Below are 57,671 nucleotides of genomic sequence, written 5' to 3' on the forward strand. Positions count from 1 at the left end.
AGGCCAGTTCGAGGGTGACCACCACCAGACCGGTGGACGCGGCGACGAAGGCCAGCACGGTCTGGCCGGCGCCGGCCGGAACGGCGAACCCCAGGGTGAACACCGACGAGCCGGCGAGCCGCATGGCCCACGCCAGGTTGTGCAGCAGCGGCCAGCCGATCAGGCCGTAACCCACCACGTAGCAGGCCAGCCAGGCGAAGAGCACCACCAGGAAGGCCGTCGGACCGACCAGGACCAGCAGCCGGTCGCGGGCGCGCCGGCTGCGCAGCCGGCGCGCTCCGAACCGGCCCGCCCGCTCCACCGAGCGGCCCAGGTGTGCCGCCAGCCGCGACGTACGCCCCCGGGGGCCGGCCACCGTGTGCAGCACCGACAGGCTGGTGCCGGCGAGCAGCACCAGACCGGCGAGGCAGCCCAGCCAGCGCACTGCCTGCATCACGAACCGGCGGCCCGGTCGGCTTTGGGGAGGAACTGCACCAGGACCGCCACCAGCACCACGAGGACGAGGGTGTAGACCATGCCGCGCTGGAAGGCGTGGGCGTACACGGTGGCACCTTGCGGGTGGGTGCCCAGCGCGCCGTAGAAGATGATCCCGATGACCGCCACGCCCAGCGCGCCGGCGATCTGCTGCACGGTGGTGAGCACGCCGGAGGCCGAACCCGCGTACTCGGGTTTCACCCCGGCCAGCACGAGCGCGATGATCGGGCCCATCACGGCGCCCTCGCCCAGCCCGTTGAGCAGCAGGCCGGGGGCCAGCGACCAGCCGCTGACGTGCGCGCCGGCCGAACCGACCACCGGGATGAGCACGGCGTAGCTGAGCGCCATCAGGACGGCGCCGATGGCCAGCGCCTGGCGTCCGAAGAGCTTCGCCAGCCGGGTGGCGTTCACCGAGGTGAGGAAGAAGCCGACGGCCAGCGGCACGAAGGTCACTCCGGCGCGCAGCGCGTCGAACCGCTCGCCCTCCTGCAGGTACACCGCCAGCACCAGGAAGAGCGAGGCCAGGCCGGCGTAGAAGGCGAGCACGATGGTGATGCCGGCGACGAAGGAGCTCTCCCCGAACAGCTTCGGCTCCACCAGCGGGGCGCCGCCGCGGGCGGCCAGCCGCCACTCGTAGCGGACGAACAGGGCGAGGACCACCACCGACAGGGCCAGGCTGACGAACGCCCACGCGGGCCAGCCCGCCTGCCGGCCCTGCACCAGCGGGAACAGCAGCAGCACCAGGCCGACGGTGCTCAGCGCGACGCCACCGAGGTCCAGCTTGCGCGCGGTGTCCGACCGCGACTCCGGCACCAGCGGACGGGTCAGCGCGAGGGCGGCCAGGCCGACCGGCACGTTGATCAGGAAGCAGCTGCGCCAGGAGAGTCCCAGCACGTCCGCGTAGATCAGCAGGCCGCCGATCAGCTGGCCGCAGACCGCGGCCAGCCCCAGTGTCACGCCGAACGCGGTGAACGCGGGCGCCCGGTCCCGGCCGGTGTAGGTGACGTTGAGGATCGAGAGCACTTGCGGGAACAGCATCGCCGCGCTCAGTCCCTGCAGGACCCGGGCCGCCACGAGCATCGTGGCGGTGGGGGCCAGGCCGCAGGCCGCCGAGCTGAGCACGAAGGCGAGCAGCCCGATGGCGAACATCCGTCGCCGGCCGACGATGTCGCCCAGCCGGCCACCGGTGATCAGTCCGATCGCGTACGCCAGGCCGTAGCCGGCGACCACCAGCTGGATCTCCGCGGCGTTCGCCCGCAGGTCCTCCTGAATGGAGGGAATAGCCACGTTCACGATGAAGAAATCGAGAATGGTCATGAAGGTTCCGACGAGAACCACCGGCAGCGCCCACCATCGGCGCGATGATGGCGCCGAGGCCTGATCACGAGTGGAATCGGACGTCTTGCTCTGCGACATCAAACCTCCCTCAAGTAAGTTCGAATATGAGGCGCGAGCCGGCGCAACTCGCTTTTCGATTGCCGGAAAATGAACGGATTGTAAACTCCGCCATTTCTGTTGCGCCGGCCCGGAACGCCTCGAACGCGCACCGATCGAGCCTACCAACGTCCGACTGATATCGCCTGTTTTGCGGTCGCTACCGGAGCCACTCGGCGAAGCGCTCACCAATGGCAATGCACGTCAGATTCGTGTTCGCACGGATCATCGTCGGCATGATCGAGGCATCGGCGACGCGCAGGTTCTGCACGCCGAACACCTGGCCACGGTCGTCCACCACCGCGTCCGGGTCGCCCTCGACGCCCATCCGCGCCGTGCCGGCCGGGTGGTAGTGGGTGGTCGCCGAGGCCAGCGCGTACGCGTCGACGCTCTCGTCGGACCGGAAGGTGTCCTCGTCCGGGGCGACGATCCGCTTGGTGTACTTCTGCAGCTCCGGGCGCTGCGCGAGGCTCCACGCCAGCCGCAGCCCCTCGCGCATGCGCCGCAGGTCCTCGGGGTCGGACAGGTAGTTCAGCTCGATCCTCGGCGCCGCCGCCGGATCCACCGAATCGATGGTCACCTGCCCGCGGGACCGGGGCCGCTCGATGCCGACCGACAGCATGAAGGCGAACCGGTTGCCGGCGTCCTCCAGCAGGTCCGTCGCGTAGCCGCTGAGGTCGATCCGGCTGTACAGGTACATCTGCATGTCGTCGCGCTCGGCCGAGCCGGGTGCGGTGTACCGCAGCAACGTCTGGCAGACCGGGTCCTTCGGGTCGATCACCCCGGGTTGCGGTTCGACGGTGACCAGGCAGGCCGGGTGGTCCAGCAGGTTCTGGCCGACCCCACGCAGCTCGGCCACCGTCGGGACACCGAGCCGCCCCAGGGTGTCCGCCGGTCCGATGCCGGACCGCAGCAGGATGGCCGGCGTGCCGATGGCGCCCGCGCTGAGGATGATGCGGTCGCCCGAGATCGTCCGGGTCCGCCCGCCGGTGACGACCTGGACACCCGTCGCCCGCCGGCCGTCGAAGAGCACCCGGTCGACAGTGCTGTCCGGCAGGATCTCCAGGTTGTCGCGGCCGCGAGCGGGGTCCAGGTAGGCCAGCGCGACAGACACCCGCTGGCCGTTGCGCAGGTTCTGCGGCAGCACGGCGATGCCGTCACCGGGCGCGCCGTTCAGGTCCGGGATCCGCGCGAAGCCCAGCTCCGTGCAGGCGTCCAGCATGGCGCGCTGCAGCGGCAGGAACTCCTCGTCACGCCAGCGGCGTACCGGGATCGGGCCGCCGGAGCCGTGCGGGTGGTCCGGGAAGTCCTGGTCGTCCTCCAGCCGCTTGAAGTACGGCAGCATGTCGTTCCAGCCCCAGCCCCGCAGGCCGGACGCCGCCCACTCGTCCAGGTCCTGCGGATCCGGCCGGACCGCCAGCGAGGTGTTGATCGCCGAGCAGCCACCGACCAGCTTGCCCCGGGCCATCGGGATCGAACGCCCGGGCACCGCCTCGGCGCTGTAGCCCCAGTCGTGCTCCGAGAACGACGGGTAGAGACCGTCGAAGACGTCGGCCGGCAGCCGGTCGGACGGGAAGTCCGGGCCGGCCTCGATCAGCAACACGCGGCGCTGCGGGTCGGCGCTCAGGCGGCTCGCGATCACTCCACCGGTCGAGCCCGCGCCGACGATGACATCCGTGTATTCAGCCATGATCATCGCTCCGTTCTGCGAGGCGGTTCAGTCGACGTTGACGAAGACGGTCTTGTACTGCAGGTACTCCTCGATGCCCTCCGGGCCGAGCTCGCGCCCGTAACCGGACTGCTTGTAGCCGCCGAACGGCGTGCTGCTCTCGAACTGGCCCCAGGTGTTGATCCAGACGATCCCGGCCTGCAGCCGGCTCGCGGTGCGGTGGGCGCGCTTGAGGTCCCGGGTGTGCAGGCCGGCGGCCAGGCCGTACGGTGTGCCGTTGGCGATCGCCACCGCCTCGTCGTCGGTGTCGAAGCGCAGCACGCTCAGCACCGGCCCGAAGATCTCCTCCTGCTCGATGCGCATGCCCGGACGGACGTCGGTGAAGATCGTCGGGCTCAGGAACAGGCCCCGGTCATCGGTCCCGTCCGGGCGCCGCCCACCGGTGCGCAGCGTGGCGCCCTCCTCCTGCCCGATCCGCAGGTACTGCGAGACCTTGTCCAGCTGCTCCTGGTGGGCAATCGGGCCCAGCTGGGTCTCCGGCTCCCGCGGGTCGCCGATCTTCGTCGCTTCGGCCAGCCGCACCAGCCGGTCCACCAGCTCGTCGTGCACCGACCGGTGCACCAGCAGCCGGGAGCCGCTCATGCAGAACTGGCCGGCGTTGAAGAACGCGGCCTGGAAGGCGGCCTGCGCCGCCGCGTCCAGATCGGCGTCGCCGAAGACGATGTTGGCACCCTTGCCGCCCAGCTCCACGGTGACCTTCTTGAGGGTTCCGGCGGCTTTGCCGATCAGCAGCTTGCCGGTGGCCGTGGAGCCGGTGAACGCGAGCTTGTCGACGCCCGGGTGCTCGGCGAGCCGGCCGCCGAGCAGCGGTCCGTCGCCCAGCACCACGTTGTAGACGCCGGCCGGAGTGCCCGCGTCGGCGATGATCTCGGCGAGCAGCAGGGTCGACAGCGGCGTCTGCTCGGCCGGCTTGTGCACCACCGTGTTCCCGGCCGCGAGCGCCGGCGCGATCTTGTTGATCGCCAGGTTGAGCGGGAAGTTGAACGGCGTGATCGCGCCGACCACGCCGACCGGTTCCCGGCGGGTGTACGCGAAGGAGGACTGCCCGGCCGCCCGCGCCGCACCCTCCAGCTGCTGCACCATGCCGCCGTAGTAGGCGAAGAGGTCGGCGGCGGCGGGCACGTCGAAACCGCGGCTGAAGGTGATCGGCTTGCCGACGTCCAGCGTCTCGCGCAAGGCCAGCTCGTCGGCACGCTCCCGCATCCCCTCAGCGATACGGATCAGCAGCTCACCCCGCTCCTTGAGCGTCATCGCCGGCCACGGGCCCTCGTCGAAGGCGGTCCGGGCGGCCTGGACCGCGTCGTCCAGGTCGGTCTCGTCGGCCCAGGCCACCCGGCACAGCGGTGCGCCGGTGGCGGGGTTGATGTCCTCGACGACCGCACCGGCCCGGGCCGGGCGGAATCGGCCGCCGATGAACAGTTCACCGTCGGAGACGGTCTGAATGGCTTCGGTTGTCATGAGCAGACTCCTGTTGAGAGATCAACGTTCGCCTTGTGCAGGTATTTCGATCGGCGAATCGATTACGGGTTCGCCGATCGAGCACCGGCTCGGCGGAATGTTTCCGATAACCGTGACCCTGTCTCGCGCGGTGGTGTGCGGTGCGGCGCCATCAGTGAATGCCCGGCGCACCACGGCAACAACCGGGGACGATCGACGCGCGGAGACTTGTGGAACTTGACTGAATGGACACGGGATTGTTTAAAAAACCGCCGGCGCGATGGCCTGGGAATCCACCGGCGAATCCGGGATGAGCCGGTCCAGATCCGCCGGGTGGACGAAGTGGCAGGGCCCGGCGTGCCGGTGCGGCCGGACGCATCGGCGCCCGCTCGGCAGATGGATCTGTCCGCACAGGCCGTGCCGGGCCAGGCCCTCGTCGATGGAGACGTTGTGCAGGTCGGCGCGCATCTAGGGCGCCGGCGACTCGGATGCCCCGGCCAGCGAGGCCGGGTCCTGATCGGTGTAACCCTGGCTGACCTCGACGATCACGCCGTCCGGATCGCGCACCCAGACGGTACGCCAGCCGGGGATCACCTCGTCGAAGCGCAGCGGTCCCAGCGTGATCACCAGCTGGTCACCCGCTCCGGCGAGCCAGCCGTCCAGGTCGGTCACCTGGAAGGCCAGGTGACGGATGAGACCGGGCTGACCGGGGCCGTCCGCCACGGCGTCGTGCGCCGCCACGCCGGGCGCCTCGAACAGCTCCAGGTACACGTCACCGGCACGCAGGAAGATGACGCGACCGTCCCCGGTCTCGATCACCCGTGCCCTGCGGAAACCGAACCGGCGGCGGTAGAACTCCTCGGTGGCGGCGATGTCACGGCAGTTGAGGCCCACGTGCGACCATCGAACCGGTGCTACCTCACTCATGTCGTCGCCTCCCCGTTCAGGCCGGCACGGCCAGGTCGTCCAGGGCCAGCACCCGGTAGGACACGATGACCGGGCCGCCGGTGCGCGGCGAGCGCGACAGCCGCCACGACTGCCGGGCGCGCGCCGCGATCCGCTGGTCGTCGGCCGTCTGCCGGGCACGCCACACGACGACCACATCACAGGTGACGTCCGCAGAGGCGGGTACCGGGCGGACCTGGATGGACTCCAGGTCGTGGCTCTGGTCGGCGAACTGCTCCCCCACCGTCCGGTACCAGCCGCGGAACTCGTCCTCGTTGGTCATCGTCGCGTCCGGGAAGACCATCTCCAGGTCGTGGTCGCTGAGCAGCGGCAGCAGCCGCTCCACCGGTTCGTGCCGGCTCAGCCGGTCGAACCAGTCCCGGGCGAAGTCGCGGACCTCGTCGTCGCGCGGCGGCTGGGTGAGCTGGGCGACCGGGTGATAGCGCCCGGCGACGGCCGGACCGGCGAGCGCCGGCTCGAACTGCTGCCAGAGCGACGGGTCCTTGGCCAGATGCGCGTCCAGGTCCGCCTGGGTCGCCCACTGTTCGAAGAGCAGGAAGCGACGCGGATCCGCCTCGTCCCGCAGCCAGATGAACTGGATCAGACCGGCATCACCACGGGTGCCGCGCTCGATCCGGCTGAGCGTGTCGATCGCACGCTCCTCCGAGCCCGGCCGCACTTCGATCGACAGCGTACAGGTGATCATGAGAATGTGGTCCTTTCGTGCGGGGAGCCCGATCAGGGAAGCGGGACGCCGAGCTGGCGCATGAGGCCGGTGGTGTCCGCCTGGACCCAGCGCTCGACGATCTTGTTGTGCTCGATCCGATAGACCTCGACGCTGGTCCACTGGACCTGCTTCCCGGTCGGCTCGCGGTCGAAGAAGGGCTTCACATGCCGGCCGGTGAAGGTGATGTGGATGACCACCTTGCCGCCCTCGGCCGGATAGATCAGGTCGTGGTGCGAGGTGAAGTCGAGTGCCTCGTGGGCGTCCCGGATGATCGTCTTGAGCTCGTCGAGATCGCGCACGCTCCACGCCGGGTTGTTGTCGATGAACGACGTAGCGAACAGCTCGTCCATGTCGTCGTAGCGCCGTTCGTTGACGACGTCGTTCAGCTTGCGGATCAGGGCGACGTTCTCCTCGTCCGCCGACAGCTGGTTCTTCAGGCCGAGCAGATCGTCCTGCGCCCACCGCTCCACGAAACGGTCGCCGGAGATCCGCCAGATCTCGGTCGTCGTCCAGCTGACCGAGCGGCCGGTGGGCGCCTCGCCCAGCACGGCGCCGACATGCCGGCCGGTGAGCCGGCAGCGGGTGATCACCCGGTCGTCCACCGCGACCGCCTCGATCAATTCACCGGTCAGCTCGAGCGTCGCCTTGGCCTCCCGCATGGCGGCCAGGTACGAGTCGATGTCGTCGACCTGGAAGCCGGGGTGGTGGTCGACGAACCCCGGGTCGACCAGTTTCGTGATCGCGTCGTAGTCAGTGCTGTTGAAGGCGGTCAGGAAACGCTGGTAGAGCGCCACGTTCGGGTGTTCTGCGCTGGTCATCGTGCAACCTCCTGCAAGTAGCCGACGGATTCCTGTCGGATGAACTCGGCGGCGCGCTCGCCGATCATGATGGTGGCGGCGTTGGTGTTGCCGGCCACGATGGACGGCATCACCGACGCATCCGCTACGCGCAGACCCCGCACGCCGTGCACGCGCAGGCGCGGATCGACCACCGACTCGTCCGGGCCGCCCATCCGGCACGTGCCGACCGGGTGCCACAGCGTCGTGGCCGCGCGGGCCAGGAAGTCCCGCAGGTCCGCGGCCGCGGTCACCTCCGGTCCCGGGCCGAGCTCCGGACCGCGGAAGTCGGCGAAGGCGGCGGTGTTCGCCAGTTCCCGGGCCAGTCGCACCCCCTCGACCAGGACCTGCCGGTCGTGGTCGGTGGACAGATAATTGGCCCGCACCGTGGCCGGAACAGCCGGGTCGGTGCCGGCCAGCTCGACCGTGCCGCGGCTGGTGGGCTTGAGACCCACCGGGGCGAAGGTGAAGCCCGGCCCCTCCCACAGGCCGGCCGGTGCCCCGTCAGCCAGGAACTTCGCCGACCCGAAGGCGAACTGCAGGTCGGGCGCACCCGACCGGTCAGCGGCCGGCGTACGGACGAAGAGCCCGGCCTCGGACACCAGCTCGGCCGGCGGGTGCTCCCGGCGCGACTGGAAACACACCGGCACGAAGAGGTGGTCCTGCAGGTTGCGACCCACCTCCGGCAGATCGACGAGGCAGCGGATGCCGTGCCCGGCCAGGTGCCCGGCCGGTCCGATGCCGGAGAGCATGAGCAGCTTCGGGGTCTCGAACGCACCGGCGCTGAGCACCACCTCGCCGCCCACCTCGACCCGCGCCGGACGGCCGTGCCGCACGTACTCCACGGCGCTGACCCGGCCACCGGTGACGACCATCCGGGTCACCTGCGCACCGACCTGGACGGTGAGGTTCGGCCGGTTCAGCACCGGGTGCAGGTAGCCGGTCGCCGCGCTGCTGCGCCGGCCGGCCGCGTCCCGGGTCACCTGGTAGTGGAACCCGAAGCCGGTCTGGTCGCCGGCGTTGTAGTCACGCTCCGGCTGATAGCCCAGCTCCTGGGTGGCCGCCACGAACGCCTCGGACACGCCGGTGAGCCGGTCGTGCCGGCGCACCTGGATGGGACCACCGGTGCCGCGATACCGGGGATCGCCGCCGGCGTAGTCCTCGGCCCGCCGCAACACCGGCAGCACCTCCTCGTACGACCAGCCCGGGCAGCCGTCCGCCGCCCAGCCGTCGTAGTCGGAGGGGTGACCGACCACCCACATCAGCGCGTTGATCGAGCTGCACCCGCCGACGACCCGCCCGCGGGCCACCGGGATCCGCCGGCCGGCCAGAGCGGCCTCCGGCTCGGTCCGATAGCCCCAGTCGATCGTCGGCGCCCAGTCCGCGGTCCACAGCGCCGTCGTCGACGGCAGATCGACCCGGTGGATCTCCTCCCTGGTGTCCCAGCCGCCGGCTTCCAGCAGCAGCACCGAACGGTCCCCGCGCTCGCTCAGGCGACTCGCGACGGCGCAGCCGGCCGAGCCGGCGCCGACGACCACGTAATCGGCGTACGAATCGCTCATCGCCGCCTCCGTGGCGACGAGGTAACGGTGGTACAAAGCATCATCGGGACCTCCTGACAGGATCGAGACGTCGGAGCCGACACGAGAGGCGGCCGGATTGCCGGGGGCCTGTGGCGCGCAACCGGCGGCGGTGTCTGTCCCCCAGTCAACTGGCGGCACCGGCGCGCCGCTAACCAGAGGCGGCGGCGCGGGACGACTTCGCGGAGTTAACGTAGCCGCCCCGCGGCACGTTCCGGCTCGCCGATCCCGGGCAGTGGTGCGCCCGCTACCCGCCCGCGCGAGCGGCGATCGTTCTCAGGGGAAGGAACAGCGGATGAGCCAGGACTCCGCCGACGTCGGCGTCAGCCCGCGCCGGCTCGAGGCCTTCAGTGACGGCGTCATCGCCATCGTCGCCACGCTGCTGGTACTGAACATCGAAGCGCCCGGGCCGGACGTCCCGGTGTGGACGGCGCTCGGCCGGGAGTGGCCCTCGCTGGCGGTCTACGCGATGAGCTTCATCCTCATCGGCATCGCGTGGATCCACCACCACAACCTGTTCCACCACGTACGCCACGTGGACCGGCCGATGCTGATGCTGAACCTGCTGCTGTTGCTCTCCCTCAGCGTGCTGCCGGTACCCACCGCCACGCTCGGCGCGCATCTCGGCGGCCCGGACGCCACGGCCGCCGCCGAGCTGTATTTCGGCTGCCTGACCATCACCTCGCTGTGCTTCACGCTGCTCTGGCACCACCTGCACCGCCGTCCGCACCTGGTGCACGACGAAGCCCGGCCGCAGGCCGCCACCGCCCTGCGCCGGGCCGTGATCGGGCCGGCCGGTTACCTCTGTTCCGGCCTGCTGGCCCTGATCACCCCCATCGGCGGCCTGATGCTCAACGGCGTGCTGGTCCTCTACTACACGTTCGGCCGCAAGTCTCCGGCGTCGCGCACCCGGTGGCCGGGCGCGGGCTCGTGACCGGTCGGGCCGTCCTGGGCGACCCGCCCGCGAAACCGTTGCGACCAGCGGTTCGGGTTGCGCTACGGTGCCGTGGTGACACGATTCCGCCGCGCCTACCGCGACGTCGACGGCCACCGCGTCGAAGGCACCTGGCGGCACATCTTCGTCCGCAACGGGGACAACTACTACCTGGCCGACCTGGTCATCTACGCCGACGGCGCGGTCGACACCGGCACCGGCGGACTCACCGATCCCGACGGTCTGGCGGGCCTCCTGCGATCCGGCCAGGTAGCCACCACCCTGCACGACGGCGCCTGGGCATCGGCCCATCACCTTGCCACGTGGCGCTTCACCGAAGCCACCTGCGCGATCGACGCCGACATGCTCCTCGGCGAGGTCGCTGACGAGATCGACCGGCTCAACGACCGGCCCGACTCCACCGATCGCTGCCTGCGGGCCGTGCGGACCTATCTGGCCGACGCGACCGAGGACAACCGATTGCGCGTACGCCAGCGGTACCTGGCCATACCCGAGCACCTGCGGATCTACGCCCTCGGCGACATGGACAACCGCGACTGGCCGCTGAAGGTCCTGGCCACCGCGATCGGCGATACCGTCGAGGGCCACTACGACGACGAAGTGGCCACGCCGGACCTGCACGCGGAGGCCGTCGAGTACTTCCGTGACCGGGAGCTCCATCGGGCCCGAGCCGGCGCGCGGATCCCGGCCGATGGGCCGGATCAGCCCGAGACCGCGACGCTGACCCTCTACCAGGGACGACAGGACCACCCGGACAACGCGGTCCTGCAGAACGACTATCCGGCAAGGCTCACCATCGACGGCAGGGACTATCCGACGGTGACCCACGCCTACTGGGCACTGGCCACCGACGACCCCGGCTGGCGTGATCGCATCGCGGCGGCACCGGACACGTACGACGCCGCCGAACTCGCCGGACAGGCACCCCGCCGGCCCGGTTGGCCGGCGGCCCGCCTCGCGATCATGGCGCGGCTCCTGCGAACGAAATTCGCACAGCATCCGTCCATGGCGCGCGTCCTGCTCGCCACCGGCGACGCGCGCATCGTCTACACCGCGGTCGGCTCCGCCTATTGGACCGCCTCCGGGCAGCGGAGCAGCAACTGGATCGGCCGGCTGCTGGAGCTCGTCCGCTCCGAACTCGCCGCACTCGACGCCGGGGTCCCCCTTCCCACGAGTCACGGCGCCGGCCCCTCGGCCGCACCGGAAACCTAGCCGGGGACTTGCGCACATTCAGTCCAGGATGTTCTCGCCCACGAGGACTGGGCCGCCCAGCTTACCGACGCCGACCGGCGCGGCCTTACGCCGCTGTTCTGGACCCACGGTCCCACCGACCCAGGTAGCGGTTTGATCATGCGGGCCAACTCGTCGAACGTTCTGGAATGATCGCCGCGTGAAACCGAATCTCGACACGCCAGGCCTTGGCGGCCCGCGTGAAGCCTCTATCCCGGTTCCGGGCGACGCCCGGCTGTGGGCCGAGCGCGTCGGCACCGGCAGCCCGGTCGTGCTGCTGCACGGCGCAGGCATGGATTCCCGCCTGTGGGACCGCATCGTTCCCGAGCTGGCCCGGTACCACAACGTGATCCGGTATGACGCCCGAGGCCTGGGCCGCTCCACGCCACCGAACCAGCCGTTCAGCGATGTCGATGATTTGCGCGCCGTCCTGGACTACTTCGGACTGCGCCGAGCCGCCCTGGTCGGGCTGAGCATGGGCGGGGAAAGCGCGCTGGACTTCGCCCTCACCTACCCCGAGAAGGTCACCGCGCTCGCCCTGGTCGGCGCCTCGGTCAGCGGACACCGCTGGCCCCAGGACCCCGACCTGAGCGCCTACGCCACCGCACGCCGAGAACGGGACGCGAGCGCCCTGGCCGAGCTCGAACTCTCCATCTGGGCAGGCCTGGGCCCAACAGCCCCGGGATGGGAACTCATCGACGCGATGGTCACGCAAAACGCCGCGCGACGCATCGTCAGCGAACAGCAATGCGCCACCGGCCAGAACGCCGAAGCGCACCTCGCGGAGATCGCCGCACCGACACTGGTCCTCCACGGCGACCGCGACCACCCGGAGATCGGCGTCATCGCCCGGCTGCTCGCGGCCCGCATCCCCGGCGCCCACGCCGAGATCATCCCGAACGCCGACCACTACCTGCCGCTACGTACGCCCGAGGCCCTCACCGAAGTTCTCCTGGCACACCTGCCCTGACACGGGATCCATCGACCGCCGCATCCACAACCATTGACGATCGCTCAGGTGAAACGGTCCTGGCTGACGGGCTCACATACCTATTCGGCCGGGCCGGATGCGGCGCGTGCGGGAGCACGTTCACCCTGGCCGACTGGTTCGAAGCAGCGAATAGCCCCCGCTGACAGCGACCACGAGATCGAGCGTCGGCTCAGCGGCCAAACCCTGTCCGCTGGACCTGATCACCACGGTGTGGACCAGGCGACACGTTTCTCACCGCCCCCGGCAGCCGCCGGCACACCGGAGCGACGACGGCGACGCCCGCCAGCGTCACCAGCAGCAGCGTGGCGAATCCGGCGGCGCCGACGATGTGCCGCTCGAAGCCGATGGTCAGCACGACGACCTCGGTCACGCCCCGGCAGTTGAGGAGCACACCCAGCCGCAGCCGGTCCGCCGCCGGCAATCCGCACGGCAGCGCGCCGAGCCAGGCGCCGCCCGCCTTGGCCACCGTCATGACGGCCAGCAGCAGGGCGAAACAGACGACCTCGGCACGCCCGCCGCTGAGCGCGCCGAGCGGCATGGCAAGCCCGATGGAGCCGAAGTACAGCGGCAGCAACACCGCCGACGTCGTCGCCTCGAGGTGCTGATTGGCCCGCTCCACCGCCGGCACCCGGGGCATCACCACGCCGGCCAGCAGGGCCCCCGGCGCGGCGTGCAGGCCGGCGCCGTGGGTGACCGCGGCGAAGAGCGCCACCGACACCACGATCAGCGGCACCACCGCCGGGCCGGCGCCGGCCACCGCGGATCGCCGCGCCACCCACCGCACCACGGGCCGGAGCACCGCCAGCGCCACCACGACCAGACCGAACAGGGCCGCCACCACCGCCCAGGCCGGCACCGGAACGGATCCCCGGCCCGCCACGGCGAGCAGGACGGTCAGCCCGGCCCACACCAGAGCGTCGGTGCACGCGGCCACCGTCAGGGCCAGCCTGCCGCAGGTGGTGCCGGCCAGTTCCACATCCGGAAGCAGGCGCGCCAGCACGGGCAGCGCCGTCACCGCACAGACCAGGGCGAGAAAGCCGGCGAACACCCCGCCGGGCACGCCGGCCGCGCCCACCACCGGCCGGATCACCGGGGCGACGGCCAGACCGGCCAGCACCGGTACGACCACCGCACCGGCCGTCACCGTCAGCACCGCGCTCGACCGGGGGCGGCCCGCGGTGCGCAGCTCGTAGCCGATCAGGTAGGCGAACAGGGCGATACCCAGATCGGCGAGCGCCCGCACCGCCGTCGCCGTGTCCGGCAACCGCAGCCACTCCACCGCTGCGGGCGCGACAGTGGCCAGGCCGAGCGGCCCGAGCAGCAGGCCGGCCAGGATCTCACCGAGCACCCGAGGCTGACCACCGCGGGCCGCGAGCGCGCCGCCGGCCGCGGCCAGCGCCACGACGACAGCGGCGGCGAGCAGAAAACGTACGGTGTCCGGAAGCTCCCGCACCGCGCACGTGACCTCGTACACCGCGGCACAGTCCGTGTTCACTCGCGTCCCCCTCACACGGGGGTGGACCGCCGGTGCACGGCACCGGCGGCCCACCCCGGGATCGTCAGACCCGGAACAGCTCGGCCCGCTCCTCGCCGGCCACCAGGGAGACGGCCTCTCCGGAGGGGTCGATGTCGGCGAACACCTGGCGGACCGACTCGTTGGCCCCCACCACGAACGTCTCGGCGACGTGACGCTGCTGCTGCAACAGCACGATGGTGCGGGCGGCCGCGTCGTCCATGCTGTTGAGCCGCTCGGCCCGCAGCACCAGGCGCTGCGGCCGGTGGTCCAGCAGGGTGCGCAGGTCCTGCTCGAAGAGCCTCAGGTGGTCACCGTCCAGGTCGCCCTCGACGCTGATCACCACGATGTCGTCGCCGACGGTCTCCAGCACGCCGTAGGTCTGCGCCCGGGCCGGGGCCAACCGCACCTCGACCCGTACCGGGGAGTTCCCGGTCAGCGCGACGGTGTGCCGCTCGGCGTCGAAGTCGGTGTGCGGCTCACCGTCCACCCACACCTCGTGGATGATCACCTCACCGGCCGCGAGCAGATCCGGCGCCACCCGGAGCACGCCGTCCGGCAGCGTCGCCGGGTCGACGTGGAAGTGCAGGGCGAGCGGACGGCCGATCACCAGCAAGTCGTTGTAGACGGCGGACAGGTACGCCAGCTCGAACGCGTGATAGCCGGACATGGCGTGGTTGCCCTTCATCCGCTCGCCGTGCACCAGGTACGGCGTGCCGTCGGCGAGCACGTTGAAGTAGACCCCGCCGGAGTCGTGATCGGGGAACCAGGACAGGTAGAAGGCCTGCGACTCGCGGGCCAGGCGGCGGAACTCCGGATCGTCGCGGCGCCCCGCGAGCACCAGGTACGCCAGGATCGCCTGCTCCTGCTGCCACCAGGCCTTGCGGTTGTGCCAGACCAGGCGGTGATACTGCTGCCGGTCGTCGCGCCAGCGTTCGACGACGTCGTACCAGCCGCCGCGCTGCCGGTCCTGGCCCACCTCCGGCATCCGGCGGGCCAGCCGCTCGGCCAGCTCCACGTACCGTTCGTCGGGGTGGATCGCGTGCACCCGCATCAGGTTCCAGGCGATCTTGAGGTTGTGCCCGACCACCGCCCGGTTCTGCTGCCAGCCCCAGTGCAGGTCGGGTCGCCAGTCCTCGTGGAACCGCTCGTTGACGAACGGGCTCGCGTCGTCCGGGAACTTCTCCACGATGGTGTCGGCCAGGCGCACCAGCATCTCCCGGTGCCGGTCGTCGCCGGTGGCGAGCAACAGATTGATCAGGTACGCCGGCGCGTGGTCACCCACCGAGTTCCAGTTCTTGCGGGCGCGGTTGCTGCCCAGCGACTCGTGCCGCGGGTCGAGGTGGACGGCGTCGACGTGCGAGAAGTACCCGCCACCCGATTCGTCGCGGTAGTAGCCGTCGATGAAGTCGATGGTGTCCCGCACCGCCTGGCCGATCTCCGGGTCCCGGGTGACGCGGTAGGTCTGGGCCAGGCCGGCGAGCGCGTAGATCTGTTCGTAGAGCGGGATCGAGCCGGCGTCGTCGTCGAACTCCGAGACGAGCAGCTTCACCGGCGGGTCGGTGCGGTCCAGGCCGTGTACCCAGAAGTGTCCCGCACCGCCGGGCACCCGGCTGCGCATGTGCTCGATCATGTAAGCGCACCCGCCGCGGGCCGCGCTGAGGAAGCGCTCCTCACCCGTCAGCGCGTACGCGGTCGCCAGCCCGTAGATGAACCGGGACAGCGTGGCGGTCTCCTGCCGCTCGTCGACCTTCTCGCCGGAAACCCCCAGCCGGGTCCGGTACTCGCGGAAGTCGACCTCGTCGCCGAACTGGGCACCCAGGTAGAAATCCGCCAGGGCGGACAGGTGCCGGCTCCAGAAGCCCGGCTCCTCGAAGACGGGTCGGCCGGTCTGCTCCTCCACCAGCATCATGTGCTTGCCTTCGAACGCGAAGCCGCTGCCCTCCGGATAGAACATGCCGTGGGCGAAGACGAAACGACCCTCGGCCAGCAGTTCCCGCAGGCTGCCCGTGACGTCGCGCACCGGATCGCCGAAATTGCGCAGCAGCTCACCCTGGGTGGTTCCGGTCAGCAGCACCGGGAAGCACCGGTCGTCGACGGTACGGACCTCGACCAGGTCCGTCTCCGGGTCGAAGGCGACCACGTAGCCGGCGATGAGGTCGGAGAACGAGAAACGCATGTCGTCCAGGGAGATCTCGCCGGGTGCCCGGTCCGGCCCCGGCTCCGACGTCGGGACCACTGTCGGCGAAGGACTGGTCATTGGCCTGCCTCTTTCCCTGCTAGGCGAAGAACGACGGTGCTGCGCGGTCCGACCCGGACGCTGCCGGTGTGCCCGGGCGCGCGGCCGGCCGGCACGACGTCGTACGGCGCCGGCCGCCCGGTGTCGACCACGCGTAGCCACGCCGAGCCGGACGGCGCCTCCGGGAGGTCGAAGGACAGCTCCTCCCAGTACGCGTTGAAGATGAGATGCAGATCGGCTGGGGACTGATCGCCGGCCGACTCGGTGTGGTGGCGCAGAGTGACCGCCAGCGAGCGTGCCTGCGGATCGGCCCAGCCCGGCCGGCCGAGTTCGCAGCCGTGCCAGCTGAACGTGGTCCGGGTGGCCGCGCCGTCCGGATCGACGTAGTGCCGACGGTGCAGGGCCGGGTTCTCCCGCCGCATCCGGATCATCTCCCGGACGAACCGGCGCAGTTCCGTGGACTCCGCGTCGTCCGCCCAGTCGATCCAGCTGAGCTCGTTGTCCTGGCAATACGCGTTGTTGTTGCCGGACTGGGTACGCCCGCGCTCGTCACCGGCCACCAGCATCGGCACACCCTGCGACAACAGCAGGACGGCCATCGCGTTCTTCATCTGCCGCATCCGGGTTCGCCGGATGCCGGGGTCCTCGCTCGGCCCCTCGGTCCCGCAGTTCCAGCTGTAGTTCTCGTCGAGGCCGTCGCGGTTGTCCTCACCGTTCGCCTCGTTGTGCTTGTAGTCGTAGCTGACCAGATCACGCAGCGTGAACCCGTCATGGGCGGTGATGAAGTTGACCGCGTTGGTCGGCTGCTCGGCCACCGGCTCGAAGATGTCGGCGCTGCCACTGAGCCGGCAGGCCAGTGCGCCGACCATGCCGCCGTCACCGCGCAGGAAACGGCGCACGTCGTCGCGGAACGGGCCGTTCCACTGCGCCCAGCGGTCCGGGAACCGGCCGACGTCGTAGAGACCCCCGGCGTCCCAGGCCTCGGCGATCAGCTTGACGCCGGCCAGCGACTCGGACATCTCGATGCGCCACACCGCCGGTGGGTACGGCAGCGGGCTGCCGTCCTGGCCCCGGGTCAGGATCGACGCCTCGTCGAACCGGAACCCGTCCACGTGCATCTCCCGCGCCCAGTAGGTCAGGCAGTCGACGACCAGCTGGGTGGTGATCGGGTGGTTCACGTTGAGCGTGTTGCCGCACCCCGAATAGTCGATGTACGACCACTCCGGGTCCCCGCCGCCCAGGTAGTAGACGTCGTTGGCGAAACCCTTGAGGCTCAGTGCCGGCCCGAGGTGGTTGCCCTCGCCGGTGTGGTTGAAGACCACGTCGAGGATCACCTCGATGCCGGCCCGGTGCAGCGCCTTCACCATGTCCCGGAACTCGTCCACCACGGCGTCCGGACGCTGCCCGGGAACGGCGTAGGCCGGGTGCGGGGCGAAGAGGGCGTACGGGTCGTAGCCCCAGTAGTTGGTCAGCGCCGCACCGGTCACCGGGTGCCGCCGCAACGGCTCGCGGTGATCGAACGCGGCCACCGGCATCAGCTCCACGGCGGTGACGCCCAGGTCCACCAGGTAGGGGATCTTCTCGGTCAGCCCCGCGAAGGTGCCCGGGTGGGTCACCCCGGAGCTGGCGGACCGGGTGAACCCGCCGACGTGCAACTCGTAGACGACGGTCTCGTTCATCGGCCGCCGCGGCGGCGTGTCGCCCGCCCAGTCGTACGCGTCCAGGTCCACCACGACACCGCGCAGCGAGCCGTCCAGGTTGTCACCGGGCCGGCAGGCGGCCACCCGGTCGAACGCGTCGCTCCACACCGCTCGCGCGTACGGATCGAGCAGGACCTTCCCCGGATCGAAGCGGTGCCCGGGGCGCGGCGAGCGGGGGCCGGTCACCCGGTATCCGTACGGCGTGCCCGCTCCTACCCCCTCGACCCGCGCGTGCCAGAAGTGGAAGCTCTTGTTGAGCCTCGGGTCCAGCGGCACGCTGGCGGTCAGCCGATCCGGCCGCTCCGGGTCGAACAGCAGCAACTCGACGGCCTCCGCGTCCTGCGAGAACACCGAGAAGTTCGTGCCGGTGGCGTCGGCGATCGCACCCAGCGGATGCGGCACACCGGCCGGCGACGGACCGCCGGCGGTCTCCGGCCGGTACGGGCGCAGGTCGACGGCCGTCATGACGCACCCACCGCGTGGTTCCGGCTGCGCGAGCCACGGGGCAGGTCGCCGGTGTCGTCCGGCACCGCCGGCACGTCGCGCATCCCGCGCGGCAGCGCACCCCGCCGGCGGGCGATCGCACTGATCAGGGCCGCGGCGAAGGCGTGGCAGTGCTCGCCGGTCCGGGCCGTGACCAGGTCGTCGTCGACGACGACGTCGGAGTCGACGTAGTCGACGCCCATGTTGCGCAGGTCGCCCAGCAGATTGTTGTGCGCGACCGCGCGGCGTCCGCGGACCAGTTCGGGCCGCGGGGCGACCAGCCACATCCCGTGACAGATCAGGCCCTTGACCACGTCGTGGTGGGCGAACGCCCGGGCGAGGAACTCGGTGGCCGGCGGCAGCCGGTCCGGGCTGTCGGTGTAGCGCAGCCGGTCGGCCACCATGCCGGACGGCACGATGATCGCCGAGTAACCGGCCAGCTCGGCATCCCCGATCGGCTCGAAGCTCTCCCCGCAGACGAACGGCGCGCCGAACTCGTGACCGGTGAAGGTCATCTCCGGCTGTCCCCACAACCGGCTCAAGAAGTGCAGCTCCGCGCCTTCCTCGGCGAAGCGGTGCCGGTAGTAGAAGATCTCCGGCTCGTAGTAGTCACTCTCGATCAGAACGCCGATCCGGCATCCCTGTAGTCGCATGGTTTCGTCCCTTCGGACTCAGCGGGTGTCCAACCGGACCAGGAACGGGCCGTCGTGCCCGAGCGCTTTCTCGACCGCGTCCACCGCCGACGCGGGCGCGTCGGCGTCGCAGGCGGCGACACCGAGACCGCGGGCCAGTGACACGAAGTCGATGTGCGGGTCGTCGAGCCGGAACGAGTCCGGTGCCTCGCGCGCCGGCAGGCCCTCCTGCGACCAGTACACGGCGATGTTGTCGCGCAGGATCTGGTAGTTGCCGTTGTCGCAGATCACGAACTTGGCCGGGATCCGGTGCCGGGCCGCGGTCCACAGCGCCTGGAACGTGTACATGCTGCCGCCGTCACCGGCGAAGCCGACCACGGTGGCCTCCGGCCGGGCCAGCTTCAGCCCCACCGCGCCGGGCAGTCCCACGCCCAGCGATCCGCCCCGGGTCAGAAAGTAGCTGTCCGGCCCGCCCGGCCGCAGGTGGTGCAACAGGTGCGGCGAGGCGGTGATCGCCTCGTCGAACACCACGAGATCCTCGGCCCGATCCCGCAACGTGCGCAGGAAGGTGTCGAGAACCGGCCGGTCCGGCGGTGTGCCGGCGGGCTGCCCGGCGAACTCGGCACGGCGCTGCCACGCCAGCTCCGCGCGTGCGGGGGTCATGTGGTGCCGCAGCTCCTCGCGGACCTGGTGCAACGTCGCCGCCGGATCGGCCAGCACCGGCACGTCGACCCGGTGGTTCTTGCCGATCTCCCAGGCGTTGAGGTCGACGTGCACCACCGTCGCCTGCTCGTCGAAGATCTCCCCCACCTCCGGGAAGACCTCCGGCAGCACCGACGTGCCGCAGATCAGCACGACGTCGGCCGCGTTGGTCACCGGCAGGCTGGCCGTACCGAACATGTGACCGAACTGCCCGCGGAAGCACGGATGCCGGTGATCCAGGTTGACCTCCGACCAGTCGCCGCCGTACACCGGCGCGCCGACCAGCTCGGCGACCTCGCCGAGCACCGTCTGGGCGCCGGACGCTGTCACACCGTCACCGGCGATGATCAACGGGCGCCGCGCGCCGGCGAGGGCCGCGGCGATCCGCCGCACGGTGTGGTGCGGCGGCGTCACCGCGCTCTGCGGGATGGTCGTGGGCACGACGCGCTCCGAGTTCGCCGCGTCCAGCACGTCCATCGGCAAGGCCACGAAGACCGGACCGTACGGCGGTGTGGCGGCCACCTTGCAGGCGCGCCGGAGCACGCGCAGCAGCGAGTCGGGGTGCGTCACCCGGGTGGCCCACTTGGTCACCGGGCGCGCCATGGCGACCAGGTCGGCCGCCATCTGCGCGTCCAGTGCCTCGTATCGCAGACCGGCGTCGCCGGCGAGGACCACGAGCGGGGAGTGGCCGCGCATCGCCTGGTACATCATCCCGATGCCGTTGCCCAGGCCCACCCCGCTGTGCAGCTGCACGATCGCCGGCCGCCGGGTGGCCCGGGCGTAGCCGTCGGCCATGCCGAGCGCGGCGGCCTCGTGCAGCGCGAAGACGTACTCCAGGTCGGCGGTCTCCTGCAGCGCGTCCAGCAGCCCCTCCTCGACCGTGCCCGGATTGCCGAACAGGTACCGGTGGCCGTCCGCGACCAGTTGTTCGACCACGGCCTGCCGGCCGGGCCGGCTAGCGGTGCCCACCGCCGCTCACCGGTCCCCGGCGGCGGCCGGCTCGGGCGCCACCACGCCGGTACGCGGGACGAAGCCCCAGGTCCGCAGCCCCTTGTCCAGGACCTCGACCAGCTTGTCGCCGGTCAGCCGGGAGTCCGGGGTGGAGCGTCCGGTGATGAACGGGTAGTCGACGATCACCGACGTCTCCCGGCCGAAGTTGCCGATGTAGGCGCCGTCCGGCCCGGTCGCGTCGCGCAGGATGTACTCCAGCGGGTACGGCGGCGGCCCGATCACGAAGTCGGTGCCCTCGAAGCCGGTCCCGTCCTTGTAGTCGTACTCGATGCAGTGGCCGGTGACGTGCTTGCCGTCGATGATGCTGCGCCGGTTCTCCTGATCGCGGGCGAACGCCAGGCACGCGACGCCGTAGCACTCCGCGGCGATCGGCTTGCCGGTCCGGTAAAAGTGCAGGATCAACTCGTGCAGCCGGCCGTTGTTGGCCAGGTCCACGATCGGGCCGGAGCCGCCGACGATGAGCAGGGCGTCGTACCGGTCCGCCTTGCTCAGTTCCGCCGCCAGCGCCCGGAAGTACTCCTCCTGCCGGCGCAGGAAATCCGGCTCGCTGCGGTACGGGCGGTCCGGGAGCCACGCGGCCAGGTTGATCGGGTCGTCCAGTCGTGACGACGCGTCCAGCCGCCGGCCCTTGTCGGCCATCTCCGCCGTGGTCACCGAGCGGCCCAGCGGCGGGTCGACGTACTCGGGGTCCAGGCTGACCCCGATCGGCACCGGCCGTTTGCCGGTCGGGGTGGCGAAGTCCACCCGGTAGCCGGCCTCGTCCAGCGCCTCCAACGGCCCGACGAGTTCCTCAGCCCAGTAGCCGTACTCGGACAGTACGACCAGCACGGACTTGCTCATGGTGCTACTCCTCTCGCGATGAACACCGGTGACTGCTCGGATCCGTCCCGTCCGGGCCGATCCGTCCGCCGGTCACCGAACGGCGGAAAACTGGTTGTCCGGTGCCGCCTGACAGTCCGCCGGCCCGGTGCGGCGGCTGCGCCGGCTGCGGGTGTTGCCGCCCCGGCCAGGCAGGGCGGGGCGCAGGCTCGGGCCGGTGAGCATCCGGCAGATCGCGGCCACGTCGGCCGGCGCGGGTTCGGCGCGGTGCACCAGCTCGCGCACCGCGCAGTCGATCTCGTAGGCCCGCAGCACGCGCTCGTCGACACGGCCGCCGGCGTCGGCGTACCCGGTCAGGAAGGCCTGCCGGCAGCGGGCCACCCAGGCGCCGGCCCGTTGCCCGGCCGCCGCGTCACCGGGCGTCGCGGCGCGCGCCAGCTGATCACGCGCGGTCCACTCCAGCGAGCGGAGCACACCGGCGACGTCCCGGGCGACCGGCTGCCGCGATCGCTGCTCCGGGGCCGTGCGGACCCAGTCGAAGTCGACCACCGCCCCCTGCCCGGTCAGCAGGATGTTGTCCAGCCGCAGATCGCTGTGCACCCGCTGGGCGACGACCGGCTCCCGGCCGGCGGCCACGTCGGCCACCTCGGCCAGTGCGGCGAGCAGCCGCGAGCGGTACGGCTGCAACTCCGGCACCGCGGCCGGCACGTCGTGCGCCTGTCGGATCATGTCGTTGGCGATCCGCCGCAGGTCGAGCGAGCTCAACCGGGCGCCGCGGAACGCGGCCAGCAGGTCGGCGTGCACCCGGGCGACACAGGTGCCCAGGCCGCGCGCGGTCATCATGAAGCCGGTCTCCGGCTCCTCGCCGGCGATCACCGCGCGGGCGCTGCGCACCGCCGCCTCCAGCGCGCCGTGGCCGGCCGGTGCGGCCTGCAGCGCGGCGAAGGTCACGGCGCTGCCGCGCACGTCCGTCTCCAAGGACCCGTGAAGTGCGCTGACGTGGCCGTTGCCCAGGGCGTGCAGGGCGCGGTGCAACTCCAGGCCGGGGTGCCCGCCGCCGGGGACGTGCCGGTACCACTTCAGCACGTACGTGTCGTCGACGAGCACCGGCGTGCACGCCGGGCCGCCGGTGCCGGGCCGTGGAGCGTCGACGACCGCGCAGCTGGGCCGGCCGCTCGCCACCGGTGCGGCGGCACCGGCGAAGACGGAGAGGACCAGACGCATCAGTTCCTCGTCCTGTGTGGCGTCGTAGACGCAACCGTGGTCGAGGTCTCGCACCACGTGGTCCGCCGCGACGGGCGGCGGGCCGGGCCGGATCCCGAGCGGCACCAGGCACCAGCCCGAGACGGGCCCGGCGCCCACCACGGCCAGCACGGCGGCCGGGCCACCGGCCGGCAACCGGTTGACCAGTACCGGGGCGCTGACGACACGCGCCCGGCCCCGATGACCGGCCGGACACCACGGCTGTCGCTGCAACCAGCCGGTCAGCGCGGCCAGCACCGGCGGGGCGTTCAGGTCGGGGATCATCGCTACCACGCACCCGCGGGGAGCACGTCCGGTCGGCCCGCGGTGACACGCCGGTCCGGGGGCAACGGGGTCGCGGCGAACCAGATGAACCCGCACCCGGGAAGCCGCAGCCGCACCGGTCCCTCGGTGACCAGCCGCTGCGGCCCGCTGCCGGCGAGGTTGACCAGCGCGCCACGAGCCTGTTCCGGCAGCTCCAGCCGGACCTCCTGCGGGTGCGCGGAAAGACTGTTGACGCACAGCACCGACTCCTCGGCGCCGGGCCGGCGCCGGACGAAGGCCAGCACGGCGCGGTTGCCGGTGGGTATCTGGATCAGTTCGCCCTGGCCGAAGACGTCGGCGAACCGGTGCCGGATCCGGATCATGTGGCGCATCCAGTGCAGCAGCGAGTCCGGGTCGCGCAGCTGGTATTCCACATTCACCGTCGCGGCATGGAATTCCGGGGCGTCGACCAGCGGCAGGTAACTCTCGTCGGGATCGCGGGTGGAGAAGCCGGCATGCGCGTCGCCACTCCACTGCATCGGGCAGCGGACGCCGTCCCGATCCTCGAGCCAGATGTTGTCGCCCATACCGATCTCGTCGCCGTAGTAGAGGATCGGCGTGCCCGGCAGCGCAAGCAGCAGCGCGTTCATCAGCTTGAGCGCGTCGTGATCGTTGTCCAGCAGCGGTGCCAGCCGGCGGCGGATGCCGATGTTCGCGGTCATCCTGGGGTGGTACGCGTACCTCTCCAGCAGGAACGCCCGCTCCTCGTCGGTGACCATCTCCAGGGTCAGCTCGTCGTGGTTGCGCAGGAACAACGCCCATTGACCACCGCTGGGCAGGGGCGACGTCTCGCTGATGATCTGCGCCACCGGTGTGGCGTCCTGCCGCCGGAGCGCCGCGAACATGCGCGGCATGAGGGGGAAGTGGAACGCCATGTGGCACTCCTCGGCGCCGACCGCCCCGAAGTAGTCGATGACTTGCGGCAGCGGCTGGTTGGCCTCCGCGAGCAGGATCCGGCCCGGGTATTCCTGGTCGACCAGCCGCCGGCAGGCCCGCAGGAACTCGTGCGTCTCGGGCAGGTTCTCGCAGTTGGTCCCCTCGGCTTCGAACAGGTACGGGACCGCGTCCAGGCGCAGGCCGTCGACACCCAGGTCCAGCCAGTAGCGCATGACGTCGAGCACGGCGGCGCGCACTGCCGGGTTGGCGTAGTTGAGGTCGGGCTGCCACCGGTAGAACCGGTGCCAGAAGTAGCGCCGGCGCACCGGGTCGTACGCCCAGTTGGAGGTCTGGGTGTCGGTGAAGATGATCCGGGCGTCCGGGTAACCGGAGTCGTCGTCGGCCCAGACGTAGAAGTCGCCGTACGGACCGTCCGGGTCGCAGCGGCTGGCCTGGAACCACGGATGTTCCTCGCTGGTGTGGTTCAGGACCATGTCGACGATGACCCGGATGCCGCGCCGGTGCGCCTGGCGCAGCAGGGCCCGGAAGTCGTCCAGGGTGCCCAGCTCCGGGCGTACCTGCAGGAAGTCGCTGACGTCGTAACCGCCGTCGCGCATGGGTGAGGCGTAGAACGGCGGCAGCCACAGGCAGTCGATACCGAGCCAGGCCAGGTAGTCCAGGCGTTGCGTCAGGCCCGCCAGGTCCCCGATGCCGTCGCCGTCGCTGTCCTGGAATGCCTGCACCAGCACCTCGTAGACGACGCAGCGGCGATACCAGTCCGGGTCGCCGCCGACCACGTGCGCCGGCAGTCCCTCCTCTGAATGATTACGAAACGGTATTTCTCGCACTTGCCGAAGTCCTTCCACGCCGACTCACCTGACTTCCTGACGGGTGCGCTGAACACTTCGCCGATGCCGCCCCGGCCTAATCGGCCCGATCGACACTCAGTCAACTTGGCTAATTCGCTCGATCCCCGCCGGATGCCGACAGCCGTCAATGACTTCTCGTGATCCGGAAACGACTTCGTGCACTCGATGGCGCAGCCCGGCGACAACAAGATCAGCGAATGCCACGGCTATCTTCCCTAAAACGACAAACCCGCCCGACGGCCTGTCATACCCGCCCTGACCTGCTATATCGGCCCCTCAACAACCAGCATTGCCGTGTGACGAACGCCGCGCTCGCGCAGGAACGTTAGGTTGACCTTGTCGGCGAAGGCGGCACCTGGCAACGATCCGAAGGTCCATGGGTGACTTCGGGGGGCCGCCATGCTGGTACGTTTTTCCACGCCCGAGATCGATCAAAGATTTGTGGAGTCCATCCACGACGACCGGCTCGGGGAATTCGTAAAGAATGTATTCAGCGCATTGCCCCGCTCGGACCAGCGCCGCTGGGCGGAAATCTACACTCGCGGGCTACTGCTGGGCACCGGGCCCAAATCGATCCGCCGGACGGCGCAGGAACTCGTGGCCGAGCCGGCCATCCAGTCGCTGCAACAGTTCGTCAACCAGAGCCCCTGGGACTGGCAGCCGATTCGGGAGCGGCTGGCGGCCGAGGTGCAGGCCCGCCTCTCCCCGGAGGCCTGGGTGGTGGTCGCCAACATCACCAGCAAGCGCGGTGACAAGTCGATCGGCGTGGAGCGGCGCTTCGTGCCCTCCGAGGGACGCCTGATCAACTGCCAGATGGGCCTGGGCCTGATGGCCACCTCGCGGCTGCACGGCGTGCCGATCGACTGGCGCCTGGTCCTGTCGCCCCGCTGGACCGACGACCCGGCCCGCCGCGCCAAGGCCCGCATTCCCGACGGTGTGCACGCCCGGGCCGAGTGGGAGGAGGTCCTCGACATGGTGCGCCAGGTGCGCGACCGGTGGGGCATGCCGGTCGCTCCCCTGCTCGGCGAATGGCGCACCCCGGGCGCCGTCGAACTGGTGAACAGCCTGGTCGCCCTCGATCAGCCGTTCGCACTCGAGGTGGACGGCTCCCTGCTGGTGGCCCCCGCGCACCGGCCGCTGGCACCGGCCGGTCAGCGTGACGCCTGGCAGATGGCACCCCGCCCGCTGGCCCAGCACGCCCGGATCTGGGAGAAGTCGCACCGGCACATCATCGTCGCCACCGGCCAGTCCTCGGCCCGGGTGGTGTCCATGCCGATCACCATGGCGCCGACCGCCTCCCGCTTCGGCGCGGCGGTCGACGTACGCCTCATCGCGGCACACCCGACCGGCAGCGAACCGCCCCGGTACTGGGTCACCAACCTGTTCGACGCCCCGCTGCAGGAGATCATCTTCCTGCTGCAGTTACGGGAGACAGCCGACCGCGCCTCGGACCGGCTCTACACCGAGTTCGGCGTCAGCGACTTCGAGGGCCGGTCGTTCCTCGGATGGCACCACCACGCCACCCTGGTCTCCACCGCCTGCGCCTATGACTGCCTCTACCGATGACGGTTACCATGAGTGTCCACATTGGCATCTCGTGGTGAAGGGGAGCCGCGATTGACCAACATCGACGAGACACCGGCCGACGCGTGGTTGCGCGAGTTCGCCGACCGGGTCTTCGCCTCGCTCCCCCGCTCGGACCAGCGACGATGGGCGCAGCTCTACCTGATCGGCCTGCTGCGGGACGGGCCGCAGGCCATCTCCCGCACCGCGGAGGCCGTCCCGGGCAGGTCAGCCGTCCAATCGTTGCAGCAGTTCATCAACCAGAGCCCCTGGGACTGGGCGCCGGTGCGCGCCCAGGTCGCGCTGGAAATCCACGAGCGGATGGGACCGCGGGCCTGGACCGCCGCCTACTTGGTGATCCCCAAACGTGGTGGACAGGCGGCCGGCGTCGACCGCCGCTTCGTACCGGCGCTGGATCGGACGGTCAATTCCCAGGCGGCCGTCAGCCTGCTCCTCACCGGATCCGCCGGCGGCATCCCGGTGAACTGGCGGCTTCTGCTGTCACCGCGCTGGATCGCCGATCCGGATCTCCGGCGCCAGGCCCGGATCCCGCCCTCCGTGGCGGCCCGCTCGGAGTGGGAGGAACTCGTCGACATGGTGAGCGAGCTCCAGCAGTGGGGACTGCCGCGGCGGCCGCTCGTCGCCCAGTGGTCCGGCATACCCGGCGCTGACCAGCTCATCGGCCAGCTCGCCCAGCAGGACCAGGGATTCCTCGTCGGTGTCGACCCGCAGACCAAGGTCGTCCCGCATCGCTCCACCCGGGCCGACGGCCTCCGCCGATCACCGGCGCCGACCCCGCTGCCGGTGAGCCGATTCCCGGCCGGCGTCCAGCAGCGGGTCACCGTGGTCAACGGGATCACCGGCCGCAAAGAGGTCTTCCGGCTGTCCCAGCGCTCCCTCGCCTTTCCCGGGCAGGAGATGGCCAGTGGCCTCCGGTTGCTCGTGACGGGCCGCGCCGGTCAGGACCGCACGCCGGATTACTGGATCACGAATCTGCGCGACGCCAGCCCCCGGGAGCTGGCCGCCCTGCTGCAGCTGCCCCGGGTGGACAAGCCGGTCGGCGACTCGCTGCACGAGAAGCTGGGCATCCGCGCGTTCACCGGCCGGTCGTTCCCCGGCTGGCACCACTACGTGACCCTCACGTCCATCGCCGTCGCCCTGCAGAACTTCCTGCCGCTGGACGCCTTCTTCAATTGAGTCCGGTACCGGCACATCGCTCGACCGGCTCGCGGCGAAGGCCGACGATCGGGGCAGCCGCGAAACGATCGGCCCGGCCGGCGGTGGTGGGTGGTCATCGTCGGCCTCCGGGAGAAGCTCCGGCTCCGGCTCAACCGCGCGTCCACTGCTGGTTGGCCCCTCCGTTGCAGGACCAGATCTCGACCGCGGTGCCGTTGGCGGTGCCGTTGGCGTAGACGTCCAGGCACTTGCCGGCGCCGGCGGCGGTCACCGTGCCGTTGCTCTGCAGCTGCCATCGCTGGTTGGCCTGACCGTTGCAGTCCCACACCTCGACCCTGGTGCCGTCGGCAGTGGCGGCGCCGGTGACGTCCAGGCACTTGCCACCGCTGGTCCGCAGCTCCCCCGCCGCGGTGGCGGTCCACTGCTGGTTGCCACCACCGTTGCAGTCCCAGATCGCGAGTGGCGTTCCGTTGGTCTGATTGCCGTTCGGTACGTCGAGACACCGGCCGGACTGACTGCCGCGCAACGCGAACGTCCCCGTGGTGGACCCGGTACCGCCGGTGACGAGGTACATGGCCGCGCCGTGGGCGGGAACGGACGCGCTGATCGTCGAGCCGGTGGTGGACGTGGTGTGCGCCCACAGATCGCGTACCGAGTAGGACGCCGCGCCACCGAGCCCGAGCTGCGCGGCCGTGGTGGACACGGTCGCCGTGCTGCTCGCGCGGTTGAGCAGGACGACGGCGGCGGACCCGTTGGCCATCGGCTTGGCCCAGACCTCGGAGTTCCCGTTGTCGGCGATCCGGTTGCCCTGGCGCCCGCCCCAGTCCTGATTCACGCCGATGACCTCGGTGTTGGTCAGGATCGCCTTGGTGGCGGCACTCATCGTGCGCAGGTCGTTGCCGGCGATCAGTGGAGCGTTCAACACCGCCCAGAGGCTGAAGTGAGCCCGGGACTCGGTGTCGCTGAGACCGTTGCCGACCTCGAGCATGTCCGGGTCGTTCCAGGCGCCCGGCTTCGAGTACGACATCCACCCCGGCTGGCTGTCCAGGATGCCCATCACCGAGTTCCAGTTGCCGGCGATGTCACCGGTGGTCCGCCACGAGTTCCCGGTCGCCGGTCCCCAGGAGCCGACACTGTCGGTGCCCCAGTTGCAGATCGCGAACAGGATGGGCCGGCCCGACGTGGCCAGCGCGTCCCGCATCGCGGTGTATCGCTGCTGGCCGGACTTGCCCTGGGTGTCGCCGCAGTTGTCGTACTTCAGGTAGTCGATTCCCCACGAGGCCCACAGCTTGGCGTCGCGCTGCTCGTTGTTGAGGCTGGCCGGGTAGCCGGCGCAGGTGGTGAGACCGGCGGAGGAGTAGATGCCGATCTTGAGGCCCTTGCCGTGGACGTAATCGGCCAGGGCTTTCATGCCGTTGGGGAACTTCTGCGGATCCGGGACGAGGTCGCCGCTGCCGTTGCGGGTCCTCTGCGACCAGCAGTCGTCGATGTTGACGTAGCGGTAGCCGGCCGCGGCCATGCCGCTGGACACCATGGCGTCGGCCGTCTGGCGGATCAGTGTGTCGCTGACGTTGCAGCCGAAGCTGTTCCAGTCGTTCCAGCCGAGTTGGGGAGTGCGAGCCAGGCCGCTCTCGAGGGCCTGGGCCGGCTGGGCGGCGGCGAGCGCTACCGGCGTGGCCACCGCCACGAGCAGCGCCGAGAGGACAGAGCGGAGCGTCTTTCGCACGGAGGTACTCCTTACCGCTGTAGGGGGCTGCGGTCCTCGAACACGAACGGGTGGCCCGCTCGCTCCCGCCGGGCGAACGAGCTCAGGCCGATGGCTGCGCGAGGCGCGCCGGCCGGGACGCGCCCCGGGGATGAGGCAGTGACCGTCCACCGGCGGTGGCCCGCACATCCGCGCCTTCGCTCCCAGGTCCCGGAGATGGCAGATCGCAGTGGCGGACAGCGGCCGTCGGCGTCGCTTTGTGTTCGAAGTCGTTTCAAGCTGTCAGTTACAGTGACGGTTGTCAATGGCATCGGGCAGCCGGCCGGTGGGATCGAACGGGCTCATGCGGCAGTCCCTCCACCGGTCCCGGCACAGTCGACAAGAACCTTCATGACGTCGCCGCCGGCCTCCAGCGCCGCGAAGGCCGCCGGGACATCGGTGAGCGGCACGACGCGGCTGATCAGCCGGTCGGCGTCGACGGTGCCGCCGGCGACCAGGCGTACCGCCTCCTCGAAGTCGGCCCGGTCGTAGAGGCGGGCACCGACCAGCGTGAGTTCGCGCCAGAAGAAGCGGTGCAGGTTCACCTCGCGCGGCCGGGGATGGATGGCGACCAGGCACAACCGGCCGTGCACCCCGAGCACGTCGACGGCGACCCGCACGCCGGCCTCGGCGCCGGACACCTCGAAGGAGGCGTCCGCGCCCGCCTCGCCCGTCCACTCCCGGACCCGCTCCGGCACGTCCTCGGAAAGCGGGTCCCAGGTCCGCAGGCCGAGGCCGGCGGCGAGTCGCCTGCGGTGCTCGCTGATCTCGGCCAGCCGCACGTCGGCGCCCCGCGCCCGCGCCACCACCGCGATCAGGACACCGACGGGTCCCCCGCCGACCACGACCACCCGCTCGCCGGGCCGGATGGCGGCCCGCCCCACGTCGTGCACCGCCACCGCGGTCGGCTCGACCAGCGCGGCCCGGTCCAGCGGCAGCCCGGCCGGCAGCCGGACCAGCGTGGTGGCCGGGACGGTCCACCGTTGCTGCATGGCCCCCGGCGAGTCGATGCCGATGAAGTCCAGGTTCTGGCAGATGTGGTGGTTGCCGTGCAGGCAGGCCGGGCAGGTGCCGTCCCAGCGCAGCGGCATGACGGTGACCGCGTCGCCCGGTCGCCATCCCGGCACGTCCGGCCCGACGCGCACGACACGCCCGGACATCTCGTGGCCGATGACGGCCGGCGTGGTGACCCGCGCGTCCATGTCGCCGTGGAAGATGTGCAGGTCGGTTCCGCAGATGCCGACGTAGGCGGGCGCCACCTCCACCTCACCGGGGCCGGGCGGGCGGGTGGTCGACGGGCCGGTGTCCAGCCGGCGCGCGCTGCGGTATCGGACGGCGAGCGGTGTGGTCATGAACGTTCACGCTCCCTTCGGTACGGACGACAGCTGGTAGAAGGAGGTGGCGGTGCCGCCGAGCACGGCGTCGGCCTCGTCCGCGGTGCAGCCGGAGAGCAGCTCGTCGACGGTGGCGGCCCATCGGTTCCAGCCGCCGGCGAGGGTGCACACCGGCCAGTCGGAGCCGAACATCAGCCGCTCCGGGCCGAACGCGGACAGCAGCACCTCGGCCACCGGGCGAATGTCCGGCGACGTCCAGCCCCGGCGATCGGCCTCGGTGATCAGACCGGAGAACTTGCCGACCACGTTTCCGTACGCGGCGAGGCGACGCACCTGACGCTCCCACCCGTGCAGGTCCCGACCGGCGATCGGCGGCTTGCCCGCGTGATCGAGCACGATCGGCAGGCCGGGCCACCGCTCGGCGAGGCGGATGCCCTGCTCGAACTGGTGGCTGCGGATCAGCAGGTCGTAGCCGAGACCGCGCAGCTGGACCGCCCGCAGCCCGCGCTCCACCTCCGGCCGCTGCAACCAGGCCGGGTCGGCCTCGCCCTGCACGAGATGGCGCAGACCCCGCAGGCGAGTGCCACCGCGCCCGGCCCGCAGCTCGTCGATGCGGTCGCCGATGGCGGGTGAGGTCAGGTCGGCCCAGCCGACCACGGCCCCGATCAGGGGTTCGTCAGCGGCCAGCGCCAGCAGTTCCCGGGTCTCCTCGACCGTGGCCAGGCAATGCACCAGCACCGTCGCCCGCAGGGGTCGCCCGCCGATCGGCCGGGTCGCCGCCGCCCGCAGATCCGCCATGCCGAAGCTTCGCCGGATCGGCTCGTTGCCGTCCTCGTCGAGCCACGGCTGCGGACGCCGGCGCAGATCCCACAGGTGGTGGTGGGCGTCGACGAGTCCGTGGTCAGACACGCGCCGACCACACCGGGCCGTCGGGGTACGCGAACTCCTTCAGCGTCGCGGGCAGCATCTGCGCGCTGAGGCCGGGCGCGGCCGGGGCCAGGTAGCGCCCGTCGCGGATCCGGACCGGGTCGACGAAGTGCTCGTGCAGGTGGTCGACGTACTCGATGACCCGGTCCTCGATCGCGCCGGAGACGGCGACGTAGTCGAACATCGACAGATGCTGCACCATCTCGCACAGGCCCACGCCGCCGGCGTGCGGGCAGACCGGTATCCCGAATTTCGCCGCGAGCAGCAGAATGGCGATGTTCTCGTTGACACCGCCCACCCGCGCCGCGTCGATCTGCACGATGTCCACCGCACCGGCCTGCAACAGCTGCTTGAAGACCACCCGGTTGGCGATGTGCTCACCGGTGGCCACCTTGATCGGGTGCACGGCGGCGCGGACCGCCGCGTGTCCCAGGATGTCGTCCGGCGAGGTGGGCTCCTCGATCCAGTACGGCCGCGCCGGGGCGAGCGCCCGCATCCACGCGATCGCGGGTCCCACGTCCCATCGCTGGTTGGCGTCCACGGCGATCCGGATGTCCGGACCGACGGCGGCCCGGGCGGCGTCCAACCGGCGGATGTCGTCCTCGAGCGAGGCGCCGACCTTCAGTTTGATCTGAGTGAATCCGTCGGCCACCGCCTCCCGGGCGAGCCTGGTCAGCTTGTCGTCGGGGTACCCGAGCCAGCCCGGCGTGGTGGTGTATGCGGGATAACCCGACTCGAGCAGCCGCGCGATCCGCTCGTCGCGGCCGGACTCGCCCCGGTGCAACAGCTCGAGCGCGTCCTGCGGCGTGAGGGCGTCGGTGAGCCAGCGGAAGTCGACCTGCGCCACCAGCTCGGCCGGCGACATGTCACTGAGGAACCGCCACACGGGCTTACCCGCCCGCTTGGCGGCCAGGTCCCACGCGGCGTTCACGACAGCGCCGGTCGCCATGTGGATGGCGCCCTTCTCCGGCCCGAGCCAGCGCAGCTGCGGGTCGTGCACCAGCCCGCGGGCGAAGGCGCCGAGGTCCGAACAGATCTCGTCGACTCGCCGGCCGACCACGTACGGCGCGAGCGCCGCGATCGCCGCGGCCTGCACGTCGTTGCCGCGGCCCGTGGTGAAGGCGAACGCGTGGCCCTCGCACCCGTCGGACGCGTCGGTTCGAAGGATCACATAGGCGGCGGAGTAGTCCGGTTCCGGGTTCATGGCATCGGATCCGTCGAGCTCCTCCGAGGTGGGGAAGCGGATATCGAGTACCTCAAGGCCGGTGATCGAGGCTGGACGGGCAGCAGGCATAGGTCACTCCGGTCAACGCGCGAAGCGCCGCATCAGCGCTCCAGACATCCGATGTTTACAGGACAGCTCTACGGGTCGGACGCGTCATTCCTGCGCCTTGCCCGAGGTGATCCGCGACAGCACCAGCGCGATAAGGATGATGGCGCCGTTCAGCGCGCCGATCCACTGAGCCGGCACCGAGGCCAGGGTCAGCACGTTCTGGATCAGATACAGCAACAGGATGCCGGTGAAGGCGCCGAAGACGGTGCCCTTGCCGCCGTTGAGGCTGACGCCGCCGATCACCGCCGCGGCGAACACCGTGAAGATGTAACCGTTGCCCTGCGACGCGGCGACCGAGGCGAGCCGGCCGGACAGCAGCAGGCCGCCCACGGCGGCGAGCAGACTCGCCGCGATGAGCGCGATGGACAGCACTCGCTCCACCCGGATGCCGGCCGCCCGGGCGGCGTCGGCGTTCCCGCCGATGGCGTACAGGGCCCGGCCGAAGCGGGTGTAGCCCAGCAGGACGATGCCCACCGCGAACAGGACGAGGCACAGCCACACCGAGGCCGGGAAGCCCAGCCAGACCTCGGTGCCGAGGTACATCATCGACGCGGGCAGCCCGAAGAAGGTCTGGCCGCCGGAGATGCCGGTGAGCAGGCCCCGCAGCACGATCAGCATGCCCAGGGTCACGATGAACCCGTTGAGCCCGAACCGGACGATCAGGAGCGCGTTGACGGTGCCCACCACCACCCCCACGAGCAGGGTGATCGGGACCGCCCAGGCGCCGGAGAGCAGTCCGAGGCCGTGGCCGGCTCCGGCCGACACGGTCAGCCAGGCGGCGATGCCCGGCGCCAGGCCGAAGGTCGACTCCAGGGACAGGTCCATCTTGCCGGCCACCAGCACGAGGGTCTGCGCCAGCACGAGCAGGGCGATCTCGGACATGGTCTGCAGGACGTTGATGAGGTTGTCCCGGTTGAGGAAGACCGGGTTGACCAGTTGGCCGATGACGGCGATGACCACGATCGCCGGCACCAGCACCAGGTCACGCAGGCGCGCGAACCGGACGCCGGCGAAGCGACGGGCCGGCTGCGGCGGGCCCGGCACGTCGCGCTCGGGCGCCGGCGCGGTTGCGGTGTCAGACATGCCGGTTCATTCCCTCCATCGCTGCTACGAGGTCATGGTCGTGCCAGCCGCGCGGCAATTCGGCGACCAGGCGTCCCTGGAAGAGCACCAGGACCCGGTCGCACGGCCGCAGGTCGTCCAGCTCGTCGGAGGCGACCAGCACCGCGGTGCCACCGTCGGCGGCCTCCTCGACCTTGGCCAACAGGAACTCCTTCGAGCGGACGTCGACGCCCGCCGTCGGGTTGATCAGGACCAGCAGACGGGGGTTGCTGGCCAGCGCCCGCGCCATGACGACCTTCTGCTGATTGCCGCCGGACAGCGCGCGTACCGGGAGGTCCGGGCCGGCGGTCTTGATCGCGAGACTCCTGATCATCGCGTGCGCCTCGGCGGCGGTCCGGCGGCGGCTGATCAGGCCGGCCCGGCCGAGGCGTCCGGCGATCGTCATGGTGGCGTTGTCGGCGATCGACATGTCGGCCACGAAGCCCTGATGGTGCCGGTCCTGGGGGACGAAGCCGATCCCGGCCGCCAGGCCGGCGCCGACGTCTCCCGGCCGTAACGGAGTGCCACCCACCGAGACCGTCCCGGAGGCCGGACGGCGCAGACCCACGATGGTCTCCGCCGCCTCGATCCGCCCGCTGCCACCGGCGCCGGCGAGGCCGACGATCTCGCCCGGCCGGACGTCGAGACTCAGGTCCTCGACATTGCCTCCGGCCAGTCCGCTCACCTCGAGCACCGGTGGCGCCGTCCGGCTGGGCGCCGTCCGGTGCCGGGTCGCGGTCAGGCCGCCGGCCTCCCCCGTCATCGCGGCGACCAGGTCGTCGCGTGGCAGGTCGGCGACCGGGGCGGTGACGATCCAGCGGGCGTCCCGGAAGACCGTCACCGTGTCGCAGATGTCGTAGACCTCCTGCAGGTGATGACTGATGAACAGGAAGGTGACCTGTTGTGCCTGCAAGTGGCGGATCTTGGCGAACAGCCTGTCGATCGCACCGGCGTCGAGCTGCGCGGTGGGTTCGTCGAGGATGATGAACCGCGCGCCGAACGACAGGGCGCGGGCGATCTCGACGAACTGGCGCTGTTCCACGGACAGCTCCCCGGCCAGGGTACGAGCATCGACGTCGACCCCGTAGGTGCCGAGCAGCTCCTGCGCCCGCCGCCGCACCACCGGCCAGCGGAGCAAGCCGGTGCGGCCGCGGTCCTGCCGATTCAGGAAGAGATTCTCGGCCACCGACAGCGAGCCGATGATCGTCGACTTCTGGTAGACGCAGGCCACCTCCCGGCGCCAGCCGTCCCGGTCGCTCGACCGCGGCGCCGGGCGCCCACCGAACCGCAGCCGCCCGGAGTCCGGTTGCTGCAAACCGGTGAGGATCGACACCAGCGTCGACTTACCGGCGCCGTTGCGGCCCACCAACGCGTGGGTCTCCCCCGGTTGCACGACCAGCCCGACGTCGTGCAGGGCCACCGTCGATCCGAATCGCTTGCTGATGTGTGTCGCCTCGACCACGGGCCGGGTCGCGGCACCCGGCCCGTCCGCGCCGGGCCGCTGTTCGTTCGTCATGTCCCGCTTCTCCGCCCGCTCCCGGCCTCAGCCTGCGTTGTTGCCCCAGAGCGACTTGTCCTCGGACTTCACGCTCGGCGTGCCGCCGTAGGTGCCGCCGTCCGCGGTGACCAGGGGAGCCTGCAGCTGGTCCTCGAGGACGCCCGGGCGTACCTGGATGATCGTGCTGTGGTGGTCGGTCGGTCCCGCCTGGAACGTCTTGCCGGCGATCGCGTCCTTGAGGTACGAGATCGCGTACTTGGCGTACAGATCGGCGGGCTGTGAGACGGTGGCGTCGATGTCGCCGGCGGCGATGTCCTTCAGCTCCTGCGGGATGCCGTCGTTGCTGACCACGTACACGTGCTTGGGGTCGGTCGGCGGCACCGCCAGACCGCGTTGCTTGAGCAGCTGCTTGGTGCCGGCCAGCGCGAAACTGGACTGCATGTAGACGCCCTTGATGTCGGGGTGCTCGGTGAGCCGCGTCTGCAGCTTCTGCGAGGCGGTGGCGCCGTCCCAGTTGGTCGCCTCGCCGAAGACGGTGATGTTCGGATAGTTCTTCTTCATGCACTCGTTGAACGCCTCGGTGCGATCCCGGCCGTTGATCGAGTCCAGGCCGCCCTCGAGCATCACGACCTTGCCCGCGCCCTTGAGCTTGGCGCCGAGGAACTGGCACGCCTTCTCCCCGTACGCCCGGTTGTCGGCTCGGACGACCATGAAGACGTTGCCGGTGTCCGGCCGGGTGTCGATGGTGACCACCGGGATCTTCTTGGCCTCGAGTTGTTGCAGGGTGGGCGCGATCGCGGCGGTGTCCTGCGGGGCCATCGCGACGCCCTTGACGCCCTGGCTGATGAAGGTCTGCACGTTGGCCGTCAGCTTGGCGATGTCGTTCTGCGAGTTGGTCGTCTTGAGGTCGGCGCCCAGCTCGCTCGCGAACTGGGGTGTGTACTTGATGAACGAGTTCCAGAAGTCGGTGTCCGAGCGCGGGTAATCAACGCCGACCAGCGGCTTGCTGCTGCCGGCACCGCCGCCGCTGTCGTTGCCGCACGCCGCCACGAGCCCGGCGGCCAGCACGAGGACGGCTCCAGCGCTACCGAGTTGACGTCTCATCGGTGCTCCGATCTGTGTCCCGAAGGGTGTGGGTGAGAGGGTGAGCGAGGGCACACGAGGCGGCATGATCGCTTTCGACCACACAGACATGGGATGTCTTTGTAGACCCTCTTACCAACCTCTGTCCATAGACGGCGCTGAAATTGCCGCACGATGCCGAGTCAGCCCATCTTCGGTACGCCATCGGCACTCCGCCGGCATGCTCATCGGCGCGCAGACATGGGATGTCCTGGTAGGCTGCAGCCCGCGTTGCCGCCGCCGGATCCCGTGCGAGGAGGACCACCGTGTCGTTGACGGACAAGGCCATCGCGCGGATCCGTGAGCTCATCCTCACCGGCGAGCTGCGGCCCGGCTCCCGGCTGCCGCCGGAACACCAGCTCGCCGCCGACCTCGGCCTGGGCCGCAACCTCATGCGCGAGGCGGTCAAGGCACTGGTGGTCGCCAACGTGCTCGAAGTGCGCCGGGGCACCGGCACCTACGTGACCAGCCTGGAGCCCGAGCTCCTGCTCGAGGGCGTCGGCGTCGCCGTGGAACTGCTGCAGGGGCACACCCTGCTGGAGCTGACCGAGGTGCGCCGGATGTTCGAGCCGGTGGCCACCGGGCTGGCCGCCGAGCGGGTCTCCGCCGAGCAGCTCGACACCATTCGCGGACATCTGGAGGCCATGCGCGGCGCGCGCGATGACGTCGAGCTGCTCAACCAGCACGACGCCGCCTTCCATCGCGCGGTGTTCGCCGCGACCGGCAACCGGACCCTGTCGACGCTGCTCGACGGGGTCTCCAGCCAGACACTGCGGGCCCGCGTCTGGCGCGGTCTCGTCGACGACAACGCCGCGGGCCGCACCCTGGCCGAGCACGAGGCCATCTACGGAGCGCTCGTCGCCCGCGACCCGGCACTCGCCCATGCCGCGGCGCTGCTGCATGTCGCCACTACCGAGAGCTGGCTCCGAGCCCATCTGGAGGCGGAGGCCGCCGAGCCGGAGGAGAATTAGAGGCGAACTGAGCCCTATACATAGGATGTATCGAGGCGCGGAGTCCCTGTTCTTCCGTTGACGACGGTGTAACACGCTCATAACATCTGACGTGTTGAGCCCATAGCGCTCCATCGATCCCTCATCGGAGGACCCCCATGCCCGCAGGGAGCTACAGCCGGCGCGCCTTCCTCAGCGCGCTCGGCGTCACCGGCGCCGCCGCCGCCACGACCGGAGCCGTCGACCTCTTCGGCGCCGCACCGGCCTTCGCGGCCATCCCCGGCCCGGCCAGCTACTCCCCCAGCTGGAGCTCGGTGAACCAGCATCCGCCGGCGCCGGAGTGGTTCCAGGACGCGAAGTTCGGCATCTACTTCCACTGGGGCGTCTTCAGCGTTCCCGCCTACGACAACGAGTGGTACCCGCGCAACATGTACATCAGCGGGTCGGCGGCCAACAACCACCACAAGAGCGTCTTCGGCGACCCCTCGGCGTGGCCGTACCACAATTTCATCAACGGTGGCCGCGATAAATCGGGTAACTACTACCAGTTCGCGCCCAAGCTGAAATCGGCCGGCGGCAACTTCGACCCCCATGAATGGGCGCAGCTGTTCGCCGACGCCGGCGCCAAGTTCGCCGGACCGGTCGCCGAGCACCACGACGGTTTCTCGATGTGGAACAGCAGCGCCAACGAGTGGAACTCGGTCGCCAAGGGACCGCGGCTCGACCTGCTGCGGCTGCACGCCGACGCGATCCGCGCCAAGGGCTTGAAGCTACTGGTGGCGATGCACCACGCGTACCATTTCACGGGCTTCTACGACCACGTCCCGGCCCAGTCCGACGCCAGTCTGAAGAAACTGTACGGCCAGCTGGGCAGTGCCGCGGAGAATCAGCTCTGGTACAACAAGCTCATCGAGATCGTCGACGGCTATCAGCCGGACATCATCTGGCAGGACTTCAATCTCACGCATGTGGACGAGACGCAGCGGCTGAACTTCTTGTCGTATTACTACAACCGTGCGGTGGCCTGGAACAAGGAGGTCGTCGCCACCTACAAGGACGGCTTCAACGACAACGGCGAGATCTTCGACTACGAGCGGGGCGGCCCGGCCGACCTCCGCACCCCGTACTGGCTGACCGACGACGCGATCAGCAGCTCCAGCTGGTGTTACACCGTCGGCATCGGCTACTACTCGCTCAACCAGATGCTGCATTCGCTCATCGACCGGGTGAGCAAGGGCGGCAACATGCTGCTCAACATCTCGCCCATGGCGGACGGCACCATTCCCTCGGCGCAACGCACGGTCCTGCTGGGCATGGGTGACTACCTCAAGCGCTTCGGCGAGTCCCTCTACGCCACGCGGGCGTGGGCCGCGTACGGCGAGGGCCCGACCAAGATGGGCGGCGGCTCCTTCACCACTCCCCGGGCCGGCACCGCGCAGGACGTACGGTTCACCCGCAGCAAGGACAACCGCGTCCTCTACGCCACGGTCCTGGGCTGGCCGGGCAGCACGATGAACATCGCCACCCTGGCCGCCGGCCGGATCGACCTCGGCACGCTGACGTCGGTGCAGCTGCTCGGCACGACTGCCGGGACGTACACCGACCTGCCCACCCGCACCCAGGACGCGAACGGGCTCCGGATCACCCTGCCCTCGGCGGGCGCGCCGTTCAGCGCACCCGCGTACGTCGTCAAGCTCACCTTCTCCGGGAACATCCCGGCGCTCGGTGCCGGCGGCCCGACCACCGGCTATCAGCGGATCACCAACGTGACCAACGGGCTGGTGCTCGACTCCGGCGGCTCCGTCGCCTCGGGCTCGATCGTCAAGCAGTGGAACTGGGACGGCAGCACCAACCTGCAGTGGCAGGTGATCAGTCTGAACAACGGCTACCACCGCATCGTCAACCGCACCAACGGCATGGTGATCGACGGGTACGGCGCCACCACCATCGGAGCGGCGGCGCAGCAGGCCCCGTGGAACGGCGGCAACACGCAGCAGTGGCAGCTGACCGACCGGGGCAACGGCCGGTTCAGCATCGCGAACCGGCAGACCGGCCTGGTGCTCGACTCGGGCGGCTCCGTCGCCTCGGGCTCGACCGTCAAGCAGTGGAACTGGGACGGCAGCACCAACCTGCAGTGGACCTTCACCGCGGTCTGATCAGGGATGACGGGGCCGGCCGGACCCGGCCGGCCCGCCGGCGTCCACGCGGTGCCCCCGAGCGCTCGTGCCTGCGCCTATCCTCCCGTTACCGGTGCTGCATGCCGGACGAGGGGAAGGGACCCGCGCGTTGGCGCTGACGGACGAGGCGATTCTGAAGATCCGCGACCTGATCCAGTCGGATCAGCTGGCGCCGGGCAGCCGCCTGCCCCCTGAGCAGCAACTCAGCGCGCAGCTGGGGCTCTCCCGCAGCAGTCTGCGAGAGGCCGTCAAGGCGCTGGAGCTGGCTCGCGTGGTCGACGTGCGGCGCGGCGACGGCACGTACGTGACGAGCCTGGCGCCGCGGGTACTGCTGGAGGGTTTCGGCTTCGCGGTCGACCTGCTGCGCGACGACAGCCTGCCGCAGATCATGGAGGTACGCCGGCTGCTCGAGCCGGCCGCCACCGCGCTGGCCGCGCTGCGGATCACCGATGACGCGCTCGAGGAGCTGGCCGGCCTGCTGACACGGATGCGGGCGGCCGCCGACGACGCGGAGCAACTGATCGGGTACGACACCGCGTTCCACCGTACGGTCGCCGCCGCCACCGGCAACGAGTCGCTCACCTCGCTGCTCGACGGTCTCTCCAGCCGGACGCTGCGGGCGCGTCTGTGGCGCGGGATGATCAGCGGGGATGTGTCCGGGCAGACGATCGCGGAGCACGAGGCCATCTACCGGGCCCTGCGTTCCCGGGACCAGTTCCTCGCCCAGGCGGTCGCGCTGATCCATGTCGACACCTCGGAATCCTGGCTGCGGACGCTCCTCAGCCGAGCGGACGAGCGGCGGCCGGCATAGGCGGCCACCCGCCGGCCTGGTGGTGGTCCGACCGCTGTGGAGAGAAGCCGGGCCGAGGCGGTACAGGTCGGTCCTCGCCCGCCACGACCGCGGTCACCATTCGTATTGCTCTACTATCCGAGCGTGAGCGACTTCGCGTCGTGGCTCGAGATCAGTGACAAGATCGGGTCGGTCGTCGGTGCGGCGACCGGAGTGCTCGCGCTCGTTCTCGACCACCGGTCGAGGAGCGCCGAGCCTCCACAGGTCGCGAGACATCGGGTTCGCCTCGCCACCGTGTTCGCCCTCGCCCTGCTCGCTTTCGGTCTGGTCGCTTTCGGTCTGCTCGCCCTCAGTGCTCACTTCGCGCCCGGCCTTCCCGCGGCGTTGCCGGCCACGGCCGGGTGGGCGCTGCCGCCGCTCGCCATCGCCACGCTGATCATCGCGCTCAGGGCTCGGCGAGCCGGCCGGTCCCCCAGGATGATCCGGCCGCCCGAGCTGGATCAGTTGGCCATCGCCCAGCAGGCGGAGGTCGTCCACCGATACCACTTCTTCGGCTTCCACGCCCCGGCGCTATCCGAGATCCACGTCCGCCGGCGAATGTCGACCTCGGGCACGCGCGAGGCCGACCGGCACACCCTGATCGACGCCGACGGCCTGCTGGACCGGCAGGCACACGCGCTGATCCTCGGCGGCGCCGGCTCAGGCAAGTCCACCGTGGCCGCGATGATGGTTCGGGAGGCGGCCCGGCTGGCGCTAACCGGGAACACCCCACGGATGGCCGTGGCCTGCACCGCGGCTGACCTCACCGACCAGGAGCTGCCGGAGGCCCTCGCCGCCGCGACTCTCCGCGACCTCGGCGTGGCGGCGACGGCCGCCCTCTTCCAACGGCCGCCCTTGCCGGGCGGCACCTGGCTGGTGATCGTCGACGGTGCCGACGAGGTGATCGACACCGATGCCCGAGCCCGGATGCTGTGGCGACTGCACAGCCTTCTCCAGAAGGAGGTCACGCTTCACCGGATCATCGTCACCTCGCGTGCCCTGCCCACCGCGGAACTCGCCGAGCTGCGGCGGCCCGGTGTCGAAGAGTACGAGCTGCGCCCGTTCGACCGCACCGACCTCGACGCCTTCGCCCGGCGTTGGTTCGCCGCCCGCCTTCCCGGCGACCCGGACGCCGCAACGCGCAACGCCATACTGTTTCTGGCCCGCCTCGCGGGAGCGCGGCTGGGTCCGGTGGCTCGGATACCCCTGCTGGCCACGATCGCCGCCATGGTTTTCGAGCAAGCCGACAGCCGGGCACTGCCGACCAGCCGGGCGCTGCTCTACGAGAGCTTCATCGACCACCTGATGGATGGGCGCCACGAGCTGTCCTCGGCGCGCCGCGGCCTGCTCGCCGCGCTGCGGTCTCGCGGCCAGGACGGGAAAGGGGTAGCCACGTGGTTCGACGACGACTTCTATCCGATCATCGGCCGGCTGCTCGACGCCATGGGCGTAGCCACGTTCGATGATCCGGCCGCCGACCTGCTGACCGTCGCCCTCGACTGGATCGACCGGAACGCGCCGCTTCCGCTCACGGCGCTCCTGCCGGGAGCGAGGCAGACCATCGACGACATTCTCCGCGCGACCGCGGTGCTGACTCCTCGCCAGGGCCGGCTGCTCTTCGCGCATCAGAGCTTCGCCGACTTCTTCGCCGCCCGGGCCACCGCCCGATGCTTCGACGCCGACGCGTGGTATGCCCTTGCCGCCGACCCCGCAGCCCGGAGCCGAGCCGCGTTCGCCGCCGCCTGGCAGCCCACATCCGATCACCTCGTACGGACCCTCCTCGACGACCGCCAGGACGCGGTGGCGGCCGGAGACATGATTGCCGACGGGGTGCCGGTCGGCGACCGTACCCGGCAGCGGGTCGTAACCGCCCTGGTCGAACAACTCAATCACGATGCGCCGACGACAGCCGAGTGCCTGCGGGTGATCCGGGAGCTGTGCGCCGACCTCGCAGCGCTGTCCCGGATCGCCGAGTTGGCGAACGACGCCGGGACCGAGCCCTGGGTGCGCGCAATGCTGGCGGACGCGATTGCCGACATCGACCGGGCCACCGGCGTACGCGTGCTCCGCGACGTCATGCGCACCGCACCGCGGGATGTTCAGGACTGGGTGGCCGGTGTGCTCGACGAACGCGGGATTCCCGCCGAACCCGCTCGCGAAGCGATGGACGCACCGGGCATCACCGTGCGGCGGCCCCTCGGCCGGATCGGCCGGCTCGCTCTCGCCCGCCGAGCCGGTGACCCGAGGACGGGTGACCGGGAGCGGCTGGCGGCGGCGACTCGGCTCTGCGACGACGGAGACACCGAGCCGCTGCGAGCGCTGCTCGACGATCCCGAGACCGACCTCATGGTGCGTTTCCGGGCCGCGATCGTCTTCGCCGAGCACGGCGAGGATGCGCCCCTGTACGGACTGGCCCGCGGCGACAACCTGCTCAGCGGCGTCAGCTCGACCACCTGGCTACGGTTCCTGGCGGTCCGCGACCTCATCCGCCGCGACGCCCGTGGCACCGACGAGATCCTGCACGCGCTGGTCACCGACTCCGGCCAGGTCCCGCTCACGTACGGCGCGGCGGCGCTGCTCGCCCAGTCCGGCGAACCCGACGTGCTGGAGCGAATGACCTACCAGCCGGTGGCCGAATCCTCCTGGCCGCAGTCCCCCATCGTCCCGATCGCCCTCGGTATAGCCGCCGCCGGAGCACTCGGCCGGCGTGCCGAACCCGACAGCATCCACCGGGCGCTCGCGGGCCAACCAGTGCCGGCCGTGCGAGCGTTCCTGTTGGCCGGGTTGGTCCGGCTCGGCGAGGATCGGGCAGCCATGCCGCTCCGCGATCTCCTGCGGTCGCGCCGCCGATCCTGGCGGCATCGCATCCACCCGTGGGAACGACGGCCGGAGTTGCACGCGCTACTCGCTCAGCACCGCGACGGTGCGTCCCTCCAGTGGCTGCGGCATCGCGTGCACCCGCTCATGCCACCGAAACGGCGCCTTGTCGTCGCTGTCGCCCTGAGCCAGGTCGACGAGCCGGCCGGTACCAGAGCATTGCGCCGGATCGCCGCCGGCAGGTGGCAGCCGCCCCAGGTTCGGGTCTTGGCGACGGAACGTCTTCACGCCGACCCGGTGCAGGCGAGTCGGGCGCTCCGCGCCCTGACCGGCTCACCCCGGATCAGGCTCGCCGCCGCGATCCGGCTGGCCCGCGTCCATCGGGACGAGAGTCTGCTGGATGCGATGCTCCACGGCACGGCAACCGGCACCCGTCACCGCGAACACGTCGTCGCCACCCTGACCGACGGGCTCAGCGAATCGTGGCGCGACAAGGAAACGGCGCTCCTGGACCACAGCGAGTGGAAGAGATTCGGCCGACTCGACTCACTGGCGCCGGGCTTCCCGTTCCCGGCCCGCCCGCGGCACCCGCCCGCACGAGTCATCCAACTCCAACGCCTGGCCGCCGACTCGGCCACCCCACCCGGCCTGCGTATCGCTGCGGCGGCCGCGCTCCTGCCCAGCGCTGCCGGGATCGACGCGCTCAGCTCGCTGGCCCGTGACCCCCACGTGCCCGGACGGTACCGTCACAGAGCGGTGATCGCCCTCGCGGCGTGGCAGCCACGCGCGGCACGCCCGCTCGTCGCCGAAGCCGTACGTCGCCGATGGATGTCACGCGTCCCCACGTGGCAGTTGCTTCTGGCGCTTGTCGACCTTCCCCGGCGAGGGGAGGACGGGGTACTGGACTCGCCCGAGTTCGACAGCATCGCCCGGCAGATCTCGGCTCTCCGCGATCGGGCGTGGTTCACCCGGCCGTTCCATCTGGTGCGTCACTTCCTCTCCCGGCCCACTCTGGATCGCTCAGCACCGACGAAGTCCGGTGACACCGGCCCGGACGCGCCGGCCCCGTTGTGACCCGGTCGGGGCGGACGACGAAGGGCCGGACGATGCGTCCCGAGAACGGCCCCGGGGACAGCCGACCCGGTGCACCGCCGCCGGCAGAGTCCATCGGCCCTACACCACCCGGCCGTGCCCGCCCTAGCGTGACAGCAGGACTCTCTACGCGGGAGGTGAGCCGGATGAACATCTCGTCGGTGACACCGGTGGTCGCCGGGGTGAGCGGCTCGACGGCCAGTCTGCACGCGGTCGAGGCGGCCGCCCGGGAGGCGGACGCCGCGGGACATCCGCTGCTGCTGGTCCACGCGCTGAGCTACCGGCCGGACGTGCTCGATCAGCCACGCGCCGCCGGGGATCTGCTGCGCCAGGCCGAGGCGATCGCCGATCGCACGGTGTCCGGGCTGCGGGTCACCACCGAACTGGTCGAGGGGCACGCGTTGAACGGCCTGCTGCGACTGTCGCGGCACGCGGCGCTGACCGTGATCGGCGACGGCGGCCTCAACGATCGGGTCTGTCTGCCGCGGGAGTCCACCGCGGTGCAGGTCGCCGCCCGCGCCTTCGGCACGGTGATGGTGACCCGCGCCTTGCTCGCCCCGTACGGCCCGGTGCTGGTCGGGGTGACCGGGGCGGACATCGCCGACCCGGTTCTCGACTACGCGTTCGAGGCGGCCGCCCGGCGGCGGACCGGCCTGGTGGTCGTGCAGGTCGGCGGGACGCGGGACCGCACGCGTGCCCTGCGCGACGCGATCGCCGCCCGCGCCAGCGATGACGAGGTGGACGCGAAACTCCGCGCCCTGAACGGCGACCCGACCACCGTGCTGCGTGAGGAGGCGCGGCAGGCGTCGCTGATCGTCGTCGGGGCGCGGGGCGAACTGCCGTATCACGGGCTGCTCGGCTCGGTCGCGCAGACCCTGCTGCACCATGGCCGCGCGCCGGTCGTCGTCGTGCGCGGAACCCGGTCGGTGGCGCAGCGGACGGACCAGACCGGTGCACCCACGGCGCTGACCGCGAGGGCCACGTCATGACCGAGAACCGCACCCGCCGCCGGCCGGCCGGCGCCGATGGCGGCGGGGCCCTCTACGGGCTGGGCCTGATCGGCGCCCTGGTCTATTACCTCGGCGCGGCCGACGGCCTCGCGGAGGGCGCGCTCGGCGTGCTCAAGGCCCTCGTCTGGCCGGCCTTCGTCGTCTATGACCTGCTGCGGCTGCTCGGCGGCTGAGTGGCTCAGGCGGCGTACGCTCGAACGGCCGCGAGCAGCGCGGTCAGCGCGGCCTTGGCGTCGGCGAACAGCATCGCCGTCCGCGGGTCGTGGTACAGCTCGTTGTCGATGCCGGCATAGCCGTGCCCCAGCGACCGTTTGATCACGATGACGCTGCGGGCCTTGTCCACGTCGAGGATCGGCATGCCGGAGACCGCGTTGCCGGGTCGGCGGGCCGCCGGGTTGGTCACGTCGTTGGCGCCGACGACCAGCGCCACGTCGGTGCCGGGGAACGCCGGATTGCTCTCGTCGAGGTCCTTGAGCTGCTCATAGGGCGCGTTGGCCTCGGCGAGCAGCACGTTCATGTGCCCGGGCATCCGACCGGCGACCGGGTGGATGGCGTAGCTGACGTCGACGCCACGCTCGGTGAGCGCCTGGGCCAGCGCGACGACCTCGTGCTGGGCCTGGGCGGCGGCCAGACCGTAACCGGGCACGATGACGACCTTGGCGGCGTACCCGAGCTGGATCCCGGCGTCGTCGGCGCTGATCTCGCGCACACCGGGCGTACCGGAAGCGGGGGTGACCGCGACCTCGTCGCCGCTGCCGTAACCACCGGCGACTATCGCGAGAACCGAGCGGTTCATGGCGTCGGCCATCAGCTTGGTGAGGATGGCGCCGGCAGCGCCGACGAGCGCCCCGGCGATGATCAGCGGGGTGCTGCCGAGCACGAATCCGGCCATCGCCACGGCGGTGCCGGTGCAGGCGTTGAGCAACGAGATGACCACCGGCATGTCGGCGCCGCCGATCGGCAGGGTGAGCAGCACGCCAAGGACGAGGGCACATCCCGCCACCCCGGCCAGCGGCAGCGTCGCGCGGCCGGGACCGGCGAGCACGGCCAGCCCGGCGGCGGCCACCACCAGCACGGCTGACGCGATCCGGCCGCCGGGCACCACGATCGGGCGTCCCGGGACCCGGCCGGCCAGTTTGCCGGAGGCGATCAGCGAGCCGCTGAAGGTGATGCCGCCGATCACCACGTCGAGGGCGCCGGTGACCGCGGCCTGGGCGCCGGTGGCCCGGTCGCCCAGCGCGATCAGCGCGGCCGCCCCGCCACCGACGGCGTTGAACAGGCTGACCAGCTGCGGCATCGCGGTCATCCGCACCCGCCGCGCGGCGATCAGCCCGGCCGCGCCGCCGGCCACCGCGCCGACGGTCAGGCCGACGACCGCGCCGGCCGTCAGCCCACCGTCCTCGACCAGCACGGCGACGGTCACGGCGATGGCGACGAGCATGCCGGCCGCCGACAGCCGGTTGCCGCGGCGGGCGGTACCCGGGGCGTTCATCAGGTACAGCCCGGCCACGAAGAGCGTGGCGCAGGCCAGGTAGACCAGGTGGACCGCGGTGTCGAAGGCGCTCATGACCGACTCCGGAACATGCCGAGCATACGGTCGGTGACGGCGTAGCCGCCGGCCACGTTGGCGGCGCCGAAGAACGCGGCGACGCCCAGCAACAGGTAGCCGCCGGCCGTGGTGACGGACAGCGCCAGCAGCATGACACCGATCAGGACGACACCGTGGATGGCGTTGGCTCCGGACATCAGCGGGGTGTGCAGGGTGGCCGGCACCTTGCTGATCACTTCGAAGCCGACCAGCACGCTGAGCGTGAAGACGGTCAGATCGGCCATCAGCAGCGGGGTCACAGCGCGGCTCCCTCCAGGAGTTGACGGACGGCCGGATGCACGACCCGCCCGGCGTGGGTGACGGTGACCGCGGCCTGGATCTCGTCACCGAGGTCCGGCTCCGGGGTCAGGACGGCGAGCAGGGCAAGGAGATTCTTCGCGTACGCCGTGGAAGCGGCCTGTGGCATGGTGGCGGCCAGGTTCCCGGCGGCGATCAGGGTGACCCCGCCGATCAGGGCCGTGGTGCCGGCGACCGAGCCCTCCACGTTGCCGCCGTCCGGGCCGGCGGCGAGGTCGACGACGACCGAACCGGGTCGCATCGCCGCCAGCGTGGCCGCCGGGACCAGCACGGGTGGCCGCCGGCCGGGCACCTGAGCGGTGGTGATCACCACGTCGAAGCGGGCCACGGCTGCCTGCAGCGCCCGTTGCTGTTCGGCGCTCTCCTGTTCGGTGAGTGCCCGGGCGTAGCCGTCGCCCGAGGCGGCTACCGGGTGGCCGGCCTCCAGGACAGCGGCGCCGGTCGAGACGATGTCGGCTCGGGCTTGCGGACGGACGTCGTAGCCCGTCACCACGGCGCCGAGCCGGCGGGCGGTCGCTATCGCCTGCAGGCCGGCCACGCCCGCGCCGAGCACCAGGACCTGGGCCGGCCGCACGGTGCCGGCGGCGGTCATCAGCAGCGGGAAGTAACCCCCGTACGCCTCGGCCGCGACGATGGCGGCCTTGTATCCCGCCACGTTGGCCTGTGAGGTGAGCGCGTCCATCGGTTGTGCCCGGGACAGTGTCCGGGGCAGCAGGTCGAGGCTGATCGCTGTCACCCCGGCGGCGGCCAGCCGGCCGGCCGGTTCCGGGTGAGCCAGCGGCGCGAGCAGCCCGATCAGGGTCTGGCCGCGGCGCAGCCGATCGGCGTCGGCGGGCGGAGCCAGGCAGGTGAGCACGTCGCTGCCGGCGTACACCCGGTCGCGGTCGCCGAGTTCGGCGCCGGCCGCGCGGTATTGCTCGTCGCCGAACCAGGCGCGGGCGCCGGCCTCGCTTTCGACCAGCACGCCGGTGCCGCGTTCGCGCAGCCGGCGCACCGCGTCCGGGGTCAGCGCCACCCGCCGTTCGTGGTCCGCGGTCTCCCGTAACACTCCCACGGTGGTCATCGCCGGCTCCTCCGCATCCGTGCGGGCGCGCTCTTCTCGAACGTTATGAGCACACGGCGGGGCGGTTCAGGGCCGGACGGCCCGATGTTCCGGCCCGCCGGTGGGCCGTTCGGCCCTGCCGGACCACGCCGTGCGGGGTTGTCCTGAGAGAAACCCCCTTGGGAGGCGTGATGAACTACAGTCCCGTGCGGGTCGAGGCACGTCGCGACCCGTCGCTGAGCCGCTGGCTATGGCTGGTCAAGTGGCTCCTGCTGATCCCCCACTACATCGTCCTGGCGGTGCTCTGGGTCGGTCTGCTGGTGCTCACCCTGGTGGCCTACCTGGCGATCCTGTTCACCGGCCGCTATCCGCCGTCGATCCGCGCCTACAACGTCGGGGTGCTGCGCTGGACCTGGCGGGTCGGCTACTACGGCTACCAGGCGCTGGGCACCGACCGATACCCGCCGTTCACCCTGGCCGAGGTGCCCGATCACCCGGCCCGGTTCGCGGTCGGTGAGCCGGAGCCGGTCCCCCGGTGGCTGCCACTGGTGGCCTGGCTGTTCGCCGTGCCGCACCTGGTGCTGATCGGCGCGCTCACCTCCGCCGTCACCTGGCACACCCCGGACGGCTACCGCACCTCGATGAGCGTGCTCGGCGCGGCGGTGCTGATCCTCGGGCTGGCCCTGCTGTTCACCGGGCGGTACCTGGACGGGCTGCACGATCTGCTGGTCGGCGTCGCCCGCTGGCAGCTGCGGGTGATCGCCTACCTGACCTTGCTGACCCCGCGCTACCCGCCGTTCCGGCTGGACCAGGGCGGTTCCGAACCCGTCGCCGGACCGTCCGGTCCGACCGCCGTGGACTCGCCCACCGCGCCGCACTACCGGTCCGGACCGGACGTTCCCACCGCACCGCCCAGGTCGTCGGCGGCCGGTCACGTCATCGCGCTGGTCGCCGGCGTGCTGCTGCTGGCGCCCGCGACCGGGCTGGGCATCGGCGGCGCCGCGCTGCTGGCGGTGGACGCCGCGCGGGACAGCTCCGGCTATGCGACCAGCCGGACCGTCGGGCTGCACACCGCCACCGCCGCGGTCACCGCGGAGAATCTCACCATCGCCGACGTCGACGTGTGGACCCGCGACGTCGCCGACGTCGGAGGTCTGCGGCTGACCGCGACCGCGCCGGACGGCCGCTCGCTGTTCGTCGGCATCGCCCCGCAGGCGGCGGTCGACCAGTGGCTCGCCGGCACCGCCCACGACGAGCTCGTCGCGATGGGCCTCGGCGCGGCGCGCTACCACCGGGCCGCGGGACCGGTGACCGGGGTGCCCGCTCCGGCCGAGCAGCGGTTCTGGCTCGCCTCGGCCAGCGGCCCCGGCACCACCACGCTGAACTGGAGGATCACCGGCGGGCAGTTCGCCGTGGTGGTGGCCAACGCCGACGGGTCGCCCGGTGTGATCGCCGACGTCCGGGGCGCCGCTCAGGTGCCCGACCTGACCGCGCTCGGGCTGGGCCTGTTGATCTCCAGCATCGTGCTCGGCCTGGTGGCCGTCGGCCTGATCGTGCTCGGCGGGGTCGGGCTCGGCCGCCGGCATCTCCCGCCGCCCGCACCGACGGCGGTGCCGTTGTCGACCGTCTCGGTATGAGCCGCGGTCCGGACCTGCCGGCGGCCCACAGCCGCCGGCAGGCTGCCGCCACACTTCGAATTCAAAGCAAGTAGGATCACGGCGTGAGCGACGCGGCGCCCGGCTTGAACTCGGAGCAACTCGGCGCGTACTTCGCTCTGATGGAGGTCGGCAGCCTCCTTCAGTACGCGGTGGACGAGCACCTGCGCGCCGCCGGCGACCTCAGCTACGTGCAGTTCCAGATCCTGGCCCGGCTGGTGGACGCACCGGGGGGCCGGCTCCGGATGACCGATCTGGCCGACGGCGTGGTCTACAGCCGCAGCGGGCTCACCTACCAGGCCGGCTTGCTGGACAAGCGCGGCCTGATCGCCCGCTCCCCCGCGCCGGACGACGATCGCAGTGTCCTGGTGACCGTCACCGACGCCGGCCGGGACCTGGTCGCCCACGTGCTTCCGGGCCACGTCGAGCGCGTCCGGCAGCTGCTGTTCGACCCGATGACCGGCACTGATCTCGCGGCGTTGAGCACCGTTCTGGGCCGCGTCCGCGACCACATGCGCGCCACCCCGCCGCGGTCCGCCAAACCGCGCGGCGGCCGCAACCGCGCCGGCTGACGGGGCCCGAGGCGATGAACCGGCCCTGCTCGCGGACTTTCTCCGGGCGCGCCGGGAAGCCCTGCGACCAGAGGACGCCGGGCTCGACCACGGCCACGAGCTGCTGGTCTTCTTCGCGCCGCCGAGCGACGAGAAGCCGCGGCGCCTACTCCGCTCGGTGAGCTGAGCGCGCGTTGTCCACGGACTTCTCGTCCGCGGATCTCGCGACGCTTGCCGGGCAGGCGCTGGCGGCTGTCGCCCGGCTCACACTTCACGCCATTGCTTCGAATTCGAAGCGTGCTACGTTCTAGAGGTGCTTCGAGTTCGAAGCACTCTGTCGAGGAGGATCCCGATGAAGGCAGTGCGTTTCCACGAGTACGGCGACCCGAGCGTCCTGCGCCACGAGGACGTCGAGCAGCCCAGCCCCGGCGCCGGTCAGGTGCTCATCCAGGTCGCCGCCACCTCGTTCAACGGCGTCGACGGCAACATCCGCGCCGGTTTCATGCGAGGCCCGATCCCGGTCACGCTGCCGCACACGCCCGGCATCGACGTGTCCGGCACGGTCGCGGCGCTGGGCGAGGGCGTCACCGGCTTCGCGGTCGGCGACCGCGTCGTCGGCTTCCTGCCGATGACGGGCGACGGCGCCGCCGCGGAGTACACGGTGGCCCCCGCCGAGATCCTCGCGCCGGCGCCCACCGCGATCCCGCTGGCCGACGCCGCGGCACTGCCGACCGTCGGCCTCACCGCCTGGCAGGCGCTGTTCGACCACGCGAAGCTCGCCGCCGGCCAGCGGGTGCTGATCAACGGTGCGGGCGGCGCGGTCGGCGGCTACGCCGTCCAGCTGGCCAAGAACGCCGGGGCGTACGTGATCGCCGCGACCGGCCCGCGCGGTGCCGACCGGGCCACGGCGGCCGGCGCGGACGAGGTCCTCGAGCACGGCACCACCCCGGCGGCCGGCTCGGTCGACGTGGTGCTCAACCTCGCGCCGATCGAACCGGCCCAGCTGGCCGCGCTGCTCGACCCGATCCGCCCGGGCGGTGTGCTGGTCAACACCACGGTGTGGATGCCCGCGCCCAGCGACGAGCAGCGCGGCGTCCGCGGCATCGACCTGTTCGTCCGCAGCGACGCCGGCCAGCTCGGGGAGCTGGTCGCCCTGATCGACGCGGGACAGCTGCGCGTCGGCGTCGCTCAGCGGGTGCCGCTCGCCGAGCTGCCCGCCGTGCACGCCCAGGCCGCCGCGGCCGCCCTGCCCGGCAAGACCGTCATCGTCGTCACCAGCGCCTGAGGCTCAACTCCGGCGCACCGCCGATCCGCGGCGGGGCACCGCTCAGGCGTCGGCCGCCTCGAGTGCGGGCGCCGGTGTTCGCGGGCGGCGCAGGGCGTCGACCGACCAGCGGCCCGCGCCGACCACGGCGATGGCCAGGAACGACCAGCAGAACAGGGCGGCGGCGTCACCGCCGTTCTCCATCGGGAGCAGACCGTGCGACTGGTGGACGGTGAAATAGGCGTACGCCATGGAACCGGAAGCGAGGATCGCTGCCGGCACCGTCAGCAGACCGACCAGCACGAGCAGGCCGCACACCAGCTGGATCACCCCGGCGTACCAGCCGGGCCAGCTGCCCATCGGCACCGCGTGCCCGCTGCCGCGGTTGCCGCCGAAGACCCCGAACACCGTCGCCGCCCCATGCAGGGCGAACAGCAGTCCGATCACGCCCCGGAACAGTGCCCAGACGGCTTCGCCAAGGGGATTCCCGCGCATGTGTACCTCCCACTCCGACCAGAAATATTCATAGATATTAATGGGATGTGATCGCCACACATAGAAGCTTCTTAATTCAAATAATTTTCGTACGCGGTGCGCCGCCCGAACTCGCCCCGGTACTGAACGGGCGAGGGCGGTAGGCCGTTGCGGGCTGACGGGCGCGAGGACTTCGCTTGGTGCTGACGACCACCTGAGCGCGAAGGTCCCCGGGCCCGCCGGGAAAGACCGCGGAGGGCAGGTGTCCCGACGTGGAGCCGAGGCGGCCGGCTCGGCGGTATGGAACGGCGAATCTCGGTCGGGCGCGGGGCGGCCGCTCAGGGCCGGGTGGCGAAGGCCGCCCAGATGTGTTTGGTGTCCTGGGTGGCATACCAGCCGACGTCGAGGGAGAAGGACTGGGCGAGCAGCAGGCCACGGCCGCCGGCATGCAGCGGACGGGTGTCCGCCAGCTCGGGAATCGTGCTCAGGTCATGATCCGCGACGTCGAGGATCAGGCTGTCCGGGTTGCGCAGCAGCCGCACCTCGGTGGGCGGAATGCCGTGCCGGATCGCGTTGGTGGCCAGTTCGGTGGCCACCAGCACGATCCGGTCGAGGATGTCGTCGCTGTCCTCGGCCGGCAGTCGCGGATGGCCGGTCAGTTCCCGGTGCAGCGACGCCCGTAACTGCCGCAGCTCCGTGGCATCGGTGAGGATCCAGGTCCGCAGATGCTCGGCGCGGGGCGGCGGTGGTGAGGTACGAAGCGAAGTCACCGCCCGCCTGTGCCCCCTTGCTTCACCAGTTATGCCGCAAACGGGGAAATCCACCGCCCGGCCGGCCTTCTCCATCGGTCCTTTCGCGACCGGCGGCGCCAGGACGGGCCGTCCGGCCCGTCCTACCCGGCCTTCCCGCCCTGCCCGGACGGGGGCTGTCGTGCGTGCCATGGAGGGAGGGAGACGCGACGCCACGGAGGAGGTCCGTCCCATGCCGAAGAAGAATCCCGCCGGTGACATGACACCGCTGCCCGACCTGGCACACGACCAGGCCCGCGGCGGTCCGGTCCGGCAACGCCGCCCGGTCTACGTCGACCTGCTGCCGCCCTGCAACGCGGGCTGTCCCGCCGGGGAGAACATCCAGGCGTGGCTGGCGCACGCGCGCGGCGGCGACTACCAGGCTGCCTGGCGGGTGCTGACCGCCGACAACCCGCTGCCCGCGATCTGTGGCCGGGTCTGCTACCACCCGTGCGAGTCGGTCTGCAACCGGATCCAGCTGGACAGCGCGGTCTCGATCCACGGTGTCGAACGGTTCCTCGGCGATCTGGCGCTGGAGCACGGCTGGGCCTTCGATCCCCCGCCGGCACCGACCGGGCGCCGGGTCCTGGTGGTCGGTGCCGGGCCCTCCGGGCTGTCGGCCGCCTACCACCTGGCCCGGCTCGGTCACCAGGTGGTGATCCACGACGCGGGTGACGAGCCGGGCGGGATGATGCGCTACGGCATTCCCGCCTACCGGCTGCCGCGCGATGTCCTGGCCGCCGAGATCGCCCGGATCGAGGCGCTCGGCGTGGTGATCGAGACCGGCCATCCGGTCCTGGACCTGGCGGCGGAACGCCGGGCCGGGCGCTTCGACGCCGTGTTCGTCGCGGTCGGGGCGCATCTGTCCAAGCGGGTCGACATCCCGGCCCGCGAGGCCGGGCGGATCGTCGACGCGGTAGGCCTGCTGCGTAGCGTCGCCGCCGGCGAGCGGCCGGTGATCGGGCGGCGGGTGGCGGTGTACGGCGGCGGCAACACCGCGATGGACGCCGCCCGGGTCGCCAAGCGGCTCGGGGCCGAGGAGGCGCTGATCGTCTACCGGCGGACCCGGGCGCAGATGCCCGCGCACGCCGAGGAGGCGGACGACGCCGAACGCGAAGGCGTGAAGATCAACTGGTTGCGGACCATCCAGGCGTTCGACGGGCCGGAACTGACGGTCGAGGTGATGGAGCTGGACGCGGACGGCCGGCCGGTGCCGACCGGGCGTACCGAAATCCTGGCGGCCGACACCGTGGTGCTCGCGCTCGGGCAGCGCGCCGACACCGCGTTCCTGCGGGGGGTGCCCGGCGTCGAGTTCGGCGCGGACGGCACCGTGCTGGTGTCGGCGTCGTTCATGACCGGCTCCGCCGGCCTGTTCGCCGGCGGGGACATGGTGCCCGCCGAACGCACGGTGACCGTCGGGATCGGGCATGGCCGCAAGGCGGCCCGGCACATTCACGCCTACCTCTCCGGCAGCGGCGCGGCGGCGCCCGCCAAGCACCCGCTGGCCGGCTTCGACCTGCTGCACCCGTGGTATTTCGGCGACGCGGACCGCCGGGTCCAGGACGAACGCGATCCAGCCACCCGGACTGCCGACTTCACCGAGGTGGTCGGCGGTCTGAACGCGACGGCCGCCCGGTTCGAGGCCGGCCGCTGCCTGTCCTGCGGCAACTGCTTCGAATGTGACGGGTGCCTGGGCGCCTGCCCGGAGGACGCCGTGATCAAGCTGGGGCCGGGCAACCGGTACCGGTTCGACTACGACCGCTGCACCGGATGCGGCACCTGCTTCGCGCAGTGCCCGGTGCACGCGATCGACCTGATTCCGGAGGCACACCCATGACCCGGGCGATCGTGGACGGCAACGAGGCCGCGGTGTCGGTCGCGTACCGGCTCAACGAGATCTGCTGCATCTATCCGATCACCCCGTCGTCGCCGATGGCGGAGCTGGCCGACCAGTGGTCGGTGGCCGGTCGCCGCAACGTGTGGGGCTCGGTGCCGTCGGTCGTCGAGATGCAGAGCGAGGGCGGCGCCGCCGGAGCACTGCACGGCGCGTTGCAGAGCGGCGCCCTGACCACGACGTTCACCGCGTCGCAGGGGCTGCTGCTGATGATCCCGAACATGTACAAGATCGCCGGTGAGCTGACCCCGGCGGTACTGCACGTGGCCGCCCGCGCGCTGGCCACCCAGGGGCTGTCCATCTTCGGGGACCACTCCGACGTGATGGCGGTCCGGGCCACCGGCTTCGCGATGCTGGCGTCGGCATCCGTGCAGGAGGCCCACGACCTGGCGCTGGTCGCCCAGGTGGCGTCGCTGCGCACCCGGGTGCCGTTCGTGCACTTCTTCGACGGGTTCCGGACCTCGCACGAGCTGACGACGATCGAGACGCTGAGCGACGACGACCTGCGGGCGCTGGTGCCGGAGGAGTTGATCCGCGCGCACCGGACCCGGTCACTGTCGCCGGAGCGGCCGGTGATCCGCGGGACCGCGCAGAACCCGGACGTCTACTTCCAGAGCCGGGAGACGGTGAACCCGTTCCACGACCGGGTGCCGGACGCGGTGCGGGCCGCCATGGACGAGGTGGCCGCGCGGACCGGGCGACGGTACCGCCCGGTCGAGTACCACGGCGCGCCGGATGCCGAGCGGGTCGTCGTGCTGATGGGCTCGGGCGCCGAGACGGCCCGCGAGACCGTCGCGTACCTGGCCGGGCGCGGCGAGCGGGTCGGCGTCGTGCAGGTCCGGCTGTTCCGCCCGTTCCCGCAGGCGGCGCTCGTGGCCGCGCTGCCGCCGACGGTCACCCGGATCGCCGTGCTGGACCGCACCAAGGAGCCCGGCTCGGCCGGCGAGCCGCTGCACCTCGACGTGATCGCGGCCCTCGCGGGCAGTGGCCGCCCGATGCCCCTGGTGATCGGCGGCCGGTACGGCCTGGGCTCCAAGGAGTTCACCCCGGGCATGGTCGCCGCCGTCCTCACCGAGCTGGCCGCCGACCGGCCCCGGCCGCGGTTCACCGCCGGCATCGTCGACGACGTCACCGGGACCAGCCTGCCGTGGACCGAGCTGGACATCGAACCGGCGGGGACCAACCGGGCGGTGTTCTTCGGGATCGCCTCGGACGGCACCGTCGGCGCGAACAAGAACACCATCAAGATCCTTGCCGAGGAGCCGGGTACCCACGCTCAGGGCTACTTCGTCTACGACTCGAAGAAGTCCGGTGGCCTGACGGTGTCCCACCTGAGGTTCGGGACGGCGCCGATCCACGCCCCGTACCTGATCTCGCGGGCCGGGTTCGTCGGCTGCCACCACGCCGCCCTGCTGGACCGGGCGGAGGTGCTGGACCGGGCGGCGCCGGGCGCCACCCTGCTGGTGAACACCGCGGCCGAGGACGTCTGGGCGTCGCTGTCGCGACCGGCGCAGGAGCAGGTCGTCGCCCGGGGGCTGCGGCTGTACGCGATCGACGCCGACCGGGTGGCGGCCGCGGCCGGGCTGCCCGGGCGCAGCAACACCGTGCTGCAGACCTGCTATTTCGCGATCTCCGGGGTGCTGCCGCGGGACGCCGCGATCAGCCGGATCAAGGCGGCGATCACCAAGACGTACGCCAAACGGGGTCCCGAGGTGGTGGCACGCAACCACGCCGCCGTGGACGCCGCGCTCGAGGCGTTGCGGCAGATCGACGTACCGGAAACGGCGACCTCGACCCGGCAGCCACCGGAGCCGGTCCCGGCGACCGCGCCCCGCTTCGTCCGTGAGGTCACGGCGGCGATGCTCGCCGGGCGCGGCGACCTGCTGCCGGTCAGCGCGCTGCCGGTGGACGGCACCTATCCGGGCGGCACCACCGCCTTCGAGAAGCGCAACCTGGCCGACCTGGTCGCCACCTGGGATCCGCAGACCTGCATCCAGTGCGGCACCTGCGCGTTCGTCTGCCCGCACAGCGTCATCCGCGCCAAGCTGCTGGACGTGACGGCGCTGGCCGGCGCCCCGGACGGCTTCCCGGCCGCGCCACTCAACGCTCGCGGGCTGCCCGACGCCGGGTTCGCCCTGCAGGTCTACGCCGAGGACTGCACCGGCTGCGGGCTGTGCGTCGAGGCCTGCCCGGTCGGCACGCCCGCGCACAAGGCGATCAATCTGGAGCCGCGCGAGCCCCAGCTGGCCGCCGCGCGCACCAACATCGACTTCTTCGAGACCCTTCCGTACGCGGACCGCTCCCGGGTCGACTTCGGTACCGTCCGCGGGGCGCAGTTCCTGCAACCGCTGTTCGAGTTCTCCCTCGCGTGCACCGGGTGCGGGGAGACGCCGTACCTCAAGGTGTTGTCGCAGTTGTTCGGCGACCGGCTGATGGTCGCGAACGCGACCGGCTGCTCGTCGATCTACGGCGGCAACCTGCCCACCACGCCGTGGACCCGCGACGCGCAGGGGCGCGGGCCGGCCTGGTCGAACTCGCTGTTCGAGGACGACGCCGAGTTCGGGCTGGGCTTCCGGCTCGCCGCCGACCTGCATCGGGAACTGGCACAGACCCGGTTGCGGCAGGTGCGCGACCAGGTGGGCGCCGAGCTCGTCGACGCCGTGCTGGCCGCGCCGC

The 57,671-nt window shown here is 71.2% G+C and carries 45 protein-coding genes (2 of these 45 cut by a window edge); 16 read left to right on the forward strand and 29 right to left on the reverse strand.

What is annotated here, in order from left to right; translation table 11 throughout:
* From Actob_RS23840 to Actob_RS23880, 9 genes are all read right to left on the reverse strand, one after another.
* Positions 1-433, reverse strand: the 5' portion of a protein-coding gene (locus tag Actob_RS23840) for a hypothetical protein (RefSeq protein WP_284914017.1). Its footprint begins 575 nt before the window's first position; the window shows 433 of its 1,008 coding nt (coding positions 1-433); its start codon is at positions 431-433; its stop codon lies off the left edge, out of view.
* On the reverse strand, positions 433-1,791 hold the full coding sequence (locus Actob_RS23845) for an MFS transporter (RefSeq protein ID WP_284914018.1): 1,359 nt from the start codon (positions 1,789-1,791) through the stop codon (positions 433-435). The genes Actob_RS23840 and Actob_RS23845 overlap by 1 nt, the downstream gene beginning before the upstream one ends.
* A 277-nt stretch (positions 1,792-2,068) precedes the next feature.
* Positions 2,069-3,598: a GMC family oxidoreductase gene (locus tag Actob_RS23850; protein WP_284914019.1), complete on the reverse strand. Its 1,530-nt coding sequence runs from the start codon at positions 3,596-3,598 to the stop codon at positions 2,069-2,071.
* Between the two features lie 27 nt (positions 3,599-3,625).
* On the reverse strand, positions 3,626-5,095 hold the full coding sequence (locus Actob_RS23855; RefSeq protein WP_284914020.1) for an aldehyde dehydrogenase family protein: 1,470 nt from the start codon (positions 5,093-5,095) through the stop codon (positions 3,626-3,628).
* A 240-nt stretch (positions 5,096-5,335) separates the two neighbouring features.
* Positions 5,336-5,542, reverse strand: a complete 207-nt coding sequence (locus tag Actob_RS23860; RefSeq protein WP_284914021.1) for a hypothetical protein — start codon at positions 5,540-5,542, stop codon at positions 5,336-5,338.
* On the reverse strand, positions 5,543-6,001 hold the full coding sequence (locus Actob_RS23865; RefSeq protein ID WP_284914022.1) for a VOC family protein: 459 nt from the start codon (positions 5,999-6,001) through the stop codon (positions 5,543-5,545).
* 16 nt (positions 6,002-6,017) lie between these two features.
* A complete protein-coding gene (locus Actob_RS23870; protein ID WP_284914023.1) occupies positions 6,018-6,725 on the reverse strand; it encodes a putative quinol monooxygenase in 708 nt (235 codons plus the stop codon).
* A 32-nt stretch (positions 6,726-6,757) separates the two neighbouring features.
* Positions 6,758-7,564, reverse strand: a complete 807-nt coding sequence (locus Actob_RS23875; RefSeq protein WP_284914024.1) for an ester cyclase — start codon at positions 7,562-7,564, stop codon at positions 6,758-6,760.
* Complete coding sequence (locus Actob_RS23880; protein ID WP_284914025.1) at positions 7,561-9,144, reverse strand: GMC family oxidoreductase; 1,584 nt, start codon at positions 9,142-9,144, stop codon at positions 7,561-7,563. Before Actob_RS23880 ends, Actob_RS23875 begins: the two co-directional genes overlap by 4 nt.
* 313 nt (positions 9,145-9,457) lie before the next feature.
* On the opposite strand from Actob_RS23880, the gene Actob_RS23885 reads away from it, so the two are divergent.
* The 3 genes from Actob_RS23885 to Actob_RS23895 all read left to right on the forward strand — a co-directional run bounded on the left by Actob_RS23885 (position 9,458) and on the right by Actob_RS23895 (position 12,317).
* Positions 9,458-10,096 carry a TMEM175 family protein gene (locus Actob_RS23885; protein ID WP_284914026.1) on the forward strand — a complete coding sequence of 213 codons (639 nt, stop codon included), beginning with the start codon at positions 9,458-9,460 and terminating at the stop codon, positions 10,094-10,096.
* A 75-nt stretch (positions 10,097-10,171) separates the two neighbouring features.
* A complete protein-coding gene (locus Actob_RS23890; protein WP_284914027.1) occupies positions 10,172-11,329 on the forward strand; it encodes an NADAR family protein in 1,158 nt (385 codons plus the stop codon).
* Between the two features lie 178 nt (positions 11,330-11,507).
* Positions 11,508-12,317, forward strand: coding sequence for an alpha/beta fold hydrolase (locus tag Actob_RS23895; protein WP_284914028.1), 810 nt, complete (start codon positions 11,508-11,510; stop codon positions 12,315-12,317).
* 190 nt (positions 12,318-12,507) lie between these two features.
* Here the strand turns inward: Actob_RS23895 and Actob_RS23900 are convergent, their stop codons facing one another.
* The 8 genes from Actob_RS23900 to treS all read right to left on the reverse strand — a co-directional run bounded on the left by Actob_RS23900 (position 12,508) and on the right by treS (position 24,727).
* A complete protein-coding gene (locus Actob_RS23900; RefSeq protein WP_284914029.1) occupies positions 12,508-13,812 on the reverse strand; it encodes a cation:proton antiporter in 1,305 nt (434 codons plus the stop codon).
* Between the two features lie 85 nt (positions 13,813-13,897).
* On the reverse strand, positions 13,898-16,111 hold the full coding sequence (locus Actob_RS23905) for an AGE family epimerase/isomerase (protein WP_284914030.1): 2,214 nt from the start codon (positions 16,109-16,111) through the stop codon (positions 13,898-13,900).
* Positions 16,108-18,255, reverse strand: coding sequence for a glycogen debranching protein GlgX (gene glgX, locus Actob_RS23910; protein WP_284914031.1), 2,148 nt, complete (start codon positions 18,253-18,255; stop codon positions 16,108-16,110). Before glgX ends, Actob_RS23905 begins: the two co-directional genes overlap by 4 nt.
* Positions 18,252-18,926, reverse strand: a complete 675-nt coding sequence (locus Actob_RS23915; RefSeq protein ID WP_284914032.1) for a DJ-1/PfpI family protein — start codon at positions 18,924-18,926, stop codon at positions 18,252-18,254. The genes glgX and Actob_RS23915 overlap by 4 nt, the downstream gene beginning before the upstream one ends.
* Before the next feature lie 18 nt (positions 18,927-18,944).
* The gene (locus Actob_RS23920; RefSeq protein ID WP_284914033.1) at positions 18,945-20,576 is read right to left on the reverse strand and encodes a thiamine pyrophosphate-binding protein; all 1,632 of its coding nucleotides are present in this window, start codon (positions 20,574-20,576) and stop codon (positions 18,945-18,947) included.
* Positions 20,577-20,582: 6 nt separating this feature from the next.
* The gene (locus Actob_RS23925) at positions 20,583-21,458 is read right to left on the reverse strand and encodes a type 1 glutamine amidotransferase domain-containing protein (RefSeq protein ID WP_284914034.1); all 876 of its coding nucleotides are present in this window, start codon (positions 21,456-21,458) and stop codon (positions 20,583-20,585) included.
* 72 nt (positions 21,459-21,530) lie between these two features.
* The gene (locus tag Actob_RS23930; protein ID WP_284914035.1) at positions 21,531-22,964 is read right to left on the reverse strand and encodes a maltokinase N-terminal cap-like domain-containing protein; all 1,434 of its coding nucleotides are present in this window, start codon (positions 22,962-22,964) and stop codon (positions 21,531-21,533) included.
* A 2-nt stretch (positions 22,965-22,966) separates the two neighbouring features.
* Entirely contained in the window at positions 22,967-24,727 is a 1,761-nt protein-coding gene (treS, locus tag Actob_RS23935; protein WP_284914036.1) for a maltose alpha-D-glucosyltransferase, read from the reverse strand.
* Between the two features lie 420 nt (positions 24,728-25,147).
* On the opposite strand from treS, the gene Actob_RS23940 reads away from it, so the two are divergent.
* Positions 25,148-26,314 carry an IS701 family transposase gene (locus tag Actob_RS23940; protein ID WP_284914037.1) on the forward strand — a complete coding sequence of 389 codons (1,167 nt, stop codon included), beginning with the start codon at positions 25,148-25,150 and terminating at the stop codon, positions 26,312-26,314.
* Between the two features lie 51 nt (positions 26,315-26,365).
* Positions 26,366-27,508 (forward strand): IS701 family transposase, encoded by a 1,143-nt coding sequence (locus Actob_RS23945; protein WP_284914038.1) that lies wholly within the window; start codon positions 26,366-26,368, stop codon positions 27,506-27,508.
* A 130-nt stretch (positions 27,509-27,638) separates the two neighbouring features.
* Here the strand turns inward: Actob_RS23945 and Actob_RS23950 are convergent, their stop codons facing one another.
* The 7 genes from Actob_RS23950 to Actob_RS23980 all read right to left on the reverse strand — a co-directional run bounded on the left by Actob_RS23950 (position 27,639) and on the right by Actob_RS23980 (position 36,528).
* On the reverse strand, positions 27,639-29,213 hold the full coding sequence (locus Actob_RS23950) for a lectin (RefSeq protein WP_284914039.1): 1,575 nt from the start codon (positions 29,211-29,213) through the stop codon (positions 27,639-27,641).
* Positions 29,214-29,533: 320 nt separating this feature from the next.
* Entirely contained in the window at positions 29,534-30,583 is a 1,050-nt protein-coding gene (locus tag Actob_RS23955; protein ID WP_284914040.1) for a zinc-dependent alcohol dehydrogenase, read from the reverse strand.
* A gap of 6 nt (positions 30,584-30,589) precedes the next feature.
* The gene (locus Actob_RS23960; protein WP_284914041.1) at positions 30,590-31,474 is read right to left on the reverse strand and encodes an amidohydrolase family protein; all 885 of its coding nucleotides are present in this window, start codon (positions 31,472-31,474) and stop codon (positions 30,590-30,592) included.
* On the reverse strand, positions 31,467-32,786 hold the full coding sequence (locus tag Actob_RS23965; protein WP_284914042.1) for an enolase C-terminal domain-like protein: 1,320 nt from the start codon (positions 32,784-32,786) through the stop codon (positions 31,467-31,469). The genes Actob_RS23960 and Actob_RS23965 overlap by 8 nt, the downstream gene beginning before the upstream one ends.
* Before the next feature lie 84 nt (positions 32,787-32,870).
* Positions 32,871-33,908, reverse strand: a complete 1,038-nt coding sequence (locus Actob_RS23970) for an ABC transporter permease (protein WP_284914043.1) — start codon at positions 33,906-33,908, stop codon at positions 32,871-32,873.
* Entirely contained in the window at positions 33,901-35,442 is a 1,542-nt protein-coding gene (locus Actob_RS23975; RefSeq protein WP_284914044.1) for a sugar ABC transporter ATP-binding protein, read from the reverse strand. The genes Actob_RS23970 and Actob_RS23975 overlap by 8 nt, the downstream gene beginning before the upstream one ends.
* Positions 35,443-35,469: 27 nt before the next feature.
* On the reverse strand, positions 35,470-36,528 hold the full coding sequence (locus tag Actob_RS23980) for a sugar ABC transporter substrate-binding protein (RefSeq protein WP_284914045.1): 1,059 nt from the start codon (positions 36,526-36,528) through the stop codon (positions 35,470-35,472).
* A 284-nt stretch (positions 36,529-36,812) separates the two neighbouring features.
* On the opposite strand from Actob_RS23980, the gene Actob_RS23985 reads away from it, so the two are divergent.
* From Actob_RS23985 to Actob_RS24010, 6 genes are all read left to right on the forward strand, one after another.
* Positions 36,813-37,517, forward strand: coding sequence for a FadR/GntR family transcriptional regulator (locus tag Actob_RS23985; protein ID WP_284914046.1), 705 nt, complete (start codon positions 36,813-36,815; stop codon positions 37,515-37,517).
* 137 nt (positions 37,518-37,654) lie between these two features.
* Positions 37,655-39,652, forward strand: coding sequence for an alpha-L-fucosidase (locus Actob_RS23990; RefSeq protein WP_284914047.1), 1,998 nt, complete (start codon positions 37,655-37,657; stop codon positions 39,650-39,652).
* 130 nt (positions 39,653-39,782) lie between these two features.
* A complete protein-coding gene (locus tag Actob_RS23995; RefSeq protein WP_284914048.1) occupies positions 39,783-40,484 on the forward strand; it encodes a FadR/GntR family transcriptional regulator in 702 nt (233 codons plus the stop codon).
* A 123-nt stretch (positions 40,485-40,607) separates the two neighbouring features.
* Positions 40,608-44,393 (forward strand): NACHT domain-containing protein, encoded by a 3,786-nt coding sequence (locus Actob_RS24000; RefSeq protein ID WP_284914049.1) that lies wholly within the window; start codon positions 40,608-40,610, stop codon positions 44,391-44,393.
* Positions 44,394-44,557: 164 nt separating this feature from the next.
* Positions 44,558-45,400: a universal stress protein gene (locus Actob_RS24005; protein ID WP_284914050.1), complete on the forward strand. Its 843-nt coding sequence runs from the start codon at positions 44,558-44,560 to the stop codon at positions 45,398-45,400.
* On the forward strand, positions 45,397-45,594 hold the full coding sequence (locus Actob_RS24010) for a hypothetical protein (RefSeq protein WP_284914051.1): 198 nt from the start codon (positions 45,397-45,399) through the stop codon (positions 45,592-45,594). Before Actob_RS24005 ends, Actob_RS24010 begins: the two co-directional genes overlap by 4 nt.
* 5 nt (positions 45,595-45,599) lie before the next feature.
* Here Actob_RS24010 and Actob_RS24015 read toward each other — a convergent pair whose 3' ends face one another.
* From Actob_RS24015 to Actob_RS24025, 3 genes are read right to left on the reverse strand one after another with little or no spacing between them, the layout of a single operon-like run.
* Entirely contained in the window at positions 45,600-46,988 is a 1,389-nt protein-coding gene (locus Actob_RS24015; protein WP_284914052.1) for an NAD(P)(+) transhydrogenase (Re/Si-specific) subunit beta, read from the reverse strand.
* A complete protein-coding gene (locus Actob_RS24020) occupies positions 46,985-47,269 on the reverse strand; it encodes an NAD(P) transhydrogenase subunit alpha (protein ID WP_284914053.1) in 285 nt (94 codons plus the stop codon). The genes Actob_RS24015 and Actob_RS24020 overlap by 4 nt, the downstream gene beginning before the upstream one ends.
* Positions 47,266-48,390, reverse strand: coding sequence for an NAD(P) transhydrogenase subunit alpha (locus tag Actob_RS24025; RefSeq protein ID WP_284914054.1), 1,125 nt, complete (start codon positions 48,388-48,390; stop codon positions 47,266-47,268). Before Actob_RS24025 ends, Actob_RS24020 begins: the two co-directional genes overlap by 4 nt.
* A gap of 170 nt (positions 48,391-48,560) precedes the next feature.
* Between Actob_RS24025 and Actob_RS24030 the strand changes: the two genes are divergently transcribed.
* From Actob_RS24030 to Actob_RS24040, 3 genes are all read left to right on the forward strand, one after another.
* The gene (locus tag Actob_RS24030) at positions 48,561-50,006 is read left to right on the forward strand and encodes a DUF4389 domain-containing protein (RefSeq protein ID WP_284914055.1); all 1,446 of its coding nucleotides are present in this window, start codon (positions 48,561-48,563) and stop codon (positions 50,004-50,006) included.
* 83 nt (positions 50,007-50,089) lie between these two features.
* Positions 50,090-50,596: a MarR family winged helix-turn-helix transcriptional regulator gene (locus tag Actob_RS24035; protein ID WP_284914056.1), complete on the forward strand. Its 507-nt coding sequence runs from the start codon at positions 50,090-50,092 to the stop codon at positions 50,594-50,596.
* A 331-nt stretch (positions 50,597-50,927) separates the two neighbouring features.
* The gene (locus tag Actob_RS24040) at positions 50,928-51,860 is read left to right on the forward strand and encodes an NADP-dependent oxidoreductase (protein WP_284914057.1); all 933 of its coding nucleotides are present in this window, start codon (positions 50,928-50,930) and stop codon (positions 51,858-51,860) included.
* Between the two features lie 42 nt (positions 51,861-51,902).
* On the opposite strand, the gene Actob_RS24045 is transcribed toward Actob_RS24040, so the two are convergent.
* Together Actob_RS24045 and Actob_RS24050 are read right to left on the reverse strand one after the other, a co-directional pair.
* The gene (locus tag Actob_RS24045) at positions 51,903-52,334 is read right to left on the reverse strand and encodes a DoxX family protein (protein WP_284914058.1); all 432 of its coding nucleotides are present in this window, start codon (positions 52,332-52,334) and stop codon (positions 51,903-51,905) included.
* A gap of 317 nt (positions 52,335-52,651) precedes the next feature.
* Positions 52,652-53,083: an ATP-binding protein gene (locus Actob_RS24050; RefSeq protein ID WP_284914059.1), complete on the reverse strand. Its 432-nt coding sequence runs from the start codon at positions 53,081-53,083 to the stop codon at positions 52,652-52,654.
* 211 nt (positions 53,084-53,294) lie between these two features.
* Between Actob_RS24050 and Actob_RS24055 the strand changes: the two genes are divergently transcribed.
* A complete protein-coding gene (locus Actob_RS24055) occupies positions 53,295-54,938 on the forward strand; it encodes an NAD(P)-binding protein (RefSeq protein ID WP_284914060.1) in 1,644 nt (547 codons plus the stop codon).
* Positions 54,935-57,671, forward strand: partial view of a pyruvate:ferredoxin (flavodoxin) oxidoreductase gene (gene nifJ, locus Actob_RS24060; protein WP_284914061.1) — the 5' portion only. The gene runs 812 nt beyond the window's last position; the window shows 2,737 of its 3,549 coding nt (coding positions 1-2,737); its start codon is at positions 54,935-54,937; the stop codon falls past the right edge of the window. Before Actob_RS24055 ends, nifJ begins: the two co-directional genes overlap by 4 nt.

This window comes from Actinoplanes oblitus (genome assembly GCF_030252345.1).
GTDB classification, from domain to species: Bacteria; Actinomycetota; Actinomycetes; order Mycobacteriales; family Micromonosporaceae; genus Actinoplanes; species Actinoplanes oblitus.

Coding starts and splice junctions, on each gene's coding strand:
- Actob_RS23980 (WP_284914045.1), bottom strand. CDS start 36,528: ATGAGACGTCAACTCGGTAGCGCTGGAGCCGTCCTCGTGCTGGCCGCC.
- Actob_RS23855 (WP_284914020.1), bottom strand. CDS start 5,095: ATGACAACCGAAGCCATTCAGACCGTCTCCGACGGTGAACTGTTCATC.
- Actob_RS24045 (WP_284914058.1), bottom strand. CDS start 52,334: ATGCGCGGGAATCCCCTTGGCGAAGCCGTCTGGGCACTGTTCCGGGGC.
- Actob_RS23930 (WP_284914035.1), bottom strand. CDS start 22,964: ATGATCCCCGACCTGAACGCCCCGCCGGTGCTGGCCGCGCTGACCGGC.
- Actob_RS23865 (WP_284914022.1), bottom strand. CDS start 6,001: ATGAGTGAGGTAGCACCGGTTCGATGGTCGCACGTGGGCCTCAACTGC.
- Actob_RS23905 (WP_284914030.1), bottom strand. CDS start 16,111: ATGACCAGTCCTTCGCCGACAGTGGTCCCGACGTCGGAGCCGGGGCCG.
- Actob_RS23955 (WP_284914040.1), bottom strand. CDS start 30,583: ATGACCACACCGCTCGCCGTCCGATACCGCAGCGCGCGCCGGCTGGAC.
- Actob_RS23885 (WP_284914026.1), top strand. CDS start 9,458: ATGAGCCAGGACTCCGCCGACGTCGGCGTCAGCCCGCGCCGGCTCGAG.
- Actob_RS23970 (WP_284914043.1), bottom strand. CDS start 33,908: ATGTCTGACACCGCAACCGCGCCGGCGCCCGAGCGCGACGTGCCGGGC.
- Actob_RS24005 (WP_284914050.1), top strand. CDS start 44,558: ATGAACATCTCGTCGGTGACACCGGTGGTCGCCGGGGTGAGCGGCTCG.
- Actob_RS24040 (WP_284914057.1), top strand. CDS start 50,928: ATGAAGGCAGTGCGTTTCCACGAGTACGGCGACCCGAGCGTCCTGCGC.
- Actob_RS24010 (WP_284914051.1), top strand. CDS start 45,397: ATGACCGAGAACCGCACCCGCCGCCGGCCGGCCGGCGCCGATGGCGGC.
- glgX (WP_284914031.1), bottom strand. CDS start 18,255: ATGACGGCCGTCGACCTGCGCCCGTACCGGCCGGAGACCGCCGGCGGT.
- Actob_RS23990 (WP_284914047.1), top strand. CDS start 37,655: ATGCCCGCAGGGAGCTACAGCCGGCGCGCCTTCCTCAGCGCGCTCGGC.
- Actob_RS24030 (WP_284914055.1), top strand. CDS start 48,561: ATGAACTACAGTCCCGTGCGGGTCGAGGCACGTCGCGACCCGTCGCTG.
- Actob_RS24025 (WP_284914054.1), bottom strand. CDS start 48,390: ATGACCACCGTGGGAGTGTTACGGGAGACCGCGGACCACGAACGGCGG.
- Actob_RS24015 (WP_284914052.1), bottom strand. CDS start 46,988: ATGAGCGCCTTCGACACCGCGGTCCACCTGGTCTACCTGGCCTGCGCC.
- Actob_RS24055 (WP_284914060.1), top strand. CDS start 53,295: ATGCCGAAGAAGAATCCCGCCGGTGACATGACACCGCTGCCCGACCTG.
- Actob_RS23875 (WP_284914024.1), bottom strand. CDS start 7,564: ATGACCAGCGCAGAACACCCGAACGTGGCGCTCTACCAGCGTTTCCTG.
- Actob_RS23880 (WP_284914025.1), bottom strand. CDS start 9,144: ATGAGCGATTCGTACGCCGATTACGTGGTCGTCGGCGCCGGCTCGGCC.
- Actob_RS23845 (WP_284914018.1), bottom strand. CDS start 1,791: ATGACCATTCTCGATTTCTTCATCGTGAACGTGGCTATTCCCTCCATT.
- Actob_RS23975 (WP_284914044.1), bottom strand. CDS start 35,442: ATGACGAACGAACAGCGGCCCGGCGCGGACGGGCCGGGTGCCGCGACC.
- Actob_RS23860 (WP_284914021.1), bottom strand. CDS start 5,542: ATGCGCGCCGACCTGCACAACGTCTCCATCGACGAGGGCCTGGCCCGG.
- Actob_RS23940 (WP_284914037.1), top strand. CDS start 25,148: ATGCTGGTACGTTTTTCCACGCCCGAGATCGATCAAAGATTTGTGGAG.
- Actob_RS23925 (WP_284914034.1), bottom strand. CDS start 21,458: ATGAGCAAGTCCGTGCTGGTCGTACTGTCCGAGTACGGCTACTGGGCT.
- Actob_RS23870 (WP_284914023.1), bottom strand. CDS start 6,725: ATGATCACCTGTACGCTGTCGATCGAAGTGCGGCCGGGCTCGGAGGAG.
- Actob_RS23915 (WP_284914032.1), bottom strand. CDS start 18,926: ATGCGACTACAGGGATGCCGGATCGGCGTTCTGATCGAGAGTGACTAC.
- Actob_RS23850 (WP_284914019.1), bottom strand. CDS start 3,598: ATGGCTGAATACACGGATGTCATCGTCGGCGCGGGCTCGACCGGTGGA.
- Actob_RS23965 (WP_284914042.1), bottom strand. CDS start 32,786: ATGCCTGCTGCCCGTCCAGCCTCGATCACCGGCCTTGAGGTACTCGAT.